Origin of the sequence: Rhizomonospora bruguierae, assembly GCF_018397995.1 — a bacterium.
Classification (GTDB): Bacteria; Actinomycetota; Actinomycetes; order Mycobacteriales; family Micromonosporaceae; genus Rhizomonospora; species Rhizomonospora bruguierae.
Genome location: NZ_BBQH01000078.1, coordinates 57384 through 115054 on the forward strand (window position 1 = coordinate 57384; position 57671 = coordinate 115054).

General features: G+C 71.9%; 43 protein-coding genes and 1 pseudogene (2 of these 44 cut by a window edge). 39 read left to right on the forward strand and 5 right to left on the reverse strand.

From position 1 onward, the window contains the following. The 5 genes and pseudogenes from KJS59_RS25495 to KJS59_RS25515 all read left to right on the forward strand — a co-directional run. Positions 1–1326, forward strand: partial view of an RHS repeat-associated core domain-containing protein gene (locus KJS59_RS25495; RefSeq protein WP_213455504.1) — the 3' end only. It extends 4803 nt beyond the left edge of the window; only the last 1326 of its 6129 coding nucleotides appear in the window; its start codon lies beyond the left edge, outside the window; its stop codon occupies positions 1324–1326. Positions 1327–1366: 40 nt separating this feature from the next. Continuing rightward, on the forward strand, positions 1367–3025 hold the full coding sequence (locus KJS59_RS25500) for an FG-GAP repeat protein (RefSeq protein ID WP_213455506.1): 1659 nt from the start codon (positions 1367–1369) through the stop codon (positions 3023–3025). A 250-nt stretch (positions 3026–3275) separates the two neighbouring features. After that, positions 3276–4652 (forward strand): annotated as a pseudogene (locus KJS59_RS25505) (alkaline phosphatase D family protein). Positions 4653–4774: 122 nt separating this feature from the next. Further along, positions 4775–5320 (forward strand): hypothetical protein, encoded by a 546-nt coding sequence (locus KJS59_RS25510; protein ID WP_213455507.1) that lies wholly within the window; start codon positions 4775–4777, stop codon positions 5318–5320. A gap of 115 nt (positions 5321–5435) precedes the next feature. Further along, entirely contained in the window at positions 5436–6989 is a 1554-nt protein-coding gene (locus KJS59_RS25515) for a phospholipase D-like domain-containing protein (protein ID WP_213455508.1), read from the forward strand. A 31-nt stretch (positions 6990–7020) separates the two neighbouring features. On the opposite strand, the gene KJS59_RS25520 is transcribed toward KJS59_RS25515, so the two are convergent. Continuing rightward, positions 7021–7680 carry a hypothetical protein gene (locus tag KJS59_RS25520; RefSeq protein WP_213455509.1) on the reverse strand — a complete coding sequence of 220 codons (660 nt, stop codon included), beginning with the start codon at positions 7678–7680 and terminating at the stop codon, positions 7021–7023. 305 nt (positions 7681–7985) lie between these two features. Beyond that, on the reverse strand, positions 7986–11411 hold the full coding sequence (locus KJS59_RS25525) for an endo-1,4-beta-xylanase (RefSeq protein WP_213455511.1): 3426 nt from the start codon (positions 11409–11411) through the stop codon (positions 7986–7988). A 396-nt stretch (positions 11412–11807) separates the two neighbouring features. Here KJS59_RS25525 and KJS59_RS25530 point away from each other — a divergent pair, with 396 nt between their 5' ends. The 8 genes from KJS59_RS25530 to KJS59_RS25565 all read left to right on the forward strand — a co-directional run bounded on the left by KJS59_RS25530 (position 11808) and on the right by KJS59_RS25565 (position 18956). Continuing rightward, positions 11808–12668 (forward strand): glycerophosphodiester phosphodiesterase family protein, encoded by an 861-nt coding sequence (locus KJS59_RS25530; protein ID WP_213455513.1) that lies wholly within the window; start codon positions 11808–11810, stop codon positions 12666–12668. Between the two features lie 165 nt (positions 12669–12833). Further along, on the forward strand, positions 12834–13154 hold the full coding sequence (locus KJS59_RS25535; protein ID WP_213455515.1) for a hypothetical protein: 321 nt from the start codon (positions 12834–12836) through the stop codon (positions 13152–13154). Between the two features lie 266 nt (positions 13155–13420). Beyond that, a complete protein-coding gene (locus KJS59_RS25540; protein WP_213455516.1) occupies positions 13421–15394 on the forward strand; it encodes a DUF2207 family protein in 1974 nt (657 codons plus the stop codon). Positions 15395–15483: 89 nt separating this feature from the next. After that, complete coding sequence (locus KJS59_RS25545) at positions 15484–16260, forward strand: hypothetical protein (protein WP_213455519.1); 777 nt, start codon at positions 15484–15486, stop codon at positions 16258–16260. Positions 16261–16268: 8 nt separating this feature from the next. Next, entirely contained in the window at positions 16269–16532 is a 264-nt protein-coding gene (locus tag KJS59_RS25550; RefSeq protein WP_141721382.1) for a WXG100 family type VII secretion target, read from the forward strand. Positions 16533–16534: 2 nt separating this feature from the next. Continuing rightward, complete coding sequence (locus tag KJS59_RS25555; RefSeq protein ID WP_213455521.1) at positions 16535–16783, forward strand: hypothetical protein; 249 nt, start codon at positions 16535–16537, stop codon at positions 16781–16783. Continuing rightward, on the forward strand, positions 16780–18495 hold the full coding sequence (locus KJS59_RS25560; protein ID WP_213455523.1) for a hypothetical protein: 1716 nt from the start codon (positions 16780–16782) through the stop codon (positions 18493–18495). Before KJS59_RS25555 ends, KJS59_RS25560 begins: the two co-directional genes overlap by 4 nt. After that, complete coding sequence (locus KJS59_RS25565; protein ID WP_213455525.1) at positions 18486–18956, forward strand: DcrB/PsbP domain-containing protein; 471 nt, start codon at positions 18486–18488, stop codon at positions 18954–18956. Before KJS59_RS25560 ends, KJS59_RS25565 begins: the two co-directional genes overlap by 10 nt. On the opposite strand, the gene KJS59_RS25570 is transcribed toward KJS59_RS25565, so the two are convergent. Together KJS59_RS25570 and KJS59_RS25575 are read right to left on the reverse strand one after the other, a co-directional pair. Beyond that, positions 18943–23301: an FtsK/SpoIIIE domain-containing protein gene (locus KJS59_RS25570; protein ID WP_249714895.1), complete on the reverse strand. Its 4359-nt coding sequence runs from the start codon at positions 23299–23301 to the stop codon at positions 18943–18945. The two genes, KJS59_RS25565 and KJS59_RS25570, sit on opposite strands and share 14 nt — an antisense overlap. 2 nt (positions 23302–23303) lie before the next feature. Continuing rightward, complete coding sequence (locus tag KJS59_RS25575) at positions 23304–25244, reverse strand: serine/threonine-protein kinase (RefSeq protein WP_213455528.1); 1941 nt, start codon at positions 25242–25244, stop codon at positions 23304–23306. Between the two features lie 217 nt (positions 25245–25461). Here KJS59_RS25575 and KJS59_RS25580 point away from each other — a divergent pair, with 217 nt between their 5' ends. The 12 genes from KJS59_RS25580 to KJS59_RS25635 all read left to right on the forward strand — a co-directional run bounded on the left by KJS59_RS25580 (position 25462) and on the right by KJS59_RS25635 (position 41019). Then, positions 25462–25668 (forward strand): heavy-metal-associated domain-containing protein, encoded by a 207-nt coding sequence (locus KJS59_RS25580; RefSeq protein WP_213455530.1) that lies wholly within the window; start codon positions 25462–25464, stop codon positions 25666–25668. A gap of 14 nt (positions 25669–25682) precedes the next feature. Then, positions 25683–27944, forward strand: coding sequence for a heavy metal translocating P-type ATPase (locus tag KJS59_RS25585; RefSeq protein WP_213455532.1), 2262 nt, complete (start codon positions 25683–25685; stop codon positions 27942–27944). 95 nt (positions 27945–28039) lie between these two features. Then, the gene (locus KJS59_RS25590) at positions 28040–28339 is read left to right on the forward strand and encodes a metal-sensitive transcriptional regulator (protein WP_213455534.1); all 300 of its coding nucleotides are present in this window, start codon (positions 28040–28042) and stop codon (positions 28337–28339) included. Between the two features lie 141 nt (positions 28340–28480). Further along, a complete protein-coding gene (locus KJS59_RS25595; RefSeq protein WP_249714878.1) occupies positions 28481–29464 on the forward strand; it encodes a C40 family peptidase in 984 nt (327 codons plus the stop codon). Between the two features lie 482 nt (positions 29465–29946). Beyond that, entirely contained in the window at positions 29947–32538 is a 2592-nt protein-coding gene (locus KJS59_RS25600) for a hypothetical protein (RefSeq protein ID WP_213455537.1), read from the forward strand. Next, positions 32535–33143 (forward strand): hypothetical protein, encoded by a 609-nt coding sequence (locus KJS59_RS25605; RefSeq protein WP_213455539.1) that lies wholly within the window; start codon positions 32535–32537, stop codon positions 33141–33143. Before KJS59_RS25600 ends, KJS59_RS25605 begins: the two co-directional genes overlap by 4 nt. Further along, complete coding sequence (locus tag KJS59_RS25610; protein WP_213455541.1) at positions 33140–34120, forward strand: hypothetical protein; 981 nt, start codon at positions 33140–33142, stop codon at positions 34118–34120. The genes KJS59_RS25605 and KJS59_RS25610 overlap by 4 nt, the downstream gene beginning before the upstream one ends. Then, positions 34078–35301, forward strand: a complete 1224-nt coding sequence (locus tag KJS59_RS25615) for an energy-coupling factor transporter transmembrane component T (RefSeq protein ID WP_213455543.1) — start codon at positions 34078–34080, stop codon at positions 35299–35301. Before KJS59_RS25610 ends, KJS59_RS25615 begins: the two co-directional genes overlap by 43 nt. Further along, positions 35298–36905, forward strand: coding sequence for an ABC transporter ATP-binding protein (locus KJS59_RS25620; protein WP_213455545.1), 1608 nt, complete (start codon positions 35298–35300; stop codon positions 36903–36905). The genes KJS59_RS25615 and KJS59_RS25620 overlap by 4 nt, the downstream gene beginning before the upstream one ends. Next, entirely contained in the window at positions 36905–37756 is an 852-nt protein-coding gene (locus KJS59_RS25625; RefSeq protein WP_213455547.1) for an ECF transporter S component, read from the forward strand. Before KJS59_RS25620 ends, KJS59_RS25625 begins: the two co-directional genes overlap by 1 nt. Positions 37757–37902: 146 nt before the next feature. Further along, positions 37903–39669 carry an ABC transporter permease gene (locus tag KJS59_RS25630; RefSeq protein ID WP_213455549.1) on the forward strand — a complete coding sequence of 589 codons (1767 nt, stop codon included), beginning with the start codon at positions 37903–37905 and terminating at the stop codon, positions 39667–39669. 18 nt (positions 39670–39687) lie between these two features. Then, positions 39688–41019 carry an ABC transporter ATP-binding protein gene (locus KJS59_RS25635; protein WP_213455551.1) on the forward strand — a complete coding sequence of 444 codons (1332 nt, stop codon included), beginning with the start codon at positions 39688–39690 and terminating at the stop codon, positions 41017–41019. Here KJS59_RS25635 and KJS59_RS25640 read toward each other — a convergent pair. After that, positions 41016–41438 (reverse strand): ArsR/SmtB family transcription factor, encoded by a 423-nt coding sequence (locus KJS59_RS25640; RefSeq protein WP_213455553.1) that lies wholly within the window; start codon positions 41436–41438, stop codon positions 41016–41018. The two genes, KJS59_RS25635 and KJS59_RS25640, sit on opposite strands and share 4 nt — an antisense overlap. A gap of 161 nt (positions 41439–41599) precedes the next feature. Between KJS59_RS25640 and KJS59_RS25645 the strand changes: the two genes are divergently transcribed. The 14 genes from KJS59_RS25645 to KJS59_RS25710 form a co-directional block, all read left to right on the forward strand. Next, positions 41600–42757 (forward strand): magnesium and cobalt transport protein CorA, encoded by a 1158-nt coding sequence (locus KJS59_RS25645; protein WP_249714882.1) that lies wholly within the window; start codon positions 41600–41602, stop codon positions 42755–42757. A 193-nt stretch (positions 42758–42950) separates the two neighbouring features. Next, entirely contained in the window at positions 42951–43673 is a 723-nt protein-coding gene (locus tag KJS59_RS25650) for an MgtC/SapB family protein (protein WP_213455555.1), read from the forward strand. Between the two features lie 301 nt (positions 43674–43974). Continuing rightward, positions 43975–45750, forward strand: a complete 1776-nt coding sequence (locus tag KJS59_RS25655; protein WP_213455557.1) for a GAF domain-containing protein — start codon at positions 43975–43977, stop codon at positions 45748–45750. Between the two features lie 114 nt (positions 45751–45864). Beyond that, entirely contained in the window at positions 45865–46716 is an 852-nt protein-coding gene (locus tag KJS59_RS25660; RefSeq protein ID WP_213455559.1) for a class II fructose-bisphosphate aldolase, read from the forward strand. Between the two features lie 46 nt (positions 46717–46762). Further along, positions 46763–47392: a dihydroxyacetone kinase subunit DhaL gene (gene dhaL / locus KJS59_RS25665; RefSeq protein WP_213455561.1), complete on the forward strand. Its 630-nt coding sequence runs from the start codon at positions 46763–46765 to the stop codon at positions 47390–47392. Positions 47393–47495: 103 nt separating this feature from the next. Continuing rightward, entirely contained in the window at positions 47496–48491 is a 996-nt protein-coding gene (locus KJS59_RS25670) for a dihydroxyacetone kinase subunit DhaK (protein ID WP_213455563.1), read from the forward strand. Positions 48492–48525: 34 nt separating this feature from the next. Then, on the forward strand, positions 48526–49815 hold the full coding sequence (locus KJS59_RS25675; protein ID WP_213455565.1) for a transaldolase family protein: 1290 nt from the start codon (positions 48526–48528) through the stop codon (positions 49813–49815). Positions 49816–49996: 181 nt separating this feature from the next. Continuing rightward, positions 49997–51514 (forward strand): aldehyde dehydrogenase family protein, encoded by a 1518-nt coding sequence (locus KJS59_RS25680; protein WP_213455567.1) that lies wholly within the window; start codon positions 49997–49999, stop codon positions 51512–51514. After that, on the forward strand, positions 51511–53277 hold the full coding sequence (locus KJS59_RS25685) for a thiamine pyrophosphate-binding protein (RefSeq protein ID WP_213455569.1): 1767 nt from the start codon (positions 51511–51513) through the stop codon (positions 53275–53277). The genes KJS59_RS25680 and KJS59_RS25685 overlap by 4 nt, the downstream gene beginning before the upstream one ends. Before the next feature lie 41 nt (positions 53278–53318). Next, positions 53319–54272, forward strand: a complete 954-nt coding sequence (locus KJS59_RS25690; protein ID WP_213455571.1) for a dihydrodipicolinate synthase family protein — start codon at positions 53319–53321, stop codon at positions 54270–54272. Positions 54273–54313: 41 nt separating this feature from the next. After that, positions 54314–54907, forward strand: a complete 594-nt coding sequence (locus KJS59_RS25695; protein WP_213455573.1) for an amino acid synthesis family protein — start codon at positions 54314–54316, stop codon at positions 54905–54907. Next, positions 54904–56079: an amidohydrolase family protein gene (locus KJS59_RS25700; protein ID WP_213455575.1), complete on the forward strand. Its 1176-nt coding sequence runs from the start codon at positions 54904–54906 to the stop codon at positions 56077–56079. The genes KJS59_RS25695 and KJS59_RS25700 overlap by 4 nt, the downstream gene beginning before the upstream one ends. Before the next feature lie 409 nt (positions 56080–56488). Next, positions 56489–57292 (forward strand): HAD-IA family hydrolase, encoded by an 804-nt coding sequence (locus KJS59_RS25705; protein ID WP_213455577.1) that lies wholly within the window; start codon positions 56489–56491, stop codon positions 57290–57292. Then, on the forward strand, positions 57285–57671 hold the 5' portion of the coding sequence (locus KJS59_RS25710; RefSeq protein WP_213455579.1) for a DUF4286 family protein. Its footprint extends 255 nt past the window's final position; the window shows 387 of its 642 coding nt (coding positions 1–387); the start codon lies at positions 57285–57287; its stop codon lies off the right edge, out of view. The genes KJS59_RS25705 and KJS59_RS25710 overlap by 8 nt, the downstream gene beginning before the upstream one ends.

A 57671-nucleotide genomic window follows, 5' to 3' on the forward strand; every position in this document is an offset into this window, starting at 1 on the left:
ACGGTCGCCGGGGTCGCATCGACCTACGGGTACGACCCGCTGGACAAGTTGGTCAGCGCCGACACGGGCGGGGCGACCACGTCCTTCGGGTACGACGCGGACGGCAACCGGCTGATCCGGCGCGATCCCACCGGCCGCACCCTGTACCTGGACGACATGGAGGTCCGGGCCGGCGCCACCACCACGGCCGTCCGGTACTACAGCACCGCCGACGGCGACCTCGTCGGCGAGCGGACCCCGGCCGGCGTCACCTGGCTGTTCACCGACCCCCAGGGCTCGGTGCAACTGGCCGTCGACGACGCCGCCACAGCGCCAACCGCCGGCCGCGAGACGACCACGGCACGGGTGGCCGCGGACGCGGTGGCGCGGCAGCGGTACCTGCCCTACGGTGAGCGCCGGGGCGGCCGCGACGACATCACCGTCACCGAGCGGGGCTTCCTGGGCAAGACGGAGGACCCGACCACCAACCTGGTGGCGCTGGACAACCGCATGGTCGACCCGGCCATCGGCAGGCTCATCAGCCCCGACCCGCTGCTGGACACCGCCGACCCGGCCACCCAGAACGCGTACGCCTACGGCAACGACGACCCGGCCAACGTGGTGGACCCCAGCGGCCTGATGGGCTGCCAGCCGGGCGAGTGCCCGTCCCGCGCCGGCGGCCTGGCGCGCATCGCGTACAGCACGAAGAACAAGAAGAAGCGGCGGTACTACCTCGGCCTGGCGCGCGCCTCCGAGCGGCGCGAGGCCCGCGTCTATCGCCGGACCCGCCGCAACTCCGACCGCATCCAGGTGTGCTGGGCCACCAAACGCGGCTGCCGCAAGGGTGACCCGCGCAAACCGGTCTACGGATCGGCCAAGCCCGGCAAGAAGAAGAGCATCTGGCGCCGGGTCAAGTCCGGGTCGTTGACCGTCGTCAACTCCCGGGCCTGGCAGGGGGTAAGGGCGGGACTCGGCTACTGCGGGCTGGTGGTGAAGGCATGTTCGGCCGCGTCGGCCGGCATGGCCGGCGTCGAGGTGGGCGTGTACCTCGCGAACGGCAAGAGAGCCGAGGCCGTGCGCGCCGGGGTGGAAATCGCCACTTCCTTCCTCGGCAAGGGAAGCGAACGCCTGATCAACCGCGCCGACAAGTTGGTGGTCAACGCGGTCAGGGACCGGGCGGCGGTGCGTGCGATGGGGCACCCGGCGACCAGTGTCTTCGTCCACGACGCCGCGCGGATCCGGTGGAACGCCGAGCGCGTGGGCCTGATCACCCATTCCGCCGACCAAGCCGTGGCCGTCGGCGGGTCGACCGGTTCGGCGATCAACGCCTTCGGCCCCAGCCACTAACGAGATCTGCCAGTTCAGCCAGCAGACAGCAGGAGGTTCAGTGACAACAGGTAGATGGCGGCGGGCGGCTACGGCGGCGCTGGTCGTAGGTAGCGCCGTGGTCTTCGGCCCGTCCGTCTCGGGCCCGTTGGCGCCGGCGGCGGCCTCCCCGAGCGGCCCGGCGGCCACCGCGGCCGCCGGGCCGGCGGCCCGGGCGGACGTCACCGGCGACGGGATACCGGACATCGTGGTCGCCTCGACGGCGCGCAAGTCCGGTGGCTTCACCGACCCGTCCGCGCCGGACGAGACCGGTGGCTCCGTGTATGTCATCCCGGGTGGCAGCACCGTGCCGGGCGCCCCGGTCTCCCTGATCGATCAGGGGGACTCCGTCGTGGTCGGCTCGCCGGAAGCCGACGACAACTTCGGCATGCAGATCGTCACCGGCGACTTCAACGGTGACCGCCGCGCCGATGTGGCCATCGGCAACCCCGCCGAGTCCATCGGCACCAAGCTCAACGCCGGCGCCGTCACCGTCCTGTATGGCCAGCCGACCGCGCCGTACCTGGGGCTGATCCCCAACGGCACCAACTGGATCACGCAGGACACCGGAAACCTGCCCGGCTCCGTGGAGGCCAAGGACTACTTCGGTGCCGCGCTGACCACCGGCGACTTCAACGGCGACGGCTACGCCGACCTGGCGATCGGCGCGCCCGGCGAGGCGATCGGCAAGGTCGGCTCGGCCGGTGCCGTGTGGGTGCTGTACGGCGGCAGCTACGGGCTGCGGACCGACAACGCCGTCGCCTACAACGAGAGCAGCGCTGCGATCCCCGGAGTGGAGGAAAAGAACGACCACTTCGGATCGTCGCTCGCCGCCGGCGACATCACCGGTGACGGCCGGGACGACCTGGTCATCAACGTGGCGGGGGAAACGGTCAGCGGCACCACCGGCGCCGCGGGGTGCCTGGTGCTGCTGAAGGGCTCGGCGTCCGGGGTCACCACCAGCGGCGTCACCAACGTCTGCGTCCCGCAGATCAACATTGGCGGGCACATCAACACGGTTGCCGTCGGCCGCTTCCACGGCGGCAGCAACGCCGACGTCGTGCTCTACGCCGACCAGGCCAAGGGTGCGCCGACCAGTTCCGGTGCCCTGGTGGTGCTGCGCGGCTCGAGCGGAGGCATCAGCGCGAACAACCTGATGATGATCACGCAGAACTCGCCCGGCGTCTCTGACGTCGCCGAGGCCGGCGACCTGTTCGGTGCCGCGCTCTCGGTCGGCGACATCAACGGCGACGGCGCCGACGACCTGGCCGTCGGCGCGCCCGGCGAGGACACCGGCGCCGGGGCGAACGAGGGCGCCGTCCAGGTGTTCCTCGGCGGCCCCTCCGGTCTGACCTCCGGGCTGGACTTGTTCCTCACCGAGAACCATCCGATGATCAACGCGACCGGTCAGTTCAGCGAGGGGTTCGGCAGCGCCGTGCGGCTGCTGGACGTCACCAACGACGGCAAACCCGAACTGTTGGTGACCGCGCCGTTCGAGGACTTCTCCTACAACACCGGCACGATGTTCGTCCTCGACCTGCAGGCCACCAGCAGCAGCATCACGCTGACCGGCTGCACCACGCTCACCCGTGACGCTCTCGGCACCGTATCGGCCTACGGGCCGGGCGCGCCGATCGCCGGTGGCGTCATACCCCCGGAGAACCTGCCCAACGTGACCTGACCCGGATGCCGGGCCCCTGGCCGGTGCGCGACCCCCGTGCGCGCCGGCCAGGGGCCGCTCACATCGAACGAAAGCGAGAGCATTGCCCACGACGGTAGGCTCCACGACGCGGCCCAAGCGGCGGACCATCCTTGTCGGCGGCCTGGCCGCCGCCGGTGCCACGCTGCTGCCCGTGGCCCGCGCGAAGGCGGCGCTGGCGTACCCGTTCCTGCTCGGCGTCGCGTCCGGCGACCCCACCCCGGACGGCGTGGTGCTGTGGACCCGGCTCGCCGTCGCACCGCTCAACCCGGACGGCTTCGGCGGAATGCCGGGCACACCGATCACTGTGGACTGGGAGGTGGCCGCGGACGAGTCCTTCGGCCAGCCGATCCGGTCAGGGTCGGCCGTCGCGCAGTACCCGTCGGCGCACACCGTGCACGTCGAGGTCGACGGGCTCGAGCCGGGCGCGGAGTACTTCTACCGCTTCCGGGCCGCCGGGCACCTCTCACCCGTCGGCCGCACCCGCACCGCCCCGGCGGCGACCAGCGCGGGCGGCCGGACGACCGTGCTCACCGCCTCCTGCGCCGACTACCGCATCGGCTACTACACGGTGTACCGGCACATGGCCGACGAGCATCCGGACCTGGTGCTGTTCCTCGGCGACTACATCTACGAGACGTACAGCTCCAGCAGCCTCAGGCAGCATGCGCCGACCTACGAGGTGACAACCCTGGCCGACTACCGGGTGCGGCACGCCCAGTACAAGACGGACCCGAACCTGCAAGCGGCGCACGCCGCCGCACCCTGGATCGTGGTGTGGGACGACCACGAGGTCGAGAACAACTACGCCGGGATGGTGCGCGCCGACGCCAGCCCGCCCGGCGACTTCGCCCTGCGCCGTGCCGCCGCCTACCAGGCGTACTACGAACACATGCCGCTGCGGGCGGCGCAGCGCCCCGTCAACCAGTACCTTCCGCTGTACCGGCGGCTGGGTTGGGGCCAGTTGGCAACCTTCCACCTGCTCGATACCCGGCAGTACCGCGACGACCAGGCATGCGGCGACGGTATCAAGGTGTGCGCGGACGCCAAGCTGGCGACCCGTTCCATCATGGGCGTGCAGCAGGAGGCGTGGCTGCTCAACGGCCTCGGCCAGCGCCTGACCACCTAGGACCTCATCGGCCAGCAGGTGTTCTTCGCGCGGCGGCTGCACTCCGCCGACGGCGCCACCGCGATGGACACCTGGGACGGGTACGTCGCCAACCGCAACCGGCTCCAGCAGGGCTGGACCGCCCGCGGAGTGCGTGGCGCGGTCGTGCTCACCGGCGACGCGCACCGGGCGTACGCCAGCGACCTGATGCTGGACTACGACAACCCCCGCCAGGTCATCGGCACCGAACTGGTGTGCAGCTCGGTCACCTCCGACGGCGACGGCAACGCCGACGACACCGGCGGGCTGTCGCCGCTCAACCCGCACATCAGGTTCTTCAGCAACCTGCGTGGATACACGCGGGTGACCGTGGAGCCGGCGCAACTGACCGCCGAGTTCCGCGCGGTGGACCGGGTCACCGTCCGGGACCGTCCGGTGCGGACCCTCAAGCGGTACGTGGTCGAAGCCGGCAACCCCGGCCTGCACGACGCCGGCCCGTGATGGCGCCGGCACCCGGACCCCTTGGGCGCAGTGCGGATCTGAGCCTTCCGGTATGTGCGGAAGCTGTGCGCCCAGCTGAAAGGCTTCGCCGCGACACTGTTTCCTGTCGATAGGAGAGTCACATGCGAACAGTGATCCCCGGGTTCGGCCGGCAGGTCTGGCGTGGCCTGGCCGTCGGTGCGCTGGTTGGCGCGACGATCCTGGCCGCGGCCCCCACGGCCGCGCAGGCCGGCCCGTCCGACACCGCCAAGAACGACATCGTCAAGGTTGTCGTCATCCCCGGGACGAACTCCACGGGCGCGGCGTCCAGGTCCGCCGCCCCGGCCGCCGCACCCGACGGCGACGTGACGATCCTGTCGAAGTGTGCCGTCACCGAATACGGCTACACCGGCTACCGCATCTGCGAGTTTGACTGGCTTGCGGTGTACAAGTCCAACGGCAGCGTCGAGTACTTCGTCGTCGGAACCAACTACGCCATCTTCCACATCTGGCCGGGCAGCGGCGGTTGGAAGAGCCTCGGCGGCAAGGCCAGCTCGTGGGCTCCGAACGGGGTGTACTACCTCACGGTCAGCGGCGGGGACTACGGCGTATGGACCTACGGTACGGACGAACGGCCCTGGTGCACCATCAACGCCAGTGGCCGCTGGACCAGTTGGTTCTCCTGCTGAGTGAGTGAGTCCGTCAGGCGCCGGGGATCGGCGGACACGCACCCAGCCGGTCCCCGGCTCCTCACGGCAGGGCCACCACCGTGACCGACCGATCCATTGAGGAGGGCGCTGATACATGACGCATAGACGCCTGGGTCGCATCACCGCCGCGGCGGCCGCGGCCGCCCTCGCCGCCGGCCTGCTCGTTGCCGCGGCGAGCACGGCCGGCGCGGCCACCAAGCCGGTCATCAACGGCGCGACCTTCAACGACCCGCTTGGCTCGGCGGAGCGGCAGAGCGCCATCTTCACCCAGATCATCCAACTGGTGGACGCGACGCCGCCGGGCGAGCAGATCCGGGTGTCGATGTTCGACTTCACCGACGCCGCGGTGGCGGACGCGCTGCTGCGGGCGTACCGCCGCGGCGTCCAGGTCCGGGTGATCGTCGACGACTCGTCCTACCTGGACGGCAATGGCAGGCGGAAGCCCAGCCCCGCCTGGGACAAGCTCAGCAACCCGACGACCGGTCTTGGCGCCGACGACCGGGCACCGTCCTGGATCGTCATGTGCGACGACCAGTTCGAGGACGACGACGGCGTGGACGACGTTCAGCGCGGCTGCATCGCGACGGCCCCGCCCGGCCCCGCGTACAACCACAACAAGTTCTTCCTGTTCTCGAAGGTGGGCCCGTTCGACGATGGGACCAGCTACCAGAAGGTCGTGCTGCAAACCTCGTCGAACCTCACCGACTGGTACAAGGTGGTGTCCTACAACGACGCGGTCACGTTCGTCAACGCGACCGTCCACGACGGCTACGCCGCATACCACGAGGATCTGCGGCGGCTGCGGTACTCCAGCACCGGCGACAACGCGTACTACCGCAGCACCCCGACCGGCAGCACCTATCGGGCGTTCTTCTTCCCGCGCGGCGACGCCACCTACCGCAATCCGGCCACCGACACGATCGTCAACGCGCTGAACGAGGTGGCCTGCGCGTACACCGGCGCCGACGGTAAACGCCACCAGACCGACATCCGCATCGTGGTGCTCAACTTCCTCAGCTCGCGCAGCCAGGTGGCGACGAAGCTGGCCGAGCTGCGCGGCAGGGGCTGCTGGATCGACGTGATCTACGCGGCGAGCGACGCCACCGTCGAGGGCATCCTCGACAAGGCCGGCATCGAGCGGCTGTCCTGCAAGTTCAATGTCGCACCGGGCATCGACGTGCGACCGCACAGCAAGTTCCTGCTCCTCGACGGCTACTACAACGGTGACATCGAACCGCGCGTGTACACCGGCAGCCCGAACCTGGACGGCTCGTCGCTGCGCTCGTCGGACCAGGCGCTCCTGCGGATCAGCAGCGCCGCCTACCACGCCAGCTACCTGAGCTACTTCTACAAAATCCGAGCCGCCTGCCGGACCGGCATGGCCGGATTCGTCCGCCCCGGCGCGGTCCGCGTCGCCGCGACCAGCCCGGACCCCGAGGTCAAGGCGTCGGCCTTCGTGAGCCCGGCGGGCCGTACAACCACCAACCTCCTCAACATGTCGGCCTCGTCGGTGCGGGTCGCGCTTCGCCGAGTTCCCGCCAGCTCCGATGTGTACGTGACCGACGAGCATCGCTCGCTGGCGCGCGTACCGGTGGATGGTGATCTACTCCTCGCCCCGCGGTCGCTGACCACGGTCGTGTCGCGGTGACCGCGCCCGCCTCGCCACCAGCGTACGAACGTTAATACTGCATGACGCAGTAGACGACGGTCGGGTGGGTGAACCGGTACCAGCGGTTCCACTTGTAGTCCTGGGTGCACCGGTTGCCGTTGGAGGCGCCGGGGACGATGTCGATGATGTGCACCGTACCCTTCGCCTTGCACTTCGACGCGGCGACGACCCAGCCGCTGTTCTTCGGGAACTTGTAACAGAAATTGCGCACCAGGTGCAGTTCGAGGCACATCCGGTAGCCGGACACGGTGATGTACGCTGAGTCGCGGTCGGCGCAACTGCTCCGGCTGTAATCCACGGAAACCACCTTGTAGGTGCCAATGGTGCCGTTGCAGTTGCCGATCCCCTGGAAGTCTCCCTTGTCGCTGACGCTGATGCACTGCCCGATCTTCGCCGGTGGTGGCGGCGGTGGTGGCGGAGCGTCCTCGGTCGGCGGCTCATCATTGGGCGGGGAGTACGGTTCGTCGATGGGCGGAACTCGGTACGTCTGCACCGGTGCGGGAGTAGACCCGGCCGCGGTGCGGGTCCGCGAGCCGTCCTTGTCCATTTTGGAGATGAACAGCGCACCGGCCACGACCGCGCCGGTGCCGAGTAGGCACAGCGCCAACACCCCGGCGATGATTCCGACGATGAGGGGCCCGTTGCGCTTCGGCGGCGGCGGTGGGGCCATGCCGGGTCCGTGGGGAGGCATACCCGGGTAGCCGGGTACGCCAGGCGGTGGGGGCAGCGTCACCCGACGAGTGTCACATAGATCGGCCGCCGGCGGCGGCCCCTCCGAGCCGGGCCATCACATGCGACCCATCACCGACCGCGACTCATGAACGGCGCTAGTTCCCTGCGCGATAGCGGCCAATTACCTGACCGTACGGGTCGATGGCGCGGCCAGCGGCCGGCAATCACCAACGACGTTGTTGGGCCGTCACCGGCGCCCGAGTTGGTCATCGGGCGCCGGTGACCGGCGTGCGTTGCCACGGGTCAGCCGACGGGCTTCCACGGGCCGTTGGGCTTACCCGGCTTTTCGTTGCGGGTCCACCATTGGGCGACGTACAGCGCGCCCTCGTACTGCACGACCTCCCCGGCGTTGTAGATGCCCGACGGGGTCCAGAGGGTGGTGCCGTCCGGCGCGGTGGCGATCTCCTTCCAGGCGCCGTTCGGATCGCCCGGCGCCTCGTTGCGGGTCCACCACTGGGCGACGTACGTCTTGCCCTCGTGCCTGACGGTGTCCCCCTTGTTGAAGGTCCGTGACGCGGTCCAGCTCGCCGTGCCGTCGTCCGTCGTGGCGATCTGCTGCCACGCACCGTTCGGGTCGCCCGGCGCCTGGGTGGTGGTGTTCCACAGCGCCGTCCAGAACGAGCCCTGGTAGGTGACCCAGTCGCCGGCGCGGTACGTCTTACCGGCGCTCCAGGCCGGCACCGCCGGGCCGACCAGTTGACCCACGCCCCAACGGGCGGTGGTCTGGTAGCCCGTGCCGGTCGGCTCGGCCCACGAGCGGACCGCCGTGCGGGTGCCGCTCGTGCCGTCGTTGACCTGGAAGTCCAGGCCCTGGAACGTGCCCGGCCCGCCCTTGCCGGCCAGGGTCACCGCCGCCTCGACGACGTACCCGGTGCTGGTCAGCTTCGTGACGCTGCGCAGGCGGGCCTCCTGGTCGGCGGCGTCGCCCGTGCCGAACGAGTGGACGTTGTTCACGTTGATCCGCATCTGCGCGTCCTCGGCCCGGTAGGAGCCGTTCTTCGCGTTGCCCGGGTCGATGAACAGCTCCACCGAGTCCTGCTCGTACGCGTTGGACGACGAGACGTCGATGGTCGGGTCGGTCACCTCCGCGAGGATGTACAGGGTGTCGTTCTGCCACAGGGTGCGCACCTTCGCGGTCGCGCCGGCCGAGTCGCCGGACTGCACCTTGCCGGTCTGCACGACCTTGGCGTCGGCCCAGGCGGCGTCGACGTCGCCGTCGATCGCCGGTGCCTGGCGGGCCTGCACGACCTGCAGGTACGAGAGCGATTCGAGGTACGACAGGGTCCCGAGCGCGCCCGGAGAGTTCCACGCGCCCACCACGTCGCCGTGCGAGAGCACCCGCACATCGAGGCTGCCCGTCTCGCCCTGCGCGACGCCGGAGTGTGGCAGGTGGACGACCGCCCGCCAACCGGCACCGTCGCCGTTCACCACACCGGCCACGTCGCCGGTGCCGTCCTTGCGGAACGTCACCACCTGCCCGCCGTACGCGAACTGGACCGCGTCGGCCTTGTCGTCGGCCACGGTGACCAGCGCGGTGAGGTGGTCGGCGTTCCAGCGCAGGCCGAACGAACCGGCGTCGTCGCCGATCGCCTGTGCCGGCAGCTGTTGCCACTCGACCGCGTTGAACGCCGACTCGTTGAGCGCGACGTCGCCACCGAAGACGTTCGCCGTGCGCAGGTGCGCGGGCAGGTGGTCCGGGTCGGCGATGCCGTAGTAGGCCGGCTTGGCCTGTAGCTGCCCGTCGAAGATGAGCGGGGCCTGCGACGACCGCCAGGAGCGGGCGTCGTTGAGGCCCCAGACCGTCACGGAGAACAGGTCGTGCGCCCGGAAGGCGTTGAACGCGTCCTGGTAGAAGTAGCCCTGGTCGATGATCGCGGCCTGGGTCACCGGGGTGCTGAGCGTGACGTCGAGCTCGGTCACCGCCTGCAGCACCGGCAGGTCGGTGAACCGGTCCAGCGCCGCGCCGAGCGAGCTGATCGCCGTCGTCTGGCTGAGGTGGAACTGGTGGCCCACGCCGTCCACCGGCACCTTGCGTGCCAGCAGGCGCTGCACGAGGTCGTGGTAGCGGCCCTGCTTGCCGCCCTGCTCCGAGTTGTAGTCGTTGATGAACAGCTTGACCGGGCGGACGGCGCCACCCGCGGCGTGGTCGACGTTGAACGCCTGGTCGGCGAGCTGGAAGGCGAGGTCGAGGTGGCTCTCGCCCAGGATCCGGTACCACTCGCTGCGGCGCAGGCCGTCGGCGTTCTCCGGGGTGTCGGCGACCGTCTCGTTGACCACGTCGAACGCGACGAGCGGGTTGCCGGCGCCGAACTGGCCGTAGTTGGTGGCGAGCCAGTTGGCGATGGTGAAGATGTGGTCACGCAGGCGCTGGGTCAGGACCGCCCGGCCGTTCGCGTCGGCCGGCAGCGGGTTGCCCTGGTCGTCCTGGAAGAACCAGGCTGGCGTCTGCTGGTACCACAGCAGCGTGTGCCCGTAGACGCGAAGGTGGTTGTCCCGGGCGAAGTCCATGATGGCGACCGCGTCCGAGTTGGGCCGGAAGTGGTGGTCCGCGTCGTACCACGCCTCGGGCTTGAAGTGGTTCTCCGGCGTGACCTGGTCGAAGTGCTTCAGCAGCAGGTGCGACGGGTTGCCCACCGTCTCCCGGCTGTCGATCGCCACCCCGAACGGGAAGTCCACCGTGTCCTTGATCGGCGTGAGGTCCTGGACCACGCTGGCCTGCGTGGTGATCCGGACGTCGTCGACGAGATAGGTGTACGGCACGTTCGGGTCGAGGTCGCCGGTGCCGATGTAGACCTGGAGCGTGGTGGGGTCGGTGCCCTCCGGCGCCGAGCCCGGGGCGGTCCACTCGGCGGTGACGGTGGTCCACCCGTCCGCCGTCATCGTGGTGTTGCCGATCCACTCGTACTGCGGCTTCATGACGAAGCGCACGCCCGCGGAGCCGGCGGTACCGGCGGCCAGGCGCGCCTTCATCGACAGCGTGTACGTCTTGCCGGCCTGGAACAGGCCGGTCGGGCTCTGGATGCCGACGTAGTCCGCGCCGCGGTCGTTGACGCTCAGCACCTTCCCGCCGTCCGGGCCGGCGACGACGGTGAGCGTGTCGTTGCCGCCGCCGCTCTGCGTCCAGGTGCCGGTGGTTCCGTCCTCGAAGTCGACCTCGCTGATCGTGGTCTGCGCCGGCGTGGTCGGCGGCCCGGTGACGGTCACGTCGTCGAGCAGGAACGGAGTGGTCTCGCCCTCGGCCTCGACGTAGAGCGTGGCGTCGCTCTGGCCGGCGGGGAAGGTGTAGCTGCCGCCGATCCGCACCCATGTATCGGCGGTGGTGGTGGCGCTGTCGCCGATCCAGTCGTAGCTGTCGTCGCCGCCTGCCGCGGTGCGCTGCACGGTGAAGTGGATCCCCGTGGAGCCGGCGGTACCCGCCGGGAGCTTGACCCAGCCGGTCACCGAGTAGGTGACGCCGGCGCGGAACAGGTCGGCCACGCTGGTCGCGGGCCCGTTCCAGTTGGCGGTACGACCGGTCACCGAAAGGCTGTGCGAGCCGCCGTGCGCCTCGTCGGAGAGCGCCAGCGTCACCGAACCGCGGGCACCCCACGGGGCGTACCCGGACTCGAAGTCGTTGGACAGCAGCACCGCGTCATCGGCCCGCGCGGCGACCTGGAAGAATCCCGCCACCAGGATCGCGGCAGCGGCGATGACGATAGGTCGGCGCAGTAATCGCCGCGCTGGACGACCTCGAAATCGGTTTCCAAGACGCATGGTGGCTCCTTGTGCGGCAGGGTTTGGGGACGTGAAGGGACAGCGCCGGCCGTACCCGCGCTGGTACGTGCAGACGGGAATGCTATCCACATCCACGAATGGCGTCGAGGTCCGGAGTCCTCTTGTGCCCGGCCGGCGCTGAGGATCCCTCCACAGCCGAGCCGCCGGTTACTCCAAGTCACGTGGCGGGTGCCAGGAAGGCACCTAGCTGTTCCGCTGACGTTCAGGAACCTCTCCTGCCGAGGCCACGCGGCGGGCGGCGGTGGCTAGCGTCGCGCCGTCAACGTGATCCGAACGGAGCCGAGGTCATTGATGTCCGTACGTCGCGCCCTGGCGAGCCTGGCCGTGGTGCCCGCGCTCGCCGCGCTCCCCGCACCAACCGCCGCTGTCGCCTCGCCCAATAATCCCGGCGTCGTGCTGCCGCAGAAGACCCACTTCGACCTGCAGGCCCACCGCGGCGGCATCGGCATGACGACCGAGGAGTCGCCGGAGGGGTTCGCCAAGGCGATGCGCCTCGGAGTCAGCACCCTGGAACTGGACACCCACGTCACCAAGGACGAGAAGGTCGTGGTCAACCACGACCGGCAGATCAGCGCCCAGAAGTGCCGCGACACCGCGCCGGTCACGCCCGGTGACCCGATGTACCCGTACGTCGGCAAGTACATCAAGGACCTGACGCTGGCCCAGCTCAAGACCATGGACTGCGGGTATCAGGTGCTGCCCGACTTCCCGGAGCAGGAGCAGATCAAGGGCTTCCGGATGGTCGAGCTCAAGGACGTGTTGAACCTCGTCAAGAGCTACCACGCGAACCAGGTCATGCTGAACATCGAGACCAAGGTCGAGGCGGGCGCACCGGAGCAGACCGCGCCCCGCGAACTGTTCGTCCGCGCCGCCGCCATCCCCGGTGTCACGGCGCTGTCCCCCGTCTACGGGTTCCCGCAGAACGGCAAGCTCGGTGAGGCGGGCTTCCGCTTCTACGTGGACGAGGTGATGGTGTCCGCGGCGCACGCCCGCGGCCTGAAGGTCATCCCGTGGACCTGCGACGCCCCGGCGACCGTCGAGGCCCTGATCGACATGGGCATCGACGGCATCATCACCAACTACCCGAACCGCGTCCGGCAGATCATGGCCGAGCGCGGCATGCGGCTGCCGAAGGTGTACGAGGCGCGCTGACCACTCGCTTGCGTGGTGGCCTCCGGGGCTCGCTGGTCACCCAGCGAGCCGTACAAGAGCCTCGCCTCGTTCGTCCGCGCTGTGCCGGCCATCGTCGAACAGTCGCGCCGCACCACCCCGTGATCCGCTCCCGCGCTGATCGTGGACTTGTGGTGGGAGATCTTGGTGCCGATCTGGTCAGAAATGCGGCGTGTCTTACCACGATTTCGCCCCGGGCTGCCGTCAAGCGACACGTTGGCGGACATCGCGATGTTTGCCGCTGCATCGATCACTCGCGACGGGGACCGGATCGAGTTCGGCCGCGGTAACGGGGACGGCAAGTGGTCGGATCAGGCCACCGCCTTCTACGTCGAGATCGCGCCGTTCGTCCGTTCGGGAACCGTCCATCTGTACGGCGAAGGCGCCTGGTCTCACACCTATGCCGCCGGCCAGGTTACTCAACAGGGGGTGGAACGGCTGGGATTCGTCCGTCGAGCCGTTCGGTGAATCGGTGGACCTCCCGTGGACGGCATGGTCAAGAGGCTTTGAAGCCCATGACCGGGGCACGGCGTAGCCGCCGCGCATTCAAGGTGAACGTGTCGAACGGGCAATAGAGGTTCCGCGATTTCCCGGACGAATCGTCGCGGACATCGTGGCCGGACGACCGCCGCGCACCGCACCGAACGTTCGATGACGCCGTTGCGTCGGGGTGACACACTCCGCGGTGTCCGATGGACGTTCATGGGAGGGGTGTTCGTGGCGGAGATGGTGTTATGCCCCCTGGTCGCCCAGGCGTACCCCACCGCACCGGTTTCGCGGCGCGGGAGTTCGTCGGGGCGGCCGAGGGTGAGCGCGGCCCGGCGCGGCGGCGGTTGCCGGGCATGAACCCCGCCGTCGTCGAGTTCGGCGCCATCGGCGCGTCCCTCGCGCTCTTCTTCGGCGCGTACGGGATCATGCTGTTGATCACCAAGCCGCGCCACATCCACGCCGCACCACCCTCGCCGGACCTGCCGGAGGAGCCGCCCGCCGTGGCGAGCCTGGTCGGCGCCGGCTGGCAGGTCACCGAGGACGCCGCCGAGGCGACGCTGCTGGATCTGGCCGCCCGCCACTACCTGGAGTTCCGCCAACCCGACAACGATCCGTACCACACGACCGTCCACCTGACCGGCACCGTCCCCACCGGGCTCAACGCGTACGAGAAGCGGGTCTACGACCGGGTCGGGGAGCTGGCCATGCGCGGCGTGGTGCCCCTGACCGCGATGACCTTCCGGGACGAGAAGGCGGCGAAGTCCTGGTGGAAGGCGCTGCGAAAGGAGGTCATCGCCGACAGCCGGGCCCGTGGCCTGTCACGCCGCCGGTTCGGGCCGGCGATCGTCGGCTTCCTGGTGGTCGTGGCCGCCGTCGCCGCGGCCGGCATCACCTACGGCTTCGGTCACTGGGCCATCCGTACGCCGGACGAGCGCGGCGACGACGTCGAGGGGATCATCGCGGCGTACGCCTTCGGCTTCGCGCTGCTGGCGACGTTCGCCGGCCGGTACACCGGGGAGCGGGACACCGCCGCGGGGCGGCAGGCCGCGGGCCGGTGGATGGGCGTGCGCGACTGGCTGCGTGGGCACGAGGCGTTCGCCGATCTGCCCCCGGCCGCCGTTGGACTCTGGGATCGCTACCTCGCCTACGGCGCCGCGCTCGGGGCGACCCGCACGGCGAGCGCCGTCATCGACATGGGGATGGGCGACCGTACCCGCGTCTGGTCCACCTTCGGCGGCTCGTGGCGCCGGATCCGGGTGCGGTACCCGAGCAGCGGACGGTACGGGTCGACCGCGCCGATGCTGGTGTTCCGCGGCGTCGTGCTGGGCGTCATCGGCTTCCTCGTCGCCCGTCACGGGCACATCATCGTGGACATCGCGATGCAGATCGACGCGGTGTCGAACAGCGCCTTCGCCCCGTTCGCCGGGCTCACCGCGGCCCTGATCACCGTGGCCGGTGCGGTGCTGCTGCTCAACGGCGGCTACACCGTCGTGCGGACGATCACCGACCTCTCCGCGCCGAGGACGGTCACCGGGCAGGTCCTCTGGATCGCCGTGTGGCGGACGCAGAACTCCAGCAGCGACAACAGCCCCCCACAGCCGATCACGTACTACCTCGCGGTCGACGACGGCACGAGCGACCGCACGGTGGCGTGGGCCATGCCGTTGGCGCTGGCGGGCGGCTGCGCGACCGGCGACACGATCCGGATGACGGTCCGGCCCTGGTCGCGGCGCGTCACGGCGGTGAGCCTCGTCGAGCGGGGGAGGGGGCACGGGCCGCAGCCGGAAGTGGAGACCGACAACCTGGTCCTGGCCGCGGTCAACCGGCACCATCACGGCGGCAGCGCGGCCCCCGCGCCGGCACTGGCCCACAACGTCTCGTTGCTGAGTGCGGAGGAGGTCGCGAGCGCCCTGCGCTGGCCGTCGCCGGTGACCGTCACGGGGATGCCGGGGCCGGGCGGGGTCATGCAGTTCGTCGCGCCGGAGGGCCCGATCCTCATGCTGGTCGCGGCGCACGGCTTCCTCGGCTCGATGGCGTGGCGGGCGGCGGGTCAGGGCACGCCGCTGCCCGGCATCGGCGACGCCGCGTTCGCCCGCGCGCAAGCGGCCGCCGCCCGCGTGGGCGGCAGCACCGTACAGGTGACCCTGCTTCCGGCCGCCGCGGGCCGCGAGGCGGCGCTACCCGGCCTGCTCAGCCTGGCAGCCGGGCGGCTGCGGTGAGCGGGCCAGCTGCGGTGAGCGGGCCAGCTGCGGTGAGCGGGCCAGCTGCGGTGAGCCGGGCGGCTGCGGTGAGCGGGGCGGCTGCGGCCATGAGCGGGTCGGCCACCGAGCAGTCGCTCGCGCTCAGCCACGCCGACTTCGTACAGGTGGCCGACCTGCTGGGGGAGCCGGTGCCGCGTTACCTGCGCGCGCCGGTGGAGGTGTACCCGCGCCGGCGCCGGGCGGAAGTCCTCGCCGCGTCGCGACAGTCGCTCGTGGACCGTGCCGTCGTCCTGCCCGGCGATCCGCCGCGTGTTCCCCTGTCCGTGGTGCGCCTGGCGCAGCTCGTGTGCCGACCCGCGCTGACGGTCGACCTGCACCGGGCGGCCGCGGGCCGGTGGGCGGCGCCCATCCGGTACGCGGCCGCGGGCGACGCGGCCGTGGAGGTGCTGCCCGAGTCCGGCGGCGTGCGGCTGACCCCGTTCCACAGCGACGCTCTGCTGCCCAGGCTCGGCTGGCGGGCCGGGATCGAGAAGCTGCCGAAGCCGGCCGCCGAACCGGCGATCGTCCCGCTGAGCGTGCTGCGCTCGGCGCAGACCGCCCGGGAGGCGCTGGCCGACGCGGGCGTGCCGGACGATGCCGGCGCCGCCCTCGCCGCGGGCGATCTGACCGCGGTGAGCGTCCTGGTGCGCACCGGGAGCGGCCGGACCGGCGCGGAACTCGCCTGGGCCACGGGCACCGGCTACTGGCTCGTGCCCGCGGTGCTGACGCCGCTCGCGGACGACCGCGGCGCGGCACCCGACGACGATGCGTCGGTGCGGCTCGCGCCGCTGGACGGTGCCGAACTGATCGATGCCCTGCACCGCTCGTTCACCTTCGACCGCTAGGAGACGCCATGCCCATGATCGGTGGAGAACTCGACCAGCTCGCCGCGCTGAAGGCCACGTTCGACCGGCAGGCCGGCATGGTCGCGGACGTGCTCAGCACGATCCGCAGCCAGCTCGGCAACACCTACTGGGAGGGCCCGGCCGCGTCGCGTTTCCGGGAGTCGTGGCAGAGCGACTTCGAGCCCATGTTGCAGCGCCTCCAGCAGCAGATGGGCGAGGCGGGCGCGGAAATCGCCCGCCGCCGCGACGCCCTCATGAAGGCCGGCTCCTGACCGTGGCCATGGACGCGGCGCGGCTCGAGGAGCTGGCGCGGCTGCTGCTCAACCGCGCCGACGACTTGTACTACGTCGGCCAGCAGCTCGTCAGCAAGGGCGACAGCGCGGACTGGCGGTGCGCCAAGGCCGACCGGTTCCGCGAGGCGATGCGCGGGCGGCGGGGCGAGGCGACGCGGGTCGCGACGCAGCTGCGCGACCTCGGCCGCCTGCTGCGCCAGCACGGCCAGCAGCTGGCAAGCGGGTCATGACCGAGCGCGTCCGCATCGACACCGACGACCTGCGGCAGCTGACCCGCACGCTGCAGGGTGCCCTGCACCAGCTGGCCGACGTCCGGATGGACCTGCTGCGGGCCAGCGCCGACCTGAGCGCCGACCCGGCGTTCTTCCCGGCGTACCAGCAGATCATCGCCGGGCTCGACGGCCTCGGCGGCGCGATCACGAACGATCACGACAACCTCGCCGAGCATGTGCTCGGGGTCGAGGCGGAGCAGGGGCATCCGCCGGTCGCCGACCCGCCGCCTCCGCCGCCACCGGTCGTGCCGCCGGGCCAACACGTCGACCTGCTCCTATTTCCGATCTTCCTGCGACTCATCCAGCGGGCGGCGACGCCGCAGCCGTGGGACGGGCAGTGGGTCAACGCCGACGGCAGCCTCCCACCGCAGGCGAGCGCCGAGGCACGGACCGGGTTCGGTGCCTCGTGGCAGGCGCGCGGCTCGTTCGGCGGCGGTGCCGTCTCGGGCTCGGGCAGCATCTCCGCCACCGGGAGCGGATGGGCGTACGGGGAGGCGGGCGCGGGCGTCGACGAGAAGGGCAACGCCCACGCGCACGCCAAGGCCGGCGCCGGTGCCGAGGCGTCGGTGCACACGGAGGGCCAGGTGGACGCCGGTCCCTTGCACGCTCAGGGGCAGGCCGACGCGTCGGTCCACGCCAGGGCCGAGGTCGAGGCATCGGCGTCGGCCGGACCGGACGGCGTCAGCGCCTCGGCCCGGGCCGAGGCTTCGGCGGGGGCCGAGGCCAGCGCGCAGGGTTCGATCGGCGTCGACGGCGTCGGGGATGCCAGCGGGCACGCCGAGGCCGAGGCCGGTGCCCACGCGAGCGGCCACGGCGAGGTTTCCGTCGGCACGGACGGGGTCTCGGTGGGCGCCGGCCTCGGCGCGGAGGCGGGCGCCTCGGCCGGGGCGGGCGCGTCCATCGGGGGCAGCGCCGGGAGCGCGAAGGTCGGCGTCGAAGGCAAGGTCGGCGTCGGCATCGAGGTCAGCGGCAGCGGCACCGTGTCATGGGACAAGGTCGGTTTCCAGGTGGACGTGGGTGCCGCGCTCGGCATCGGCGTCGGCTTCTCGCTCGACCTGTCGATCTCGCCCAAGGAGATCTTCGGCGCGATCGGCGACGCCATCACCGACCCGATCGGCACGCTCGAAGGGGCGATCGACATGCTCGGCGACGCGGCCTCGTCCATCGCGGACGCCGCGGTCGACGTCGGCGAGGCGGTCGCGGACTTCTTCGATCCCCCCGGGCCGGCGGACTCGCTGCTCGACGCGGCCGGGCAGGCGACCGGGGATCTGGGCCAGGCGGCCGGCGGTCTGGGCCAGGCGGCCGGGGACGTCGGCCAGGGGGCGGTGGACGCCGCCCACGGCGCGGTCAACGACGCCCTGGGGCAGGCGCAGGAGGCCGCACGGTCGGCCGTCGACACGGCGCGGGATGCGGTCGGCCAGGCGACCGGTGCGGCGCAGGCCGCCGTGGAAACCGCTCGCGGTACGGTCGAGCAGGCTGTCGACGCGGCGGTGGGCCCGGCGAGGTCGGCCGTGGACGCGGCGATGGGGGCCCTCGGCGTCCCGCCCGCCGCCCCGGACCTGTCCGGGGCACGTGCCGCCGCTACCTCATTCGAAGAGGCCGCGAGCAACGCGACCAGCGCCGCCGCTCGCTTCCTCGCCCAACCGGCCGGAGGCCCCCCGTGGAACTGACCTATCCGAGCGCACTCTCGCCGGCGCCGCCGCCGTTCCGGCTGAGCCTGCCGGACAGCTGGGAGGAGCGTCCCCATGCGACGGCGTCCGCGTTCGCCGTCGACACGAACTCGCCCGCCGACTTCACGGTGAATCTGGTGGTGCTGAGCACCCGCGTCCTGGTGGAGGCGACGCTGGACGCGCTCGTGGACACCGCCGCCGAGGCCCGGGGGACGAAGATGCTGGACCCGCGGGTGCACGGGCGGCGGCATGAGCCCATCGACGGGCACGACGCGGTGCTGTCGGCGGTCACGTTCCGCAGTGACCGGCTGCCGTTCCCCCTCTTCCAGACCCAGGCGGCGCTGCTGACCGGGCAGGGCACGAAGCATCTCATCCACTGCTACGCGACCTGCCCGGCGGCCTTCGCCGACGACTACGCGACCACGTTCCGGGTCATCTTCGCCTCGCTCAAGCTGAGCTGACCCGCGCCGGACCGGCCTGTGCCGAGGCGGCCTGGGGGGTGGCGACCTGTACGTAGTCCACGTCGCCGCGGCGCACCAGGTAGGCGCGGCCGGGCGGGAAGCGGCGGCTGGCCTTCTGCGGCAGACGCAGCCCGAACAGTTCACCGTCCACATCGACCTCCGGGCGCAGCAGCACTCCGTGCTTCGCCTTGCGCAGGTCGGTGAGCCAACCGCCGAACGACCGGTGCACCGCGTGGACCCCGGCGGCCGCGAGCAGGACCAGGCCCGCGTCGCGGCCCCGGCGTACCAGGGTGGACAGCGCGGCGGCGCCCGGCGAGTCGGCCATCTCCTCGCCGTCGTCGATGACGACCAGCCAGGGTGACCCGGGTCCGGTGGCGCGGTCGCGGACCAACTCCTGCACCTGCCCGGCGAGGGCATCGCAGGCGTCCAGCCCGACCGCCGTCTCGGTCCACCCGGGCAACCGCAGCAGGGGCGTACGCCGGGGGGCCAGCAGGTACGCCTCCAGCCCCGGCAGGCGACCCTGAATCCCGTGGTACATAGTGGACAGCGCCGTGGAGCGCCCGGAGCGGTCGGGTCCGAAGACCGCGAAGACGGGTACGTCGTCGAGGTCGGCGTCGACGACGGAGTGCGTCACCCCGGAGACGCCCACCGGTACGCGCAGCGGCCCCGGTGCCACCTCGGTCAGGGGAACGGAGTCGGGCAGGACCGTGACGGCCGGCGGCGTGGTCGGGTACGCGGTGGAGGCGAGCGTGGCGAGCGCCGCCGCCTGGGCGGAGCCGGACGCGTCCGGCCCGAGCACCGCGATCTGCACCTCGTCGCCGTCGAAGAAGCCCCGTCCCGGCGGCAGTTCGGTCTGGGCGACGGACATCGGCAGGCCCAGCGCGGCGTACTCCTCGGCGTCGGCCATCCGCAGCACCAGCCGGGCCGAGATGGCACCGGACAGGGCGGACGGGATCGCGTTGCGCCGATCGGCGGTGATCACGAAGGCGACGCCCGCCGACCGGCCGTCCGCGACCTGCCGGGCGAGCGTGTCGACGAGTTCCCCGCGGTCCACGTTGAGGTAGGCGCTGTGGAACGCCGCGTACCCGTCGAGCAGCACGACGTGGAACGGCAGCCGCTCGCCGGTCCTGCGCCGGTGCTCGACGATGGACGAAGAGCCGGTGCTGCCCAGCAGCCGCTTGCGGTCGGCGATGACCGCGTCGAGCATCGCGAAGAGCCGGTCGACCCGCTCGGGTTCGTCGGCGCCGACGACGCCGCCGCACTGCGGCAGCGCGGTCAGTGGTCGCAGTCCTCCGCTGGCGAAGTCCACCCCGTAGAGGTGCACGTCGGCGGGGTCGAGCCGGCTCAGCTCGGCGGCGAGGGTGCGTAGCGCCTGCGTCTTGCCCGAGCCGGCCGTGCCGTAGACGAGCAGGTGCCCCAGGTCGGTGAGGTTGACCAGCCACGGCTGCTGGGCCTGCCGGTGCGGCAGGTCGGCGACGCCGAGCGCGACCGCGAAGCCGTCACCGGCGAGGGCGGCGACGTCGTAGTGCCCGGCCAGGGCGTCGAGCCACGGCCGCGGCTGGTCCGGCACGCCGGCCGAGCCGTGTGCCGCGCGTACCGCCGACACGAGGCGCTGCAGGTCGGTGGGGCGGTCGTCGCCCGCGGCGCTGGACGCCCGGGTGGCCGGCTGCTCCCGCAGGCCGGAACCGGGCGGCGCGAGCATGACCAGCGTCGGGGCGCCCCGGCCGCCCGCCGCGGTGCGCGCGTTGGCGTAGGCGCTCTGGACGAGACTGATGTCGCTGTGGCCCACCCGCACGTAGCCCCGCCCGGGCAGGCTTTTCGGGATGCGGGCGGCGTCGGGCCGGTCGAGGACGTCGTTGCTGTCGCCCTCGTCGGCCACGCGCAGCGCGATGCGCAGGTTGGTGTTGGCGCGGATGTTGTCGTCGATGACGCCCGCCGGGCGCTGCGTGGCGAGCATCAGGTGCACGCCCAGCGACCGGCCGCGCTGCGCGATATCGACCACCCCGGCGACGAACTCGGGCAGCTCCTTCTTCAGGAACGCAAATTCGTCGATGACGATGAGGAGGCTCGCCGGGGCGTGCCGCGGGTGGCGCTGTTCGAGCTCGATGAGGTCCTTGGCGCCGTGCTCGCGGAGGATCTCCTCGCGGCGGCGCAGTTCCGCGTTGAGCGAGATGAGCGCGCGCCGGGCCAGATGGGCGTCGAGATCGGTGAAGAAGCCCACGGTGTGCGGCAGCCCGACGCAGTCCTTGAACGCGGCGCCGCCCTTGTAGTCCACCAGGACGAAGGTCAGCCGGCTCGCGGGGTACGTGGCCGCGAGTGAACCGATCATGCTCTGTAGCAGTTCGGACTTGCCCGCGCCGGTGGTGCCCGCGGTCAGGCCGTGCGGGCCGTCGCGGCGCAGGTCGATCGTGAACTGCCCGCGCGGGCCGTGGCCGATCGGCGCGCCCAGGCCGTCGTTGCCCGGGGCGCTCCACCGGCGCATGACGCCCGGCCCGTCCGGTTCGGGCATGCCCAGCAGGTCCAGCAGAAGCACCTGGCGCGGCAGGTCGCCGGTGACCGCCGCGGCGGAGCTGTCCCGCACGGGCGCGAGCCGCCGGGCGACGTCGGCGGCGAGGTGCGGCGCGACGCCGTCCACCACGATGCCGTCGATGGTGCGTCCGGTGAGGGTGACGGTCACCGATGTCTCGTGGCCGGGGCCGGTCCGCACGATCGCCCGGCACTCGCCGGGCAGCGTCTGCGGGGTCGGTGCGGTCGCGACGGCGTACACGCCGAGCTGCGGCCCGTCGGCCAGCACGCGGGACAGGGCCGACCGGGGCACACCGGCGTCGCCCGCCACGACCAGCAGCACGTTCGGCAGCCACGCACCCGGGTCGCCGCGGCGCTCCAGCGTGCTGCGCCGCTGCTGTACCAGGTCGTCGACCAGTTGGAGGACCGCGCGCGCGTCCTGCGGGTCGAAGGCCACCGTCCGTACGCCCGGTAACCCGGCCGCCAACGTCTCGGTGTGCGGCAGCCAGCGCGTCCACGCCCAGTCCTCGGTGGACGCCAGTACGACGATCGCCAGCTCGCGCGGGCTGGTCAGGATCGCGAACTGGAGGACCAGCCACCTCAGCAGCGCGTCGCGTTCCGGCCCCGCGACGCCCAGGACCCCCACGGTGCGCAGGTCCGCGTCGACCGGCGCGGCCTGATCCAGGGCGTACGCCTTGAGCAGCGCCGCGGCCCGTTCGTCCGGCTGGCCGTCCGGCTCCGGGCGCAGTGTCAGGTAGCTCGGCAGGTCGGCGGTGCCGACCCGGACGGTCAGGAAGTCGGTGTCGGCTGCCCGGCGTTCCCACAGGTCGGGTGCGTGGCGCAGCGCCCTCGCCGTGAGGTCGGCGGGGTTGGGTGCGGCGGCCAGGCGCGCCGCGTGCAGGTCCGCGTGGGCCTGCGCGGCCTGCTCGCCGACCGCCGCGATCTCGGTGGTGTACCGCTGGCTCGCCGCCTTGAATTCCCGGCGCCCGCTGCGCTTGTCCTCCCAGACCGTCACGCCGAGCATGACCGGGCCGAACAGCGCCATGAGCAGCATGATCGGGCCCATGACGAAGGCCATCGCGGCGCCGAGGAGCACGGGAACGATCGCGGCGACGAGCGGGACGCGCCGCTTCGGCGGGGTCGCCGGGGCGATCGGGACGGCCAGCGTCCGCGGCTCGATCGGCCGCTGGACCCGCGGTGGCCGAGAGAAGGCGATCCGGCCGTCCCGAACGGCCGCGCCGTCGGGTGTCGCCGCGCCGTCGGGTGTCGCCGCGCCGGAACGCGCGATGGTCAGGGTGGTCGTCCCGGCGGTGATGACCTGCCCCGGCTCGACGTTGACGGTGCCCTCGACCCGTACCCCGTCGAGGAACGTGCCGTTGCTGGAGCCCAGATCGGTCACGGCGACCTGTCGCGAGCCCGCCCCGATGTGCAGATGCCTGCGGCTGACCTCGGCATCGTCCAGGACGACCTGGCAGCCGGGGTCGCGTCCGATGTAGAGGCTCGCGCCGGCGGCCATCGGCAGGCGCCGTCCGGCCTGCGGGCCGCCGGTGATGAGAACCTCGAAGGCCGCCCGCATCCCGGCCGACATCAGCCAGGGCGGTGCGACCGGCCCGGTCAGCAGCAGCCGGTCGCCCATCCGTACGCCCAGCTCCGCGAGCGTGTGACCGGCCTCGACCTCGCCGCCCGTGCGCTCGACGAACATGCGCTGGCCGGTGGCGGGGCCCGGCAGCGCGCGGTGCACGGCGTCGAGCAGGGTGCGTGCGTCGGCGCCCGGCTCGGCGACCAGGCGGATGTCGTGCTCGGCGGCGGTGGTGTCCACGACGGTCAGCAACAGCTCCATGCTCACCACTTCACGGTCACGTCGCGGGAACCGCCGGGTACGCCGTTCTTGTAGGCGACGGCGCGCAGGAAGAAGCTGGTGCCGGGGTTGCAGTCCCCATAGGCGACGCCGCTGCCGTTCGCCGCTCCCGAGAGGCCGACGAGGGAACCGGCCGGGTCACCGTTGTAGAGGACGCGTACCTCGTCGGCGCCACGGCTGGACCATCGCAGTTCGATGTTCGGTGCGCTGCCGTCGCAGGTGAGTTTCTTGACCGTGAAGCTCGTGACCCGGGTCGAGTCCGGCCATCGTCCCTTGTAGTCCTTGTACGGTCCGGGGGTCGACCGCATCTGCGGTACGGCGCGGAACAGGAAGGTGCCGTTGGGCGTGCAGGGGAAGGAGAAGGTCGCCTCGCCGGACGCGCCGTCGAACCCGCCCAGCGGCGCGCTCGAGGTCGGCGCGTACAGCTGCACGTTGTCGGCGCGGACGGCCTTCCACGAGACGTCGAACTGCCCCTCCCACGGACCGCCCGGGGAGTTGGTCACGCACGTGATGTTCTTGACGACGATGCTCGTCATGGCGGGGCCGGTCGGCTTGGGCGCCGGCGAGTCCGGGGCCGGGCCCGCGCCGGTCGGCGCCGTGGACGAGGCGCCGGGCGTGGGTTCGGCGCCGGCGCCGGGGGCGTCGCTGGGTTCGGGTCCGGTGCCGTCGGTGGACGTCACCTGCGGCACGGCCGTGTTGTCGCGCCCGCCGACGAGGGTCACCGCCGCGTACCCGCCGGCGCCGAGGAGCGCCACGAGCCCGACGACGATGGCCGCGACCAGCAGGCCCCGACGCTTCTTGGGCGGGGGAGCCGGGGGAGCCGGCGCGGGTGGTGGCGCCGGCGGCGCCGGGGGCGGGCTCCCGAGGCGGGTCGCCGCTCCCGCCGCGGGAGCGGCGGCGAAGGTCATCCCGGGTGCCGGAGGAAGGACCGTCGCACCGGAACCCGCCGCGGCCGGCTGCTGCCTCGTACCCGGGCCCTGGGGTGCGCCCGCCTGCCCCGTCGCGCCCGGGGCCGGCGGCGGGATGGTCGCCTGCGGGGCGGTTGGTGGCGGTGATGCGACCTGCGATGTGGTCGCCACCATCACCGGCACGTTGTCCACCCGCAGACCCAACTCCGCTTGTACGCCACGCAGCGCCTCCCCGAATTCGGCGGCGGTCGCGAACCGGGCGGCGACGTCCTTGGCCATCGCCCGGCGCAGTACGCCCAGCAGCGACTCGGGCAGGTCGTCCCGGGGCGGTGGCGCCTCGGAGTTGAGCACCTTGTCAACGAAGACGGCCAGCCCCGCCGAGCCCGACATGGCGAACGGTGGATGCCCCGCCAGCAGTTGGTACAGCGTGGAGCCGAGATTGTAGACATCGGAGGGCACGCCCGCCGGCTCGCCCCGCAACACCTCCGGCGGGGCGTGATTCGGCGTGTACGCCTGGGTGTTGCGGGTCAGCGACCGGTGGTCGGTGATGGTCGCGATGCCGAAGTCGGCGAGTGCCGGCTCACCGATCGCGGTGATCAGGACGTTCTCCGGTTTGACGTCGCGGTGGATGATGTCGACCCGGTGCGCGGTCTCCAGCGCGCCGGCGATCGTCACCCCGACGTGCAGCACATCGGCGAGCGGGAGCGGGCCCTCGCGCGCGACGCGGTCCGCCAGCGACCCCTGCGGGCACAGCGCCATGGTCAGGAACGGTCGCCCGTCGGCCAGGAAGCCCGAGTCCAGGATTGTCACGATGTTCGGGTGACCGGTCAACCGGCCGGTGGCGGCCCGCTCGCGCTGGAGTCTCCGGCGCAGCCCGTCGTCGTTGATGCCGATGTCGAGCACCTTGACGGCGACCCGGCGGTCATAGTCGACCTGCCGGGCGGAGTAGACGGCGGAGAAGCCACCACGGCCGAGGAGCCGGAAGTCGTCGTAGCCGGGGATGCTGACATCACTCACCGATGCACCTACTCGCCTACACCTTCATCGCGGACCATGTCGGATCATGGTGGCGACGGACGCCGGCAACTTTCAAGGTCCGGTCGGGCATACGTCACGGTTCGAAGAGACCTCGGTCACCGCGACCCGACTTGATACCCCCAGGGGGTAGGGGTGTACCGTCGGTGGTGGAAGGCGCCGGGCGTCCGGCCCGGCCGCGCCGATGATGGAGGCCCCGATGGCGACCAAGACCTACACCGTGACCGGCATGACCTGCGCACACTGCGTCAACTCGGTCAGCTCGGAGATCCGCGGGATCCCCGGGGTCACCGAGGTCCGGGTCGACCTGAGCAGCGGCGCGGTCACCGTGACCAGTGATGCGCCGGTCGACGACGCCGCGGTCATCGCCGCGGTGGACGAGGCTGGCTACCAGGTACGCGACTGAGACAGGAGCGAGTCATGGCCACCGACGCCAGGCCGTTGCCGACGGCGCCCAACCGGATCGAGCTGTCGATCGGCGGGATGACCTGCGCCTCCTGCGCCGCCCGGATCGAGAAGAAGCTGAACCGGATGGACGGGGTGACCGCGACGGTCAACTACGCCACCGAGAAGGCCAGCGTCAGCTACGCCACCGACGTGACACCGCAGGATCTGATCGCGATCGTCGAGAAGACCGGTTACACGGCGGCGCTGCCCCCACCGCCGGCGCGGGAGAGCGCTTCCGAGCCGGCGCAACCGGTCGACGAGGTGCGCGGCCTGCGCACCCGGCTGTGGGTGTCCATCGCCCTGACGCTGCCGGTCATCGTGCTGGCGATGGTGCCGCCGTGGCAGTTCACGTACTGGCAGTGGCTGTCGCTGACGCTGGCCGCCCCGGTCGTCGTCTACGGCGGGCTGCCGTTCCACCGGGCGGCCTGGATCAACCTGCGGCACGGCGCCGCGACGATGGACACGCTGGTCTCGATCGGCACCCTCGCGGCGTTCGGCTGGTCCGGGTGGGCGCTGTTCTTCGGCACCGCCGGCATGCCCGGCATGACCCACCCGTTCACCCTGTCCATCGGCCGCACCGACGGCGCCGGTGCCATCTACCTCGAGGCGGCGGCCGGCGTCACCGCGTTCATCCTCGCCGGGCGTTACTTCGAGGCCCGCTCGAAGCGCCGCGCCGGTGCCGCCCTGCGCGCGTTGCTGGAGTTGGGCGCCAAGGACGTGACCGTCCTGCGCGACGGCGCCGAACACCGGATCCCGATCGTCGACCTGGTGGTGGGCGACCGCTTCGTCGTCCGCCCCGGGGAGAAGATCGCCACCGACGGGGTGGTGGAGGACGGCGTGTCGGCGGTCGACGCCAGCCTGCTGACCGGGGAGTCCGTGCCCGTCGAGGTGCGCACCGGGGACGGCGTCACCGGCGCCACCGTCAACGCCGGCGGCCGGCTGGTGGTCCGGGCCACCCGGGTCGGCGCCGACACGCAGTTGGCGCAGATGGCGAAGCTGGTCGAGCAGGCCCAGACCGGCAAGGCGCCGGTGCAGCGGCTGGCCGACCGGATCTCCAGCGTGTTCGTGCCGATCGTCATCGCCCTCGCGGTCGCCACCCTGGGATGGTGGGTCGGCTCGGGCGCCGGCTGGACGGCGGCGTTCACCGCCGCCGTGGCGGTCCTGATCATCGCCTGTCCGTGCGCGCTGGGTCTGGCCACGCCCACCGCGCTGCTGGTCGGCACCGGCCGCGGCGCCCAGCTCGGCATCCTCATCAAGGGGCCCGAGGTACTCGAGTCGACCCGCGCTGTCGACACGGTGGTGCTGGACAAGACCGGCACCGTCACCACGGGCCGGATGAGCATCGTCGACCTGGTACCCGCGGCGGGTCAGGAGCGCGACGAGGTGCTGCGCCTGGCCGGCGCCGTCGAGGCGGGGTCGGAGCACCCGATCGCGCAGGCGGTCGCCCGGGCCGCCGGCGACCGGTTCGGTGGGCTGCCGCCGGTGTCCGGGTTCGCCAGCACGGAGGGGTTCGGCGTGCGCGGCACCATCGAGGGGCACGACGTGTACGTGGGCCGTCCCGCCCTGCTCCGGCAGGCCGGCTTCGACACCCCGGCCGGCGTGCCGGCGGCGATCGAGGCCGCCGAGGCCGCCGGCCGCACCGCGATCGTCGCCGGCTGGGACGGGAGCGTGCGCGGCGTCCTGGCCGTCGCGGACGTCGTCAAGCCCACCAGCCGCGACGCCGTCACCGCGCTGCGCGGCCTGGGGCTGACCCCGGTCCTGCTCACCGGCGACAACGCGACCGTGGCCCGCGCCGTGGCCGACGAGGTCGGCATCGACGAGGTGATCGCCGGCGTGCTGCCCGCCGAGAAGGTGGCCGAGGTCGAGCGGTTGCAGGCCCGGGGCAGGACCGTCGCGATGGTCGGCGACGGGGTCAACGACGCCGCCGCCCTCGCCCGGGCGGACCTCGGCCTGGCCATGGGCACCGGCACCGACGTGGCGATCGAGGCCGCCGACCTCACCCTGGTCCGCGGCGACCTGATGGCCGCCGTCGACGCGATCAGGCTGTCCCGGCGCACCCTGCGCACCATCAAGGGCAACCTGTTCTGGGCGTTCGCCTACAACGTCGCCGCGCTGCCGCTGGCCGCCGCCGGCCTGCTCAACCCGATGATCGCCGGGGCGGCGATGGCGTTCTCCTCGGTGTTCGTCGTGGCCAACAGCCTCCGGTTGCGCTCGTTCACCACCGTGCGGTCCTGAACCGGCTTTCCCCGCCGTCCGCATCATGCGGGCGGCGGGGATCTACCGGCGTCACGCCCAAGTCGATACCCCCCAGGGGTTGTTATGCTGGGGTCATGACCACGCCCGTGACGCCCACCCGCGGCTACACCTCCACCAAGGACCAGCTACAGGCCCGGCTGCGGCGCATCGAGGGCCAGGTCCGCGGCATCGAGCGCATGGTGGAGGAGGATCGGTACTGCATCGACGTCCTCACCCAGATCTCGGCCGTCCAGGCGGCCCTGGACAAGGTGGCGCTGGGATTGCTGGACGGCCACGCCCGCCACTGCATGCGTGAGGGCGCCGCCGACGGCCGCGCCGACGAGATGGCCACCGAGATGATGGCGGCCGTGGGTCGCCTGATGAAGCGGGGCTGATCCGCCGAACATCCATCCATGCCTCTTGCGCCCCGTGATCAAGCTGCCTAATGTCGGCTGCTGTTCCCGATGTGCGTTCCGAGGCAGGTGCGCCGTGCGGCGCGCTGGCGTGTGCGCGCACGGCAGAGGAAGGATCTCCCGGTGAAGCAGCCTGGCGTCCGGTCACGGACGTTGCGCGGTCTGGTCGTTTTCGCGTCGGTCATCGCACTGGTGGTGGCGCCCGCGTCGACCGCGGCGGCGGTGCCGAGCCCCGCGGAGATCGAAAAGCAGATCGACAAGGCCTGGGAGAAGCTCGAACCGGTCATCGAGCAGTACAACAAGGTGCACAGCCAGCTGCTGGCCAACCGGAAGAAGTCCGCCGGCCTGCAGGCGAAGATGGCGCCCCTCCAGCTTCAGGTGGATCTGGTCATGGGGCAGGTGGGCGGCATCGCGGCGCAGCAGTACCGCCTCGGCCCGGCGTCCACCCTCAACGCCGTGCTGGTCAACGGGTCCCCGCAGACGCTGGGTGACCAACTGGCCGTGCTGAACTACCTGGCCCGGTCCAACACCAGGAAGATCTCCGGCGCGGTGCGGCTGCGCGACAAGTACGCCCAGGAGCAAGCCAAGATCGACGCACTGGTGGCCCAACAGGCCCGGCTCGATGCCGACCTGGCGGCGAAGAAGAAGACGATCCAGGCCGAGGTGGACCGGTTGCAGAAGCTGCGGATCGAGGCGTACGGCAGCAGCACCTCCGGCGGATCGCTGCGGATCGGCCCGTGCCCCGCGGTCTACCCCGGCGGCGCGGCCGGCACGGCGGTGAAGGTGGCGTGCGCGCAGATCGGCAAGCCGTACGTCTGGGGTGCGGTCGGGCCGGGTTCGTTCGACTGCTCCGGCCTGACCCAGTATGCGTGGAAAGCGGCCGGGGTCTCGCTGACCCACTACACCGGTGCCCAGTGGAACGAGGGCGCCCCGGTCAGCCGGGCGAACCTGCGCGCCGGGGACCTGGTCTTCTTCTACTCCGATGTGCACCACGTCGGCATGTACGTCGGCAACAACCTCATCGTGCACGCGTCCCGGGCCGGCGTACCGGTGAAGATGGCCAAGCTGGACAGCATGCCGTACGTGGGGGCGCGTCGGCCGGGCTGACGTGCCGGGCTGTTCCCGCAGGTCCCTCCACGATGGACATGGTCGGTGCAACGGACCGTAACTGCCGGGTCGCAGATTGACATTCGCGGTCCCGCCGGATCAAACTGTCGCCACAACTGAACATCGCGTGCGCGCCCGCCCGCCCCGGCGGGCACACCGGGTTTCTGCCGACCGCCGGGCCGGAAAGGCACTTCGATGGCACACTAGCGCCGGCCACGGCGCGCACTGAACGCCCCCACTCCGGTGTCGGCCTCAGCGGCCGTCCATAGAGAACAACTGCATACCCCAATGCCGTCCGCGATGGAGAAGCCGGTCAAAGTCCGGCACTGTCGCGCAACCGTAGGTCACCCAGTGACGAGTCGGGTCTACCGCGCGGGCGTGCGAGTCAGATCGCTGTCGCGACAACAGTGGTGACCTCCCGCCTGCCAGCCGAGCTCATCCCCCTGTTCGCGCCGAACGAAGGATGAGAGGTGGAGCTGCCGGTGGGCAGACGCTTACCCACGGTCGCCGCGTCGCTCGGTTGTGCCGCGGCCATGGGCCTGGCCCTCGCCGGCGCCCCGGCCGGTGTGGCCGAGGCGGCCGCCGACCGGGCGGCTGCCCGGTCGAACTCCCAATGGCTCGCGGGTCAGCTCGCCGACGACGGGACCCTCGAGAATCCGATGGGTGGCGTGCTGCCCGACCACGGGTTGATGATCGACGTGCTGCTCGCCATGTACGCCTCCGGCGATGGCCGGCTGGCCGACCCGATCGTGGGCTACCTCGACGACGGCGGCCACGCCAGCGACTACTTCACCTGGGACGGGTTGGTCCCCGACGCCGGCTTCGACGCCATCATCGTCGGCGGCGCCGCCGCGAAGGTTCTGGTCGCCGCCGAGGTCGCGGGCCGCGATCCGCGCGCGTTCGACGGCTACGACATGGTCGCCGAGACCCGGGCCGCGATCATGCGATCGGGGCCCGACAAGGGACGCGTCAGCAACTATTCCAAGAACCCCGAGTACGCGGACTGGGTCAGCAACGACGCCAACGTGTTCGGGCAGTCGCTCGCCCTGATCGGGCTGGCCGGCGTGGGCGAGGTGGACCAGCTCGCGGTCGACACCCTGGTGACCCAGCAGTGCGGCGAGGGGTACTTCCGGATCTTCTTCGCGTACGTCCCCACCGACGAGGTGGGCGACCACGTGACGCCCAACGGCTACAAGGTCTCGACGTGCGAGGAGGGTAAGGAGTTCGGCGCCTCCGCGCCGGACGGCGACGCGACGGGCATGGCACTGTCCGCGATGCTGGCCGCCCGCGCGGCGGGCGCGGCGGGGCTGGACGAGCCGATCGACCGGACGGTCGCGTGGCTGAAGGCCAACCAGGACGCCGGCGGCGGCTGGGGTGGTGGCGTCCGGACCGAGGCGCCCAACACCAACAGCACCGGGCTCATCGTGCAGGCGCTCGCCGAGCACGGCGGTGCCGAAGCCGCCGTGGCGAAGGGGGTCGAGTACCTGCGCGGCGCCCAGGTGACCGAGGCCGACGCCGGCACCGCCCTCGGGACCGCCCTCGGCGCCATCGCTTACAACCTCGCCGATCGCGACGCCGCCCGCACGACCGGAATCGTCGGGATCGACACGTGGATCCGGGCCAGCGCCCAGGCCTCGCTCGGGCTCTCGCAGGTCGGCTTCCACGCGCTGACCCTGGGCGAGATCCCGGTCGATCCCCCGCCCACACCCACGCCCACCCGCACCGCGACGCCCACGCCAACCCCCACCCGGACCCCGACCGCCGCACGGACGATCACCAAGACGGTGACCAAGACCGTCACCGTCACCCCGTCGCCGACGGCCACCCGGCCGCTGCCGCCTCCGCTGCCTCCTCGCACCAGCACCAGCCCGGCCGTCCCGCAAACCGGCCCCCCGCCGCAGGCCGGTACCGTCTCGGCCGCCGGCCGGTTGGGCGGCTACCTGGCCAGCCAGTTGGTCGGTGGCGACCACGTCGAGATCACCCGCAACGGCGAGACGTTCGTCGACTACGACGCGACCGCCGACCTGGTACTCGCCCTGCGGGCGCTGGGCGAGCAGCCCGCCGCGATCGGCCGCGTCACCCGGTTCCTGCTGGCGCCCGACGCCATCCAGGCGTACGCCCACGGCGCTCCGTACGAGAAGGTCCCGGCCGCGTACGCCGAGCCGCTGGCCAAGCTCCAGATCATCGCCCGGTTCGCGCAGGCCGACGGGGACGGGCCCGCCGACATCCGGCAGACGATCGGCCGGCTGGCGGCCGACCTGGCCGGGCTGGGGGCCGACGACGGCCGGTTCGTCGACACCGGCGCCTTCGCCGACAGTTCGCAGTCGGTGCGCGGGCACGCCTGGGCCATCCTGGCGACCCTCGCCGACCCCGATTCCGGCGGTGCCACCGCGGCGCTCGACCTGCTCATCGCGCACCAGTGCGCCGACGGCACGTTCCCGGTGGCGCTGGCATCCGCCAGGTGCGCCACCGGCGATCTCGCCGCCACCGCGGCCGCGGTCCAGGCGCTCAACGGCCGATCCTCGTCCCAGCCCGTTCCCACGCCGGAGCCGGGTGAGGGCGGCGGCGTGCCCGGCGGGTGGTCGAAGGAGCGCGTCCGTTCCCTCGAACGGGCCGCCGCCGCGCTGGCCGCCCGCAGCGGTGGTGGGATCGTCCGCGGGCCGGCCGGCGGCCCCGACCCGCTGCTCAGCGCGATCGCCGCGGGCGGTCGCCAGGCCGCCGGTCTGGACGCGAGCGACACCGCACGGTTGTTGAGCGCGACGCTGCGCCCCGACGGTGGCGTGGCCGGGTCGGGCGGCGTGGTCAGCGACCCCTCGACCAGCATCGCCGTCGCGCCGGGGGTCGCGGGCCGGACGTGGGCCGCCGCGGCCAACTCACCCGTTGTCATGGCCGTGCGACTTCCGCTGACCGGGGCCGGTCCGCCGGCCGTTCCCGTGGCGGTCAGCGCCGCGGACGTGTCGATCTGGTTCGTCCTCGGCCTGGTCGCGGCCGGCTTCCTGCTCGCCGTCGCGCTGCTGCTCGGTCGGCGTTACCTGGTCCACCGCAACCCCACTGCGAAGGCGGTCGCCCCATGAAGAAGATCCTGGCTCTGCTCGGCGGGTCCGTCCTGTTGGCCGGTCTCGTCCTGGCTCCCGCGACCGCGGCGAGCGCCATCGACACCACGAAGGGGTACCCGGGCATCTGCACCGGATCGGACGCCCTGACCGGCGTGACGGTCGTCATCGACTTCCAGGAACTCGACGGCAACGGCGGCGTCGCCGCCCCGACCATCACCCGGTGCTCGCCCAACGCCACCCCGGGGGCGCAGCGCACCGGCATCCAGGCGTTGCAGGACGCGGGCGTGTCGGTCACCGGTGCGGCGCAGTGGGGTCTGGCCTTCGTCTGCCGGCTGGAGGGCCGCCCCTCGGCCACCGAGAGCATCCCGCGGACCAGCAACCCGACCTACAAGGAGGCATGCGTGGTGACCCCGCCGGCCGAGGCCTACTGGTCCTACTGGCACGCGACCGGAGCGGGCACCACCTGGACGTACAGCAGCTACGGCGCCCTCAACCGGAACGTCGTCCCGGGCGGCTTCGAGGGCTGGTCGTTCTCGCTGAACCGGACCGCGTCGACCAACCCGGTGCCCCGGGTCACGCCGAGGAACCCCGCGGTCAGCCCCGGCGCCCTGGCGGTCCAGTGAGCCGAGGCGCCACGGCCAAGGTGCTGGCCACAGCGGCCGCCATCGCGGTGGCGGCGGTCGTGGCGCCGGCGCCACCGGCCGCGTACGCCATCGACCAGGGCAAGGGCCGGCCGGGCTTCTGCCCATCCGCGACCGGGGTCACCGTCGTGGTCGACTTCCAGCAACTCGGTGGTACGACGATCGTGCGGTGCTACCCGAGCGGTACCCGGGGCACCGGGCTGGACGCGCTCAAGGGCGCGGGCTTCCAGATCGCCGGGGTGCAGCGGTGGGGCGAGGCGTTCATCTGCCGCATCGAGAACCGCCCGGCAGCGGTCGAGGAGATCCCGATCAAGGGGAACGAGGGTTACCGGGAGAGGTGCGTCGACACGCCCCCCGCGGCCGGCTACTGGTCGTACTGGCATGCGGCGAACAACTGCCCGTGGGTCTACAGCCAATGGGGGGTGAAGAACCGGGACTTCATCCCCGGTGGCTTCGAGGGCTGGTCGTTCTCCCTGAACGCGACCGCCGAGACCAACCCGAGGCCACGCATCGCCCCGGTGCGGCCCGGCACCGGCGGCCAGCCGTGTTTCGTCCGGGTGGAACCGGAGCCCACGAGCAACGACCCGAACGAGAAACAGCCGGCTCAGGGCGGGGCGGGGCCCGGTGGGCCGGGCGGTCCGGCCACGGGCGGCGGTCCGGCCACGGGCGGCGGCCCGGCGGGGGGTGCCCGCCCGGGCGGCGGGTCACCGACGCCCGAGGCCAGCGAGAGTTCCCTGCCGCCGCCGTTGCCGCGGCCCACCGCCAGCGTGATCGCGCTCGATGCCGCCGACAACGTCGAGTACACCGGCGGTGAGCAGGCCGAGGACGTCAACGACGTGATCCGGAGGCAGTCCGGTGCCAGCGGCTACGCCCCGTGGGCGGCCGGGATCGCGGTCGCGCTGCTCCTGGCGGCGACGTGGCTGACGGCGCGGCGCCGCGCGCGGGCCCGGAAGGCGTGAGGCCGGCCGGTTGGGTCGTCCGGTACTTCCTGCCGCGCGACCTGCATCCCGCCGCCTGGTGGGTCTGGGCGCTGGGCCTGGCCGCCGCGGCCAGCCGGACCACCAATCCGTGGCTGCTGGCCACCGTCCTGGCGGTCGCCTGCTGCACCGTCGTGGCCCGCCGGTGCGACGCGCCGTGGGCGATGGCGTTTCGCATGTACCTCTACCTCGGCGCACTGATCGTCGTGCTCCGGGTGTTTTTCCGCTTCGTGTTCGGCGGTGCCGAGGGCTCGACGATCATCCTCCGGCTGCCCGAGATCCCGCTGCCCGCCTGGGCGGCCGGCATCCGGCTGCTCGGCGACGTGTCGGCCGAGTCGGTGCTCGGCGGGCTCTACGACGGCCTGCGGCTGGCCACGATGGTGGTCTGTCTCGGCGCGGCGAACGCCCTGGCCAACCCGAAGCGGCTGCTCAAGGCGATGCCGGCGGCGCTCTACGAACTGGGTACGGCCGTCACGGTGGCCCTGTCGGTGTTCCCCCAGCTGGCCGAGAGCGTGCTGCGTGTCCGGCAGGCCCGGAAACTGCGCGGCGGTGGCGGCCGCGGCTTCCCCGCGCTGCGGGCGATCGTCATCCCGGTGCTCGCCGACGCCCTCGACCGCTCGCTGCTGCTGGCCGCCTCGATGGACTCGCGCGGCTACGGCCGGGCGGGCACCGCCTCCGCCCGGGCGCGGCTGGTCACCGGCTCGTTCATGATCGTCGGTCTGATCGGTGTGTGTGTCGGCATCTACGCGACCCTCGACGGCACGACGCCCCGGTTCCTGGCCGGGCCGGTCCTGGTGGCCGGCCTGGCGGTCGCCCTGCTCGGATTCCGCAGCGCCGGGCGTCGGGTCCACCGCACCCGGTACCGGCCGACCCGCTGGCAGGTGGCCGAGGTCGTGGTCGCCGCGAGCGGCCTCGGCGCCGCGCTCGTGCTGTTCGCGACGTCCAGCGTCGACCCCACCAACCTCAACCCGTCACTGATCAATCTCTCCTGGCCGTTGCTCTCCTGGACGCCGTTGTGCGGGGTGCTGCTCGGGGTCATTCCGGCGTTTCTCGCCCCGCCACCGGCGACCGCGCCGGGCGACGAGGCCGCGGATCCACCGGGCGGCCGCGCGGAGGGACCGATCGCCGACCCGCGCGACCACGCCGAGAAGGTACTTCGATGATCCACATCGACCGCGTCAGCTTCCACTACCGCGGCACCCCGAGACCCGTGCTGGCCGACGTCAGCCTCACGATCGACGAGGGCGAACTCGTGGTGGTCGCCGGCCGTACCGGGGTGGGCAAGTCCACGCTGCTCGGCACCGTCAACGGGCTCGTGCCGCACTTCACCGGCGGGCACCTCGACGGCGTGGTCACCGTCGACGGCGTGAGCACCCGGACGCGACCGCCGCGCGAGTTCGCCCACCTCGTCGGCGTGGTCGGCCAGGACCCGCTCGCCGGCTTCGTGACCGACACCGTCGAGGAGGAACTGGCGTACGGGATGGAGCAGTTGGGCGTGGCGCCGCAGGTGATGCGCCGCCGCGTGGAGGAGACCCTCGACCTGCTGGGCATCGCGGACCTGCGCCGTCGCGCCCTACGCACGCTCTCGGGTGGCCAGCAGCAGCGGGTGGCGGTCGGCTCGGTCCTGACGATGCACCCGAAGGTTCTCGTCCTGGACGAGCCGACCTCGGCGCTCGACCCCGTCGCCGCCGAGGACGTGCTGGCCACGCTGGCCCGGCTCGTCCACGATCTGGGCACCACGGTGCTGATGGCCGAGCATCGCCTGGAGCGGGTGGTTCCCTTCGCCGACCGCATGATCTACGTGCCGGGTGACGGTTCCGTGGCGATCGGCCCGCCGGCCGAGATCCTCGCGCGGTCGCCGGTCGCGCCACCGATCGTCGAACTGGGCCGGCTCGCCGGATGGGACCCGCTGCCGCTGACGGTCCGCGACGGCCGGCGGCGCGCCGCGGACGTACGCGCCCGGCTCGGGGCCGGGCCCCGGCCGGCGCGCACTCCCACGGCCCCCGGCTCGCCGCTGCTGACCGGCACGAACATCGTGGTCCGGTACGGCGCGACGGTCGCGGTGCGCGGCGTCTGCCTGACCCTGCGGGCCGGTCAGGTCGTCGCCGTCATGGGCCGCAACGGCTCCGGCAAGTCCTCCCTGCTCTGGGCGTTGCAGGGTGCGGGCCCCCGGCAGGGCGGAACGGTGCGGGTCGGGGACGCCGATCCCCGTGACCTGCCCGCCCGGCGCGCCCGCAAGCTGGTCGGGATGGTGCCCCAGACCGCCGGCGACCTGCTCTACCTGGAGACGGTGGCCGAGGAGTGCGAGGCCGCCGACCGGGAGTCCGATGCCAGCCCCGGGTCCTGCCGAGCCCTGCTCGACCGGCTCGCCCCGGACATCGACCCGGACCGGCATCCGCGGGATCTCTCCGAGGGGCAGCGCCTGGCGCTGGTCCTCGCCGTCCAACTGACCGCGGTCCCGCGGGTGATGCTGCTCGACGAGCCCACCCGCGGCCTGGACTACCGCGCGAAGTCGGCGCTGGGAAAGGTCATCGCCGACCTCGCCGCGGCGGGGCGGGCGGTCGTGGTGGCGACGCACGACGTGGAGTTCGTGGCCAGCGTCGCGGACCGGGTCATCGTGATGGCCGAGGGTGAGGTGGTGTCGGACGGGTCCACCGGGGAGGTGCTGGGCGCCTCGCCGGCCTTCGCCACCCAGGTCGCGAAGATCCTCGGCGAGGACTGGCTGACGGTCGCCGAGGTCGAGGCCGCGTTCCGGCGGGAGAGGTGATGACGAATCTCGCGGCGGGCCCCGACCACGCCGTACGGGTGGGGCCGCGGTCGGCGGCCGTGCTGGCCCTGGCCTCGGCCGCCGGCCTGATGATGTTCGTCTGGCCGTTGCTGGTGCGGGTCGAGCCGCAGAGCATGCAACACGCCCCGGATGCGCCGTTCATCTTCATGGGGATCCTGCCGCTGCTGATCATCGTCGTGCTCGCCGCGTTGACCGAGGGCGGCATGGACGCGAAGGCGCTCGCGATGTTCGGGGTGCTCTCCGCGATCAACGCCGCGCTGCGGCCGCTGGGCGCCGGCACGGCGGGCATCGAGACCGTCTTCTTCATGCTCGTGCTCGCCGGGCGGGTCTTCGGCCCGGGCTTCGGCTTCGTCCTGGGCTGCACCTCGTTGTTCGCGTCCGCGTTGCTGACCGCCGGGGTGGGGCCCTGGCTGCCCTTCCAGATGCTGTGTTCGGCGTGGATCGGCATGGGGGCGGGCCTGCTGCCCCGGCGGGTGACCGGCAAGGCCGAGATCGCCATGCTCGTCGGGTACGGGATCGTCGTGGCCTACCTGTTCGGATTCCTGATGAACCTGTGGTTCTGGCCGTTCATCACCGGTGCGGAGGTCGACTACTACGACGGGAGCATCTCCTACGTGCCGGGCGCCCCGGTGCTGGAGAACCTGCACCGGTTCGTCATCTTCACCCTCCTGACGTCAACCGCCGGCTGGGACACCGGCCGCGCCATCACCAACACGGTGGCGATCCTCGTGGTGGGCCCGGCCGTGCTGGCGACCCTGCGACGGGCCTCGCGGAAGGCTTCGTTCGGTGTCTCGGGGACGTTCGCCACGCCGGACCGCCAGCCAAACTAGCGATATCGGTCGAGTCCGGGGCGGCCCCCGACGCGCGGTGCCGCGCAGCACCCACCCACGCTATTTGCGTGACGACGCAAGTATGTGGCATTGTCTGCGGTGGCCGCTTTTCTCACCCCGGGCTCGGGGGGATTTGGGGTGTGCGGATGCTGCCCGTGAGGGACGTACGCGCCCGGGTGCGGCGGTCGATGCTGCCGGCACGGCTGCCGTGGGTGCGGACCCAGGTCGGTTGGGCCGATCTGGTCGTGGCCGCCGCCGTACTGGTGGTGTTCTACGTGGTGATCCGGGCCGGTGCCGGGGCGGCGGTGTCGTTCACCCCGAACCGGCCGCTGCACATCGACACCGACCCGGCCCGGCTGCCGTACTACGCGGTGCGCAGCCTGCTGCGCATGTTCGCCGCCCTGGCTGCCTCGCTGCTGTTCACCCTGGTGTACGGGTACGCGGCGGCGCGGAGCCGCAGGCTGGAGAAGGTGCTGATCCCGGCGTTGGACATCCTGCAGTCGGTGCCGATCCTCGGCTTTCTGACCGTGGCCGTCTCGGCGCTGGTGGGGTTGTTCCCGCACTCGCTGCTCGGCCTGGAACTGGCCGCCGTGTTCGCGATCTTTACCTCGCAGGCGTGGAACATGACCTTCTCGTTCTACCACTCCCTGATCACCCTGCCCCGGGAGTTGGACGAGCTGTCCCGCAACCTGCGGCTGACCCGGTGGCTGCGGTTGTGGCGGATCGAGGTGCCGCACGCGGCGATCGGTCTGGTGTGGAACGGGATGATGAGCTTCGGCGGTGGCTGGTTCTTCCTGGTCGCCTCGGAGGCGATCACGGTGGCCAACCACGAGTACACCCTGCCGGGGGTGGGCGCCTACGCCGGGGCCGCCATCGCCGCCGGCGACCTGACCGGCATCGGCTACGCCATCGCCGCCATGACGGTGATGGTGGTCGGGGTGAACTTCGTGTTCTGGCGCCCGCTGACCGCGTGGGCGGAGAAGTTCAAGCAGGAACAGTCCGAGGCCGTCGACGTGCCCCGCTCGGCGGTGCTGAACCTGCTGCGCCGCTCCCACTGGCCCCAGCTCATCGCCCCCGCGAAGCGGGCGGTGGCCGAGGTGCTGGGCCGGGCGGGCCGGATCTTCGGCACCGACGACCGGCCGCTCGTGACCCGGCCCGGCCGGCGTCGCGCCGGGGACGTCGCCTTCACCGTCACGGTGGTGGGCCTGGTCGGCTGGGGTGTCGTCGAGGTGGTCCGCTACCTGCGGGGCAGCGGCGAAGGACTGGCGGTGTTCGCCGAGCCGCTGCTGCTGGGCCTGGTCACCCTGGCCCGGGTGGTGGTGCTGATGGTGGCGGCCACACTGGTGTGGGTGCCGGTCGGCGTGCGGATCGGCTCCAGCCCGCGGTTGGCGCGCATCGCCCAGCCGGTGGTGCAGGTGCTGGCCAGCTTCCCGGCGAACTTCCTGTTTCCCCTGGTCACCTGGGTGCTGGTCCGCACCGGCAGCAGCCTGGATGTCGGCGGCATCGTGCTGATGGCGCTGGGCGCCCAGTGGTACATCCTGTTCAACACCATCGCCGGTGCCCAGGCCATTCCGACCGATCTGCGCGAGGCCATGGCCGACCTCGGTGTGCGCGGCTGGCAACGCTGGCGCCGGCTGATCATTCCGGGGATCTTCCCGTACTACGTCACGGGTGGGATCACCGCCTCGGGCGGGGCGTGGAACGCCTCCATCGTGGCCGAGATCGTCACCTTCGGTGGCACCACCCTGACCGCGCACGGGCTGGGTGCCTACATCGCCGAGGCCACCACCGCCGGGGACCACCCGAAGACTCTGGCCGGCATCGCCGTCATGTCCCTGTACGTGGTGGGCCTGAACCGGCTGATCTGGCGCCGGTTGTACGCCGTTGCCGAAGCCCGCTACGCCCTCGCCTGAGAACCTGGAAGGAGTGACGTGACCGCCACCACGACCACCAGCGCCGGTGAGGTGCTGCTCGCCGCCGATGGACTGACCAAGTCCTACGCCGGCGCGGACGGTGAGCTGCCGGTGCTGGCCGGCGTCGACCTGGCCGTGCGGACCGGCGAGATCGTCGCTCTGCTCGGCCGGTCCGGATCGGGCAAGTCGACCCTGCTGCGCTGCCTGGCCGGGCTCATCCCGCCCACCACCGGCGAGGTCCGCTACAAGGGACGGCCGCTGGCCGGCTCGAATCCCGGCACCGCCATGGTGTTCCAAACCTTCGCCCTGCTGCCCTGGCTGACCGTGCAGCAGAACGTCGAACTCGGCCTGGAGGCCCGGGGCGTCGCGCCCCGGCGGCGCACGGAGGCCGCGTTGCAGGCCATCGACCTGGTCGGCCTGGACGGCTTCGAGTCCGCCTACCCGAAGGAACTGTCCGGCGGTATGCGGCAGCGGGTCGGGTTCGCCCGCGCCCTGGTCGTCGAACCCGACGTGCTGCTCATGGACGAACCCTTCTCCGCCCTCGACGTGCTCACCGCGGAGAACCTGCGCGGCGAACTGGTCGAGCTGTGGGAGTCCGGCCAGTTCCCCACCCGGGCGATCGTGCTGGTCACCCACTCCATTGAGGAGGCGGTGCTCCTGGCCGACCGCATCCTCGTGCTCGGCTCGCGCCCCGGCACCATCCGCGCCGAGTACCCGGTCGAGCTGCCCCGGCCACGGCAACGGGACAGCAAGGATTTCGGGGCCCTCGTCGACGCCGTGTACGCGATGATGACCGGCCGCGACCGCGACACCGCTCCCGCCGCCACACCGGCCCGCCGGACCCCGGGCAACACCCCGCTGCCACCGGCCAGTGTGGACGGCCTGTCCGGGCTGGCGGAGATCCTCGCCGAGCACCCCGGCCCGGTCGACCTGGGCGCCCTCGCCGACGAACTCGGCCTGGAGGTCAAGAATCTCCTGCCGCTGGTCGACGCGCTCGACCTGCTCGGCTACGCCACCGCCGACCGGCGCGGGGTCGCCCTCACCGACCCCGGAGTCGAGTTCGCCGCCGCCGACGTGCAAACCTCCAAGCACCTGTTCGCCGCGACCATGGACCGCATCCCCCTGGTGCACACCATCCTGACCAGCCTGCAACGCACCGACGACGGCACGCTGCGGGCCGGCTTCTTCCGCGACCTGCTCGCCCACGACTACACCGCCGAGCAGATCACCGGCCAACTCGACATCGCCACCGACTGGGGCCGCTACGCCGAGCTGTACTCCTACGACGCCATCGCGGAGGAGTACCGGCTCGACCCCGCCCAGCGCACCGCGGCCCGCGCGGTCGGCTAACCGTTGGCCAGGCGCGGCCGGACCGCGGCCGCCACGGGCCGCACCCGGGTCACCGCCTGGCCGGCGGCTTCGGGGCTGGCCTGCCCGGTGCCGGCCGGTTCGGGGGTGGTCATCTCCAGCCGGGTGGCGGTCAGCGCCACCTCGTCCAGCAGCCGCGCCACCTGCTCGGAGGCGAGCCGGTAGAAGATGCGGGTACCGTCGCGGCGGCTGGCCACCACCCCGGCCTCCCGCAGCCGGGCCAGGTGCTGCGACACCGCCGCCACCTGTGCACCCGCCAGCTCTGCCAACCGGGACACCGGCAGCTCCTCCCGGGTCAACGCCCACACCAGCCGCAGCCGGGTCGGATCGGCCAGCGCCTTCAACAACGCCACCGACGGCCCGAACCCGGATTCCGGGTCGTCCGATATTTGCGCCTGCACGCAAGGAAGCCTACGCTACGGCGCGGGCCGCGATCTACGGCGCTGGCCCGCCGGGTCGAGCCAAGGGCACGGATGGTTGGCGCCCAACCCAAGCGGGCATGTCCCCTCTGGCCCGCAGCTGTTCCTGTCCACCCTCGGTTCCTTCGTCGTGGAGGTGTGCCATGAGCGATATCTGGCGTGCCCGCGTTCGCCCCAGGATGATGCGCCGCGCCGACGTGCGCCAGCCCGAGCGGGAACCGCAGCCGCCGGAGCTGTCCATGGACCCCCGCGCCTCTGCCACGCGGGTGGCCCCGGTGGAGGAGAGCGTGGTGGACGCCGGCATCTACCTCGCCGGTCGCCGCATCGACCGGCCGGCCACCCTCACCGGCGCCTACCACCGCCTCGAACGGCAGCCCGACGCGCTGGCCTGGATCGGCCTCTACCGGCCGGCCGAGGAACAACTGCTCACCGCGGCCGAGCAGTTCGGCCTGCACAAACTCGCCGTCGAGGACGCCATTGTCGCCCACCAGCGCCCCAAGCTGGAACGCTACGGCGACACCCTGTTCGTCGTGCTGCGCGCCGCCCGCTACCTCGACGCCGCCGAAGAGGTCGACTTCGGCGAGGTCCACATCTTCGTCGGCCCCAACTTCGTGCTCACCGTCCGCCACGGCGAGGCCCCCGACCTCGCCGCCGTACGCCGCCGCCTGGAAGACGACCCCGAACTGCTGGCCCGTGGCCCCGAAGCCGTCCTGTACGGCGTCCTCGACGCCGTCGTCGACGGCTACGCACCCGTCGTCGCCGGCCTACAGAACGACATCGACGAGATCGAAACCGAGGTGTTCGGCGGCGACCCCAAGGTCACCCGGCGCATCTACGAACTGTCCCGCGAGGTCATCGAGTTCCAGCGCGCCACCCGCCCCCTGCTGGCCATCCTCACCGGCCTGCAGGCCGGGTTCGACAAGTACGGCATCGACGAGGAGCTACGTCGTTACCTCACCGACGTGGCCGACCACGCCACCACCGCCGCCGAACGCGTCGACAGCTTCCGGCAGACCCTCGCCGACATCCTCACCCTCAACGCCGCCCTCGTCTCGCAGGCCCAAAACGAAGAGGTCCGCCAGCTCACCGTCGCCAGCTTCACCCAGAACGAGGAGGTCAAGAAGGTCTCCGCCTGGGCGGCGATCCTGTTCGCCCCCACCATCGTCGGCACCATCTACGGCATGAACTTCGACCACATGCCCGAACTGCACTGGGTGGCCGGCTACCCCTTCGCCCTCGGCCTCATGCTGTCCGTCAGCCTCGTCCTCTACACGATCTTCAAGCGACGCGGCTGGCTGTAGTCAGCGCGCCGAGCCCGGTGCGCCTGTCTCCGTGCTGACCTCGGCGACCATCGCCGGCACGGTGGCAGCCGGCACCGACAGTTCCCGCCGTGGCGGAAGGTGCGAACGGCGTTGACGGTGTCCACCGGGCGCTGGTCAGACTGATCGCGCTGTCCAGGCGGTCCGGGCGACGGCGGATCGATACGCTGAACCGATGGTCATGGCGTACCTGGGCGCACCCGTGGGCCAAGGCTGGAGGCAACTGGCCGACCTGGCGATCGCCCTGCTGTTGTCGCTGGCGATCGGTGTGGAGCGGGAGATCCGGCAGAAGAGCGCCGGGCTGCGGACGCACACCCTGGTCGGCTTCGCCTCGGCGTTGATCATGCTGGTGTCCAAGTACGGGTTCACCGACGTCCTCGGGGACCGGGTCGTGCTGGACCCGTCCCGGGTCGCGGCGCAGATCGTGTCCGGGATCGGCTTCATCGGCGCCGGTCTGATCTTCGTCCGGCGCGACGTGGTCCGGGGGCTGACCACGGCGGCGACGATCTGGCTGGCCGCCGCCGTCGGGATGGCCGCCGGAGCGGGGCTGTGGCTGCTGGCGACCGTGGTCACCGCCGGGCACTTCCTCGTGGTGTTCGCGCTCACGCCGCTGGCCGCCCGGTTGCCGCGTTCGAAGTACGCGCTGGCCCGGTTGCGACTGTCCTATCGTGAGGGACTCGGGGTGCTGCGGCTGGCGCTGGCGGAGTGCACCGGTCGCGGCTTCACCGTCGGGGACCTGCGCATCGAGCAGGACGGCGACGAGCGCGCGCCGGGCACGGTGTCGGTGTGGCTGTCGGTGCAGGGGAGCGGTTCGATCAGCGACCTGACCGCCGCGCTGGCCGATATCGACGGGGTGGTCGCCGTGGTCAGCGAGGACCCGAACAACCCGTCCCCATAGCGCAGCGGGGGTGGGGCGCGGAACCGGCGGTTCGGACCAAATGGGGTGGGGCCGAAGGTGCTACTTGCGCCGCGACCCGCGGGATCGCGATGATCGAGTGCACGCTGATCATGTAACGGGTGGCCGGACGTCGCCAGCGGGCGGCGACGGGCAGGGCAGCGGACTGGCGCCGGCGATGTGCTGGCCGAGGATCAGTGTGTCCGTGGCGTTGAGCGCCGCCGCCCACGATACACCGGAGGGTGTTCCCAGGCGTCAGCGGCCAGCGGCTCGCGCGGCACGACGTCAGAGTGGAGCGCTTACGATGACGGAACCGGACACGGGTAATGGCTTCCTCGCGACCGTCGAGGCCCTGAACGAGGTTGCCGAGGATCTCGCCGGAGAGTTTCAGCTGCGCGCGGTGCTGGAGCGGATCCTGCAGCGGTGTACCGCGCTGATGGGCTGCGACGCCGGCTCGATCTCCCGGGTGGACGAGGCGAACGGAACATACCGGAAGGAAGCCGACATCGGCATCGAGTGCCAGTCCGGGCAGGTGTTCCCGCTCGCCGAGGGGATGACCGGAGAGGTCGTCCGGCGGCGCCGGCCGGTCTCGTTCGACCGGTACGAGGACGTCATCGGCGGGCACATCAGCGCCGCCGACCGCAAGACCCTCAAGGGCGTCATCGGCGTACCGCTGGAATGGCAGGGCCGGATCATCGGCGTCTGCGTCGTGTTCTCCAGGGACGCGGACCGCCGGTTCGGCGACGAGGACGCGACGCTGCTGGGGCTGTTCGCCCGGCACGCCGCGGTGGCCCTCGCCAACGCGACGATGTACGAGGCCGTCGAGGCGCGGGCCCGGCTGGAGGCGGCCGCGGGCGAGCGCGAGCGGCTGATCGAGGAAGTGCACGAACTGTTGACGAAGGACTTCGTCGACCTCATCTCGGACCTGGACAAGGCGCTCGAACTGCTCCCCGGGCACGACAGCGTCGCCCGGACGCACATGCAGGAGGCCCGCTTCTCCGCGGGCGAGACCCTCTCGTCCCTGCACCGCAGCCTCCAGCGGCTGCGCGAACCGTGGCACGACGAGCGGACGCTGGAGGAGATCGTCCGCAGCGAACTGCTGTGGGCGGAGAAGTCGAGCCGGCTCTCGACGAGCTTCGTGTCGATCGGAACGCCGGTGCCGCTCGAGCGGACGCTCGTCCGCGACGTCTGCCACGTGGCCCGCGGCGCGATCGACAATGTCATCCGGCACGCGGCGGCCACCAGCCTCCGGCTCGGCCTCGGATACGACTCGGCGTCCCTGACCCTGCTGGTCCAGGACGACGGCCGGGGCTTCGACGTCGACACGGTCAGCTCGGGCCGCGGCGAGGGCCGGCTGAGCATCATGCACCGGGTACGCGAGGCGGGCGGCTCGTTCGAAATCGACTCCTCGGTCGGCTGGGGGACCAGCCTCCGCGCGGTCTTCCCCTACCGCCGGGACGCCCGGGCCGCGTCGGAACGCCTCCCCGTGCTGGTCGCCGCGTCCACCGAGATGACCCGGGCCGGGCTGTCCCGGATGCTGGTCTGGTCGGAACAGACCATCGAGATCGTGGCGGAGTCGGCGACGACCGAGGCCGCGATGGAAGCGCTCAAGCTCTACCACCCGCTGGTCTCCGTCGTGGCCTACCCGCGCGAGGAACTGCTCGCCAGCATCGAGACCATGCTGACCGTGGATCGCGACCTCGCGGTGGTCGCCGTGTGCCCCGACGGCGACCCGGACCTGGTCGCCGAGGCCCTGCTGGCCGGCGCCCGCGGCTGCGTGCTGGACGGCTCGGACCGCTCCGTGCTGACCAACGCGGTCATCGCCGCCAACCGTGGCCAGTCGATCGTGCCGACCAACGGCGCGTGGGAGCGGCGGGTCGCCACCCCGGGAGCCGGGCTGACCGCGCGCGAGCGGGAGGTGCGGGCGCTGCTCGAACGCGGCCTGTCCGACAAGGCCATCGCGGCCCGCCTGGTGATCTCCACCAAGACCGTCGAGAAGCACGTCGGCGCGGTGCTGCGAAAGACCGGCGCGCGCAGCCGGGCGGAACTGGCCGCCCGGGCCACCCGGGTCGAACGGTAGTAGGGGGATATCCCCAACCGGATGCGGGGAGTTTTCCCGATGCACCACCGATGCGCCGCTCATTAGGGTCGCAAACAACGTGGTGTACGAGGGAGACGCATGTCCGTTGTGTCAATGGCGGCGATCGTAGGGCCCGCGCTTCAGAACCGATACGGTGTGCCGGCGATAAATGTCGTCAACGATCTGACGATGGCGGCCGTTTTGGCGGCGGCCGTCGAACGTCGCTCGCCGGTTATCGTGCAGACTTCGGTCAAGACGGTGCGGACCGCCGGCGCGGAAGTACTGATGGGAATGTGGCGGGGAATGACCCGCGGAATCGAGGTGCCGGTGGCGCTGCATCTCGACCATTGCCCCGATCGGGAGGTGATCAGCACCTGCCTCAGGCTCGGGTGGAACTCGGTGCTCTTCGACGGCTCCGCGCTGCCGGTCGAGCAGAACCGGCGGCACACCGTCGAGGTGGTCCGGGAGGCGTCGGTGTACGGGGCCAGCGTCGAGGGTGAGATCGAGGCCATCACGGGTGTGGAGGACGACCACGGTTCGGACGAGGTCGGCGAGCAGCTGTCGCTGCGGGTCTGCCTCGATTTCATCGAGGCCACCGGGGTCGACGTGTTCGCACCCGCCATCGGCAACGCCCACGGTCGCTACCGCAGCGAGCCGACGCTCGACCGGCAACGGGTCGTCGATCTGGTCACCGCGACCGGCGTGCCGATGGCGCTGCACGGCGGGTCCGGGCTGACCGCGGCGCAGTTCAGCGAGTTGATCGCGGCCGGCTGCGCGAAGGTCAACCTGTCCACCGTGCTCAAGGAGCGCTTCATGCAGTCCTCGCTGGCCCACCTCGAGGAAGCGCGCCGGACGGACCGGTGGGACCCGCCGGACCTGTTCCGGCACGCGGCGGACACGGTCACGGCCATGGCGGCCGGGTTCATGGACGCCTTCGGCAGCACCGGCCGGGGTGCCGGGACCTGACCGGGCCCGCCCCGACTCCGCCCGGAACGATCAGCTAGGAGCGTTGATGGCCGACACAACCGACCTGACCCGAAGCATCGTGCGGGTCATGGCGCAGACCGCGATCGACAACGAGGAGTACTTCGGCGAACTCGACTCGATCGTCGGCGACGGCGACCTCGGGTTCTCCCTCGCCCGGGGGTTCGAGGTGGTGGCGCAGGAGTTGAACACCACCGAGGACGAGGATCCGGGTGCGTTTCTGCGCCGCGTCGCCATCCTGATCACGAGCCGGACCGGCGGTACCTCGGGCCCGATCTGGGGGACCGCGTTCCTGCGGGCGGCCACGGTTGCCTCCGCCGCCGCCCGGATCGACCGCCCGACCGTCATCGCGATGCTACGGGCGGCCATCGAGGGCATCAAGGCGCGCGGCAAGGCCGACCTCGGCGACAAGACCCTGCTGGACGCGCTCCAGCCCGGCGTGGACGAACTCGAGCGGCAGTTCACCCGGGACGCCAGCGACGTCGAGGCGATCCGGGCGACCGCCCGGGTGATGGCCCAGCAGGCGGAGGCGACGGCGACGCTCCAGGCCAGGCGCGGCCGGGCCAGCTACGCCGGCCCGCGCAGCATCGGCAGCCCCGACCCCGGGGCCATCGTGGTCGCCTACATGATGCGCGCCGTCTCCGAGTCCTGGAAGTAGCTCGCCGAGCCGTGGAAGTAGCTCGCCGAGCCGTGGAAGTAGCCAGCGTCGTGGAAGAAGTAGTCCAGCCAAGCCAGCCCAGACGCGACCCTAAGGACGTCAAATGAAGCGCTTCATGAACGAGCCGGCCGACTTCGTCCGCGACATGCTGGAGGGTGTCGCGCTGGCCAACCCGGACACCCTCGAGTACGTACCGGAGTTCAATCTCATCAGGCGCAAGGCCGGCCCCTCCGACGGTCGGGTCTCACTGATCCAGGGCTCCGGGTCGGGTCACGAGCCCGCGCACGCCATGCTGGTCGGGCCCGGAATGCTCGACGGGGCCTGCCCCGGCGACGTGTTCGCCGCCCCGCCCCTGGAGTACGTGCTGGGAGCCACGCGCAGCCTGCGCACGCCGGCCGGCGTCGTCTACATCGTCAACAACTACACCGGCGACCGCATGGTCTTCGAGATGGCCAGCGAGGTGGTCCGCGCCGAGGGCATCGACGTGCGGACCGTCCTGGTCGATGACGATGTCGCGGTGAAGGATTCCACCTACACGGTGGGCCGGCGCGGCATCGCCGGCAACTTCTTCGTCATCAAGGCGATGGGCGCGGCCGCCGCCGCTGGCGCGCCCATCGACGAGGTGGTCCGGATCGGTGAGGCGGTCAACGCCGCGACCCGGTCCATGGGCATGGCACTGACCTCCTGCTCGCCGCCGGCCAAGGGTGCGCCGCTGTTCGCGCTCGGAGAGTCCGAAGTGGAGCTGGGGGTCGGGATCCACGGCGAGCCGGGCCGGCAGCGCACCACGCTCTCGTCCGCCGACCAGACCGTCGAGGTGCTCCTCGGCGCCATCCTGGCCGAGCACGACGTCAACCGGGGCGACGAGGTCGCGGTGATGGTCAACGGCCTCGGCGCGACGCCGATCAACGAGCTGTACATCCTCTACGGCAGCGCCCACAAGCAGCTTCGGGAGCGCGGGATCCAGGTGCGCCGCAACTACGTCGGCGACTACTGCACCTCGCTGGACATGGCCGGGGTCTCGATCACCGTGGTGAAGCTCACCGACGAGATCGAGCGGCTGCTGTCGGAGCCGGCCCAGATCCCCATTCGCGTGTTCTGAAGGGGTCGGGAAGGTTCGAGTCGGGGAGTTCCGCATGCGCGCTGATCCGGTGCGGCTTGCCGCCGTGCCTGCCGTCCGGCGAGGAGACGAGGCGTACGTCGCCCGCGTCGACCTCGCGTCGACCGACCTGCGGTCGGCCACTGGCATCGAGGTGACCGACCGGTTCCGGGAGGTCATCAACGCCTTCGCGGTGCCGCCGGGCCGTACGCCGCCGGGGTTCCGGGTGGAGACCACCGTCAACCCGGACGGGGTGCTGAGCGTCGACCTGGTTCGGGACCTGTCGCGGGACGCGGACAACGCGCTGCGGCCCACCCCGTTCCTGTTCTCGGTCGACTCCGCCAACCCGGACGACATCGAGCCGTGCGTGCCGTTCGTGGCGAACCTGACCTGCAACCCCGGCATCGTCTACGACCTGTTCCTGAACAACCCCAGGGCCAACCGGGACCGCAGGTTCGCCTCGTTCGACGAGGTGCTGGTGGAGATTTGCCGGCTACTGGGCCCGGGCTGCGACATCTCGGTGGAGCTGCACGACCCGTTCGGCAAGGACCTCGACGAGATCCTCGACGAGGTTCGGCACTACGAATCGATCACCGGCCGGCACCGGTTGGTGGTGAAGGTCCCGCACACCGGCCCGGTGGACCGGGGCAACGTGTCCCGGCTGCTCGACGGGCCGGGGCTGCTGGAGCGCCGGTACGACGGCGGCAGCATCGCGGGCCAGCTGCGCGGGCACCGCCTCGCCCTGGAACTGCGGAACCGCGGCTACCGGGTGAACTTCACCCTGATGTTCGAGCCCTACCAGACCGCGCTCGCGCTACAGGCCCGTCCGTACTTCATCAACGCCTTCATCCGGAACCGGCTCGGCGCCAGCCGGGTCATGCACGGCCTGATCGCCGCCTACGAGGCGACCGACGAGATCCTGTTCGTCGAGCAGCTGCGCGACTACCTGGTGGACAACGACTACCTGGGCCTGAACGACCGCTCGATGGACCTGTTGCGGGTGCTGGACCAGGCCCGCACGCACCTGCACAATCGGGGCTGGTCGGGTCGCGGCGACGACGGCCTCGACCACGCGCGCGCCGCCCTGCGGTGGCTGTCCACCAGCAATCTGCCGGACACCCGGCTGATTCTGTGCTCGATGGACGGCGACCGCATGTTCCCCGACATCATGCGAATGCTCACCGAGCGGGAGTTCCTCGACCTGCACAACCGGGTCCTGCTCACCACCGATCCCGCCTATTTGGCGCGCTGGGCGAGCAGCCCTCAGGTGGTCAGCTATCAACGCCGGTTCACCAGAGCGGTACGCGAGCCCGCGCCTGCGTCGTGATGGTAGGGAAACCCCTCGTCCAACGGTGGGGGGTTTTCCCGATTTCGGCGGGGTGCCGGCCTCGATAGTGTCGGTGAACAATCATTGTCCCAATTTGCGCGGGCCGTTCAACGGGTGCGAAAAGAGCCACCCGTGCGAGAGAGTTCGGCGGTTATACATGCTGGATCGCAACATTATTCCGATGTACATCGACGGTCGGGACGTCACGGGGACCGGACCGGTGCGGGCCCGGGAGAACCCGGCGCGGACCGACGAGCGGGTGGGAGCGGTCTCCTGCGCCACCCCGGAGGAGACCCGCGGCGCGGTGGGTGCGGCGGCGGCCGCCGCGCGGGCATGGGCCGGCACCGCCCTCCCGGAGCGGGTGCGAACGGTGCTCGCGGCCTGGGAGTTCCCGGCGCAGGAGCGGGACGCGCTCGCCCGGACCCTCACCGGCGAGCTGGGCAAGACGCAGCCGGACACCCGTGGCGAGCTGAACTACGGCATCGCGTACGCCGAGTACTGCGCCCGGCAGGCACCCGCGGTCCTGGCCGACGACGTCACCACCGACGAGGTGGGCACGATCCGGGTGAAGCAGGTCCCGTACGGCGTGGTGGCCGCGATCATTCCCTGGAACGCGCCGCTGAACATCTCCTCGACGGTCGTCGCGCCCGCGCTGATCGCCGGGAACACCGTCGTGGTCAAGCCGTCGCCGCTGGCTCCGCTCGCGGTCACCGGCTACCTGCGGGCCATCGCGCGCCGGCTGCCGCCCGGCGTGCTGAACGTGGTCAACGGCGATGTCGAGGTCGGCGAGGCGCTGACCACCGACCCGCGGCTGGGCAAGATCGCGTTCACCGGTTCCACCGGCGTGGGTCGTTCGATCCTGCGCAGCGCGGCCGAGGCGATCACGCCGAGCCTGCTGGAGTTGGGCGGCAACGACGCGGCGCTCATCCTGCCGGACGTCGAGTTGACCGACGACGTGGTGGCTCGCCTGGTGTTCGGCAGCTTCCTCACCGCCGGGCAGATCTGCATGGCGATCAAACGGCTCTACGTCCACGAGTCGCTGCTCGCCCGGCTCGTCGAGCGGTACCGGGAGGTCGCGGCCAAGGTCCTGGTCATGGGCGACCCGTTCGACCCGTCGGTGACCCTCGGGCCGATGGTCAGTGACCGGCAGCGGTCGCTGGTTCGCGCGATGGTCGACGGGGCGGCCGCCGAGGGTGCCGAGGTGATCGAGGTCGGCTCCGTGCAGCCCGGCTTCGACCTGGGCGGCGGCTACTACCTGCGGCCGACCCTGGTGCTCAACGCCGGCAGGGACAGCACCATCGTTCGGGAGGAGCAGTTCGGGCCCACCGTTCCGATCCTGCCCTTCTCCGACGTCGACGACGGTATCCGGGCCGTCAACGACAGCGACTACGGCCTGTGCGCCTCGGTCTGGACGGCCGACCCCGGTCGCGCGTTCGACCTGGGGCCCCGGCTGGAGGTCGGCACCGTCTTCGTCAACACGCACAACCGCAGCGGCATGGCGCTCCGCGCGCCGTTCGGCGGCCGGAAGCTGAGCGGGTACGGCCGGGAGTACGGGGTCGCCGGGCTGCTCGAGTTCTGCCAGTCGCAGAGCATCAACCACCTCGCCGCCACCGAGCGGCGATCGGACCTCAACGCCGGCCGGCAGTACCAGAGCCCGCCCGATCCGGCCAGGGCATCGACCACGGGAGCGCATCGTTGAGCGAGCAGCGCGTCTGCGACGAGATGTCGGACGCCTTCGTGCGAGGCGGCACCGAGGTTCTGTTCACCCTGTTCGGCGACGGCAACCTGGCCTTCGTCGCCGCCCTCGCCGCGCAACCCGGGATGCGCGTCGTCCACTCCCGGCACGAGGCGGCCGCGGTCTTCATGGCGGCCGGCTACGCGCGGGCGACCGGCCGGGTCGGCGTCGTGTCGGTGACCGCCGGGCCCGGCCTGGCCCACACGATGACCCCGCTGGTCTCGGCCGCCCGCGCCGAGGTGCCGATGGTGATCTATGCCGGCGACACCGGCACCTCCGGCCGGTTCGTCGGCGGGCTCCAGGACCTCGACCAGGAGGCGTTCGCCCGCGCGGCCGGCGTCCCGTACCTGCGGGTGGACCGGACGAACGCCGGGCGGACCGCGGCGGCGGCGTTCGAGCTGGCCACCCGCCGCAGCTGCCCGGTTCTCGTCGGGGTGCCCGAGGACCTGATGGAGCTGCCGGTGCTGCCCAGCGACGCGAGCGCCCCGGCCCCGCCGCCAGCCCCGGCCGCGCAGCCGGCCCCGGTGTCGGAGCCGGCCCTGGTGTCGGAGCCGGCCCTGGTGTCGGAGCCGGCGGCCGGTGCCGCGGCCACCGGGTCGCGCGAGGAGCACGTGGCGGCTGCCGCACGGGTCGAGGAGGCGTTGCGAACGGCCCACTCTCCGCTGCTGGTCATCGGCTCCGGCGGCGCGGACCCGGCCACCGTATCCGCCGTGCGGGAGCTGGCCCGGCGCTACGGCGCCCGGGTAGGGACCACGTTTCGCGCCAGGGGTGTCGTGGACGACGACCCGGCGACCGTGGGGATCGTCGGCCCGCTGGCGCACGCCGCCCACCAGGCCGCGCAGGAGCGGGCGGACCTCGTGGTCGGGTTCGGCGCCAACCTGCACGGCTTCGGCGCGTTCCTCGACGTCCTGTACGACGCGCGGACGATCTGCGTCGGGGCGGAGCGGTACGGCCGCTGGACCGCCCCGCACCCGGCCGGCTGCGGCCTGGACGTTTCGCCGTCCGACATCCTGCCGCTGCTGCGCGACGCCCCGGCACCGGCGGGCGGGCGCCGGGCCGAGGCGAGCGTGGACCGCAAGGCCGTCATCGAGGCGGACTTCACCGAGCTGCCGGAGGCGCACGACGAGGGGCTGCTGGACCCGCGCCGGCTCATCCTGGAGCTGGACGCGCTGATCGCCGAGGACGCGATCGTCGTCATCGGCGGCGGGCACTTCTGGTCCTTCCCCCTGATGTACCTGTCGAAGAAGCGCCGGGACTTCGTCTTCCCGATCGAGTTCGGCAGCATCGGGATGGCGCTGCCGACCGGCATCGGCGTCGCGGCCAGCGGTACCGGCCGGGACGTCGTGGTCATCGAGGGCGACGGCGGTGTCACGGCCAGCATCCAGGAGTTCGAGACGGCCGTGCGCAGCGGCCTGGACCTGACCGTCGTGGTGATGAACGACGGTGCGCTCGGCGCGGAGTTGCACAAGCTGAAGGCCAAGGGGCTCGCGCCGGACGAGTCGTACTACGAGTTCGTCGACTTCGCGGGCGTCGCCGGCACGTTCGGGGCGCGGTCCGCCCGGCTCACCGCGGTCGGCGAGATCGCGCCCGCCCTCGACGGCGGCCGTGCCGGGGTGACGGTGCTGGACGCGCGGCTGACGCGGACCGTGACGAGCCGCTGGTACCGGCGCCTCTACCTCGGTCAGATCGGCCGCCTCGCCGCCGGCCGGCACCCGGCCGGGGCGTGAGTTCGGTGGCCACCGTGTCCGGATCGAGCGATGGAGGTCAGATGCGCGGCGAACCGAGGGCGTTCGCGATGTCGATTACGCCCTTCGATGAGGCTCACCGGCTCGACGAGGCCGCGCTGCGGCGGCACCTGCGGCGGATGGTCGACGCCGGCGCCGGTGTCTATCTCGGCAGTCCCGGTACCGGTGAGGGGCACGCGCTGTCGCCGGCCGAGCTGCGCAAGGTCTACGAGATCGGTGTCGCCGAATGCAAGGGCAAGGTGCCGGTCTACGCCAACCCGCCGGAGGCGCGGACCGCGGAGCAGATGTACGCCCGCGTCCTGGCGGCGCACGAGGCGGGCGTGGACCTGGTGCAGATCTACACGGTCGATGCCGGCCACGGCATGCGGCCGACGGCCAGGGAGCAGGAGGTCTACTACCGGGAGCTGCTCGACGAGGTGTCCTTCCCGGTTGGACTGTCCATCAACACCCTGGCCGGCGGCTACGTCAACCCGGTGCCGTTGCTGGTCAGGTTGGTGCGCGACTACCCGCAGATCCGGTGCGTCAACGTGAACCATCCGCCGACCAGCGCGCTGGCCGAACTGGTGGAGGAGCTTGGCGACCGCGTCGAGTACTACACCGACGCGTTCATGTATCCGGAGGCGCTCGCGCTCGGCGCCAGCGGCTGCCTCACCGGGCACGTCAACGTCGTGCCGAACCTGATCCGCGCGATCGGCCGGCTGCTCGTCCGCGGTGACGCCGAGGCCGGCGCCGACGCGCTGCTGCGGCTGTTCCGGCTCAACCGCGTCGTCGCCTCGTTCGGCACCGACGCCCTGCCGCAGAACTGGTCCGGGCGGTGGGTGAAGGCGGCCATGGCCGCGCTCGAGCTGCCCGGCCACGGCGATGGCCGCATGCGCCGCCCGTACGCGAGCCCGTCCACACAGGACATCGAGGAACTGGCCACCGCGCTGCGGCCCCTGGACATTCCCGGGCTCGAAGAGGCGGCACGGTCATGGTGAACCCGACGGGCGGGCGCCAACGGCACGGAGAGGAGCTGGTTGTGGCAGAAACCGTCGACGGCGCATACGAGGTGCGCTCCTGGCACGGCGGGGTCGAGGAGATCTGGCACGAGGGCGGTGCCCGCGCCGAGCTGCCGTTGGTGAAGGCGTGGGCGGGGGTGATCATCCGGAACCCGTTCGCCGGCCGCTGGGTGGCGGACCTTTCCGGGCTCACCGCGCCCAGCGCCCGGCTCGGCGCCGACCTGGGCCGCCGCGCGGCGGCGCTGCTGGGCGGCCGCGCGGTCGAGAGCTACGGCAAGGGCGGCATCGCCGGCGTCAACGGCGAGCAGGAGCACGTGGTGGCCTGTGTCACGACGGTGTTCGGCGACGCGCTGCGCGCCGCCGTCGGCGGCGGACGGGCCTGGATCTCCTCCGTCACCAAGACCGCCGCCCCCGGCACGCCGATCGACATCCCGCTCGCGTTCAAGGACGAGGTGTACGTCAGGTCGCACTACGACGCGGTGGGCGTCCTCGTACCGGACGGGCCGCGCCCCGACGAGCTGCTCATCTGCGTCGCGGTCGCGACCGGCGGCCGGGTGCACCACCGGGTCGGCGGCCTCGGCCGGGACGAGGCGTTGGAGGCGATGGCGGGGTGACGCTCGCACTGGTGAACATCGGGGCCTCGCACGACGGGTCGGGGTCGGGCGGCCGGCTGCCGGGCGACGCGATCGTGTGTGAGGGCGGCCGGATCGCCTGGATCGGCGACTCGTCCGCGGTCGCCGCGGGGGAGCACGAGTCGACCGTCGACGTGGCGGGGGCCACGGTCGTTCCCGGCCTCGTCGACAGCCACGTCCACACGACGTTCGGCGACTACACGCCCCGCCAGCGCACCCTCGACTTCCTCGACAGCTACGTGCATGGCGGCACGACGCGGGTGCTGTCGGCCAGCGAGGTGCACGTGCCGGGGCGTCCGACCGACCGGGTCGGGGTGATGTCGCTGGCGATCGCCGCGGCGCGTTGCTACGCGCACTACCGGCCGGGCGGTATGGCCGTGCACGGCGGATCGGTCATCCTGGAGCCCGACCTGACGGCCGAGGACTTCCGGGAGCTGGCGGCCCAGGGCGTACGCATGGCCAAGGCGGGCTTCGGGGCTTTTCCCACCGCCAGGGATTACGTACCGGTGGTGCGAAACGCGAAGGCGGCGGGGCTGACCGTCATGTGCCACAGCGGGGGCGGATCGATACCCGGCAGCCAGGCCAAGATCAGCGCAGAGGTGCTGCTGGAAATGCGCCCGCATGTCGCCGGTCACGTCAACGGCGGCCCCACCGCGCTATCCGCCGAGGAGAACCGGGCCATTGTCGACGAGGGCGCCGGCATCGCGCTTCAGCTGGTACACGCCGGGAACCTCCGCTCCGCTATTGACATCGCGGAACGGGCCCTGGCCCGGGGGGATTTGGAGCGGCTGCTCATCGCGACGGACACGCCGACCGGGACCGGTGTCATTCCGCTCGGCATGCTGCGGATGATCGCGGAAATGGTGTCGCTCGGCCCGCTGACCGCCGAGCAGGCGGTCACCGCGGCGACCGGAAACGTCACCCGGACCTACGGTGTCGATGGTGGCCGGCTGGCGGTGGGCGAGGTGGCTGACCTGGTCGTCCTCGACAGTCCCCTGGGCAGTTCGGCCCCGGACGCGTTCGGTGCGCTGCGGCTCGGCGACGTGCCGGCGGTGGCGTGCGTGGTGACCGACGGTGTCCTCCGCCTGGACCGTAGCCGCAACACGCCGCCTCCGACCCGGCCGGTGCGGGTGCTCCCAGCCGGGGCGGCCTGACGCGTCGGGGCCCGGTCGGGGTGCCGGTATCGCATTTCGGGCCGGCCGGTCCACGATGTGTTCGCAACAATGCTGATCTCGGCCCGGCTCCCCTTTCGGGAGCCGGGCCCGCGTCGATGTCCGGCGCATGGTTTGCCGACCGGAACTGAATGTCTTATTCCACGTGTTATGCGCGGTGATCGGCGTGTCGCGGTGCCCGGCCGGGTAGGGAGATTCCCCATTCGAGTGGGGTGGTTTTCCCGATCTGCCAAGCGTTCGCCTTCGGTAGTTTCGAGCGCATGAACCTGCGCGAATGCGTTGGCCGGAGACCCGCCGGCGGGGGTGTTCGCCGCCCCGATACCCACCGCCCCGGGCGGCCGGCCCGGTGCCGCTCGGCGAGCGCGAGCCGGCTCACCGGACGGGGGCCGCGATGACCGCGACAGGCGCGCCGCGCGTGCTGATCTTCGACTGCGACGGGGTCCTGGCGGACACCGAGTTCGACGGCCACCTGCCGGCGTTCAACGCGACGTTCGCGGAGTTCGGCGTCCCGCTGCGGTGGTCCCGGCAGACGTACCGGGAGTTGCTGCGCATCGGCGGCGGCAAGGAGCGGCTGCGCTCCGTGTTCACGCCGCAGTTCGTCGCCGAGGCCGGCCTGCCGGCGGACGACGAGGGCCAGCGCACCGTCGTCGCGGCTTGGCACCGGCGCAAGTCCGAGCTGTTCCGGCAGCTCGTCCTGGCCCGGCAGATCCCCGCGCGGCCCGGCGTATACCGGATCGTCAGCGACGCCGTGCGGGCCGGGTGGACGCTGGCGGTCGCCTCGACGTCCGCCGAGGCGTCGGTGCGGGCGGTGCTGGAATCGGTCGTCGGATCGGACAACGTCCGGCACTTCAAGGTCTACGCCGGCGATGTCGTACCGCGCAAGAAGCCGGCACCCGACATCTACCAACTCGCGGTGCGCGACCTCGCCGTGGACCCGGCCGACGTCCTGGTCATCGAGGACACCCCGAACGGCCTGCGGGCCGCGCTGGCGGCCGGCCTGCGCTGCCTCGTCACCGCGGGCGACGACGCCGCCGACGGCGAGGCGTTCGAGGGCGCGGCACTGGCCGTGACCAGCCTGGGGGACCCGGACGGCGAGCGGGTACGGGTCATCCGCAACCGAAGCTCGGTCACGCCGCGCGGCTGGTTGGAACTCGGCGATCTCGCAGCGTTGATAGGAGGCCACGGTGATGAGTGACGGCGCCCGGGTCCCGGGATCCCACCGGCTGATCGTGGAGCTGACCGCCCCGCCGGAGGGACGGGTCGGTGCGTTCAACGAGTGGTACGACCGGCAGGTCATGCCGCGCCGGCGCGTGCTGGACGGCGTGGCGAGCGCCCGGCGCTACCGCGAGGCCGGAAACGACACCGGCTGGCTGGCGGTGTACGGGGTGACCGGCGAGGGCGTCCTGCCGGAGCCGCCCGGGACGCTGCCCGAGCGGGAGGTCGAGATGCGGGCGGCCCTGGCCCGCCTGGAGACCCGGCAGTACGCCGAACTGGCGATCGAGCAGCGGTACCGCCGGGACCTCCCGGAGACCGGATACCTGCTCGCCGTGTGGTGGACGCCCGCCGCCGACACG

Coding starts and splice junctions, on each gene's coding strand:
- KJS59_RS25675 (WP_213455565.1), top strand. CDS start 48,526: ATGCGCGCTGATCCGGTGCGGCTTGCCGCCGTGCCTGCCGTCCGGCGA.
- dhaL (WP_213455561.1), top strand. CDS start 46,763: ATGGCCGACACAACCGACCTGACCCGAAGCATCGTGCGGGTCATGGCG.
- KJS59_RS25520 (WP_213455509.1), bottom strand. CDS start 7,680: ATGGCCCCACCGCCGCCGCCGAAGCGCAACGGGCCCCTCATCGTCGGA.
- KJS59_RS25590 (WP_213455534.1), top strand. CDS start 28,040: ATGACCACGCCCGTGACGCCCACCCGCGGCTACACCTCCACCAAGGAC.
- KJS59_RS25650 (WP_213455555.1), top strand. CDS start 42,951: ATGGTCATGGCGTACCTGGGCGCACCCGTGGGCCAAGGCTGGAGGCAA.
- KJS59_RS25625 (WP_213455547.1), top strand. CDS start 36,905: ATGACGAATCTCGCGGCGGGCCCCGACCACGCCGTACGGGTGGGGCCG.
- KJS59_RS25670 (WP_213455563.1), top strand. CDS start 47,496: ATGAAGCGCTTCATGAACGAGCCGGCCGACTTCGTCCGCGACATGCTG.
- KJS59_RS25690 (WP_213455571.1), top strand. CDS start 53,319: ATGCGCGGCGAACCGAGGGCGTTCGCGATGTCGATTACGCCCTTCGAT.
- KJS59_RS25515 (WP_213455508.1), top strand. CDS start 5,436: ATGACGCATAGACGCCTGGGTCGCATCACCGCCGCGGCGGCCGCGGCC.
- KJS59_RS25580 (WP_213455530.1), top strand. CDS start 25,462: ATGGCGACCAAGACCTACACCGTGACCGGCATGACCTGCGCACACTGC.
- KJS59_RS25560 (WP_213455523.1), top strand. CDS start 16,780: ATGACCGAGCGCGTCCGCATCGACACCGACGACCTGCGGCAGCTGACC.
- KJS59_RS25620 (WP_213455545.1), top strand. CDS start 35,298: ATGATCCACATCGACCGCGTCAGCTTCCACTACCGCGGCACCCCGAGA.
- KJS59_RS25585 (WP_213455532.1), top strand. CDS start 25,683: ATGGCCACCGACGCCAGGCCGTTGCCGACGGCGCCCAACCGGATCGAG.
- KJS59_RS25550 (WP_141721382.1), top strand. CDS start 16,269: ATGCCCATGATCGGTGGAGAACTCGACCAGCTCGCCGCGCTGAAGGCC.
- KJS59_RS25540 (WP_213455516.1), top strand. CDS start 13,421: ATGCCCCCTGGTCGCCCAGGCGTACCCCACCGCACCGGTTTCGCGGCG.
- KJS59_RS25530 (WP_213455513.1), top strand. CDS start 11,808: ATGTCCGTACGTCGCGCCCTGGCGAGCCTGGCCGTGGTGCCCGCGCTC.
- KJS59_RS25680 (WP_213455567.1), top strand. CDS start 49,997: ATGTACATCGACGGTCGGGACGTCACGGGGACCGGACCGGTGCGGGCC.
- KJS59_RS25645 (WP_249714882.1), top strand. CDS start 41,600: ATGAGCGATATCTGGCGTGCCCGCGTTCGCCCCAGGATGATGCGCCGC.
- KJS59_RS25510 (WP_213455507.1), top strand. CDS start 4,775: ATGCGAACAGTGATCCCCGGGTTCGGCCGGCAGGTCTGGCGTGGCCTG.
- KJS59_RS25660 (WP_213455559.1), top strand. CDS start 45,865: ATGGCGGCGATCGTAGGGCCCGCGCTTCAGAACCGATACGGTGTGCCG.
- KJS59_RS25630 (WP_213455549.1), top strand. CDS start 37,903: ATGCTGCCCGTGAGGGACGTACGCGCCCGGGTGCGGCGGTCGATGCTG.
- KJS59_RS25605 (WP_213455539.1), top strand. CDS start 32,535: ATGAAGAAGATCCTGGCTCTGCTCGGCGGGTCCGTCCTGTTGGCCGGT.
- KJS59_RS25545 (WP_213455519.1), top strand. CDS start 15,484: ATGAGCGGGTCGGCCACCGAGCAGTCGCTCGCGCTCAGCCACGCCGAC.
- KJS59_RS25655 (WP_213455557.1), top strand. CDS start 43,975: ATGACGGAACCGGACACGGGTAATGGCTTCCTCGCGACCGTCGAGGCC.
- KJS59_RS25570 (WP_249714895.1), bottom strand. CDS start 23,301: ATGGAGCTGTTGCTGACCGTCGTGGACACCACCGCCGCCGAGCACGAC.
- KJS59_RS25705 (WP_213455577.1), top strand. CDS start 56,489: ATGACCGCGACAGGCGCGCCGCGCGTGCTGATCTTCGACTGCGACGGG.